The sequence below is a fragment of the Lysobacterales bacterium genome (genome assembly GCA_019634735.1).
GTDB lineage: Bacteria > Pseudomonadota > Gammaproteobacteria > Xanthomonadales > UBA2363 > Pseudofulvimonas.
In genome coordinates this window covers 57,672-114,062 of record JAHCAT010000012.1, presented here as the reverse complement: position 1 = coordinate 114,062, position 56,391 = coordinate 57,672, and the positions used below count along the sequence as shown (strand labels likewise).

Genomic DNA, 56,391 nt, shown 5'->3' with positions numbered 1-56,391 from the left:
CACAGGGCGCGGACGATGCCGGCGTCCAGCGGCCGGTCCGGCTCGTGCGCCAGCGGCCGGGCGGCGAAGGTGAAGCGCAGCACCGGCTTGCGGTCGGGCGGGTCGGGCCAGTGGTAGACGGCGACCAGGTGGCTGGGCTCGACGCGCCAGCCGGTTTCTTCCAGGGTCTCGCGCACGGCGGCGTCGATCAGCGACTCGCCGGGCTCCAGGTGACCGGCCGGCTGGTTGACCACCAGGCGGCCGCGCACGCGCTCCTCCACGAACAGGAAGCGGTCGCCGTCCGGCACCACCGTGGCGACGGTGATCCGGGGCAGGGCGGCGGCGGGGGCGCGCAGGGCGCTGGCGATCAGGGCGGTTTCCACGGGGCGATGGTACCGAATCGCTACCGGCGGGGGCATGACCGGGCTGCGGCGGGCGCGTTCGGCAGCGCGGCCGTGGCGCATCTCGCTCTGCAGGGAGAACCCTCTCCCCCGGCCCCTCCCCCGCCTCGCGGGGGAGGGGAGAAGTGCGGCGCCGCGGCGAGCAGCCGCTGCTCCTGGCCGCAGCGCGCGCAATGCGCCCAGCGCCCGCTGCAAGCCCCTCTCCCCCGGCGAGAGGAATTGGGGAAAGCGCGCAATGCGTCCAGCGCCAGATGCAAAGCCCCTCTCCCCCGGGGAGAGACACCCGTCCAGGCCGCAGCGCGCAATGCGTCCAGCGCCCGATGCAAGCACCTCTCCCCCGGGGAGAGGGGTTGGGGAGAGGGGCCCCAGGCCCCAGGACACCATCCGGAAACGCCAGGAAGGGTTGGGGAGAGGGGCCCCAGGCCCCAGGACACCATCCGGAAACGCCAGGAAGGGTTGGGGAGAGGGGCCCCAGGCCCCAGGACACCATCCGGAAACGCCAGGAAGGGTTGGGGAGAGGGGCCCAAGGCCCCAGAACACCATCCAGAAACGCCAAGAGGTATTGGGTAGAAGGTCCCCAGCCCCCAGAACACTCCCCGGGCCGCGCCCCCCGCCTGAAGCCGGAAAGGCCAAGGCCCTAGAATGCGCGGTCTGCCCACCCCGATTCGCCCATGGCCAACGAACCCCGCCGCGACCACGACACCGGTACCGCCGTCGAGACCGCCCCGCCCGAGGTGGCGCGGCCGCCGATGTACCAGGTGCTGCTGCTGAATGACGATTTCACGCCGATGGACTTCGTGGTCAGCGTGCTGCAGATGTTCTTCGCGATGAACCGCGAGCGCGCCACCCAGGTGATGCTGCACGTCCACACCCGCGGCCGCGGCGTGTGCGGGATCTTCACCCGCGAGGTGGCGGAAACCAAGGTCACCCAGGTCAACGAGTTCGCGCGCAAGCACCAGCATCCGCTGTTGTGCACCATGGAGAAGGTCAGCGACGGCGGTTGAGCGGTGAATGCCGGGGTTCGCGGCCTGGCTCCGGTTGTGCGACAACGGCAAGTGTCGGGGTTTGTGCCCTGACTTCGGCTTTGCGGTCATGCCTGGGGCCTGTTGTGCCGGCACGCGTTCACGGCCGGCTGCATGGTGATCGTCGGGTACCTGTCACCTGCCGGCACATCGTCGACCCTGCCCAGGTACGGCCTCGGTCGGATCGTGACTTGCCGGGGCGAGTCCGCGGATGGGTGGTCCCGTTGCCGATCGTCACGCGACCGTCACCCGCCAGCGCGCCGCCGGGCTTCCCCAATCCGCCGGCGCGACCGCCGTCACGGTCATCCTGCACCGCAGCCCAATGGCCGCGGCCGGAAGACCGCAGAAGTCGCCGGCATGGATTGAAATTCCGCCGCGACGGGCGCATAAGGGGTCCAACACTTCGCCGGGCTCGGATGCCCGGGGCGCCAGCGGGCGCAGCGGGGTGGCCACGGGCATCAAGGAGCCCCCATGTTCAGCAAAGACCTCGAGCTCACCATCGGCCAGTGCTACAAGGACGCGCGCGAGCAGCGTCACGAGTTCATGACCGTAGAGCACCTGCTGCTGGCGCTGACCGACAACACCTCGGCGGCCTCGGTGCTGCGTGCCTGCGGCGCCGACCTCAAGCGCCTGGCCGCCGACCTGCGCGGGGTCATCGGCGAGACCGTGCCGGTGCTGCCCGAGGGCGACACCCGCGACACCCAGCCGACCCTGGGCTTCCAGCGCGTGCTGCAGCGGGCCGTCTACCACGTGCAGTCCTCGGGTCGGAAGGAAGTGACCGGCGCCAACGTGCTGGTCGCGGTGTTCGGCGAGAAGGACTCGCACGCCGTGTACTTCCTCAACCAGCAGGACGTCAGCCGGCTGGACGTCGTCAACTACATGTCGCACGGCGTCGCCAAGCTCGGCCACGAATCGTCCGAGCCGGCCGAGCCGCGCCAGGAAGGCGAGGCCCAGGGCGAGGACGCCAAGCGCGAGGCGCTGAGCGAATACGCGGCCAACCTCAACGAGCTGGCCCGCGAGGGCCGCATCGACCCGCTGATCGGCCGTGCCGCCGAGTTGGAGCGCACCATCCAGGTGCTGTGCCGCCGGCGCAAGAACAACCCGCTGTACGTCGGCGAGGCCGGCGTCGGCAAGACCGCGCTGGCCGAGGGCCTGGCGCTGCGCATCGTCGCCGGCGAAGTGCCCGAGGTGCTGCGCGACGCCACCATCTACTCGCTGGACATGGGCGCCCTGGTCGCCGGCACCAAGTACCGCGGCGACTTCGAGAAGCGCCTGAAGGCGGTGCTGGCCGAGCTGCGCAACAAGCCCGGCGCGATCCTGTTCATCGACGAGATCCACACCGTGATCGGCGCCGGCTCGGCGTCGGGCGGCACCATGGACGCCTCCAACCTGATCAAGCCGGTGCTGGCCAACGGCGAGCTGCGCTGCATCGGCTCGACCACCTTCCAGGAGTACCGCACCATCTTCGAGAAGGACCGCGCGCTGGCGCGGCGCTTCCAGAAGATCGACGTGGTCGAGCCCTCGGTGGCCGAGGCGGTGGAGATCCTGCGCGGCCTGAAGATCAAGTTCGAGGAGCACCACCAGGTGGAGTACTCGGCCGACGCCCTGCAGGCGGCGGTCGACCTGTCGGTGCGCCACATCGGCGACCGCCTGCTGCCGGACAAGGCGATCGACGTGATCGACGAGGCCGGCGCCCGCCAGCGCCTGCTGCCCGAGGACCAGCGCAAGAACACCGTCGACGTCGCCGAGATCGAATACGTCGTGGCGCGCATGGCGCGCATCCCGGAGAAGCAGGTCTCGGCCTCCGACCGCGACGTGCTGCGCAACCTCGAGCGCAACCTGAAGATGGTGGTGTTCGGCCAGGACCAGGCGATCGACACGCTGGCCTCGGCGATCAAGATGGCGCGCTCCGGCCTGGGCAACCCGACCAAGCCGATCGGCTGCTTCCTGTTCGCCGGCCCGACCGGCGTCGGCAAGACCGAGGTCACCCGGCAGCTGGCCATGCAGCTCGGCATCGAGCTGATCCGCTTCGACATGTCCGAGTACATGGAGCCGCATTCGGTGTCGCGCCTGATCGGCGCGCCGCCGGGCTATGTCGGCTACGACCAGGGCGGCCAGCTCACCGAGGCGGTGACCAAGCATCCGCACGCGGTGCTGCTGCTCGACGAGATCGAGAAGGCGCACCCGGACGTCTACAACATCCTGCTGCAGATCATGGACCGCGGCGCGCTGACCGACAGCAACGGCCGCGAGGCCAACTTCCGCAACGTCGTGCTGGTGATGACCACCAATGCCGGCGCGGCGCTGGCGGCACGGCGCGGCATCGGCTTCGTGCAGCAGGACCACGCCAGCGACGCCATGGAGGTGATCAAGCGCAGCTTCACGCCGGAGTTCCGCAACCGCCTGGATGCCGTCATCCAGTTCGGCGCGCTGGACTTCGAGCACATCCTGCGCGTGGTCGACAAGTTCATCATCGAGCTGGACGCCCAGCTCGCCGAGCGCCACGTGGTGCTGACGGTGTCGCCGGAGGCGCGCCGCTGGCTGGCCGAGCACGGCTTCGACCCACAGATGGGCGCCCGCCCGATGGCGCGCATCATCCAGGAGCACATCAAGCGCGCCCTGGCCGACGAGCTGCTGTTCGGCGCCCTGGTCGAGGGTGGCAAGGTCGGCGTCGACGTCGTCGACGGCCAGATCAAGGTCACCGCCGAACGCGCCGACCGCCCCGAACCCGTCGACGCCTGACGCCCGCCGATCTCCGCCCCGGCCGCCAGCGCGGCCGGGGCGCTCGGCGTAACCAGACCGGAAAGCCACACTTCTCCCCTCCCCCGCCTGCGGGGGAGGGGCTGGGGGAGAGGGCCGCTGCCTACAGCGCGACACGAGCCCCGTCGGCGACAAGCCAGCCTTTGGCTGCTCAATCCGTGATCGCGCCGATCGTCTTCGGCGCGAATCGTGCCCGCGCGAAATCGGAATTCTCCGACCCGCGACCGCGCACTAGCCCGATTTCTCCGCTGCGCAGGAACACCTACGGTTTTCGCTGTCGTGGTGCGCCGCCGTGCGGGGCGCTCTTCCCAGTCGATTCCTTCAGCGAAACGCCACCGTGGCCGACTCCCGCCCGCCCGCCTCGCCGCGCGACCGCGCCAGGGCCCTGCGTGCGGCCCAGACCTGCGCCGAGGAGCGACTTTGGTACCACCTGCGTGCCGGACGCCTCGGCGGACTGAAGTTCAAGCGCCAGGTGCCGATCGGCCCCTTCATCGTCGATTTCGCCTGCCATGCCCATCGCCTGGTCGTCGAACTGGATGGCGGCCAGCATGCCGAACCGGCGCACCAGGTCCGCGATCGAAAGCGCACGGCACTCATCGAGCGCCAGGGCTGGCGGGTGCTGCGCTTCTGGAACCACGACGTTCTCGCATCGACCGAGGCCGTGCTGGAAGCCATCCTGATCGCAGTGGCGGGCCGGCCCTCTCCCCTGGCCCCTCCCCCGCAGGCGGGGGAGGGGAGAAGTGCGGGGCCGTCGCACCGTCGAACCGCCAGCAGCGACGCGCAATCGCGCTGAAAGCGGGTTGCCGGGGCAGCGGTGGCGGGCCGGCCTTCTCCCCCGGCCCCTCCCCCGCAGGCGGGGGAGGGGAGAAGTGCGGCGCCGTCGCCGTATCGGACCGGAAGAAGCGACGCGCGCTCGTGCTGACAGCAGGCGGGCGCGGGGGGCTGGCTCAGTGCGGGCGTGGCCGCGGATGCGGGCGGAGCGGGCGGTGCGGCCAGGGGCCGTACCAGGGCGACCACCAGGGGTAGGGCGCGACGTACACCGGCTCGTAGTCGATGCGGGGCGGCCACAGGTAGATCACCTCGGCGTCGACCACCGGCATCGCGTAGTCGTATTCGCCGACCCGGCGCGAAACGCGCTCGCCGCGAACGGTGCCGAGCACGGTCAGCTCGCGGCCGGCCTGGAACACCTGCGGGTCGTAGAAGCCGGCGCGGCAGGCCAGGAATCGGCCGTGCTGGCTGTCGACCTGGCGCGGCCGGGCGCGCGCGTCCAGGGGGCGCGACAGCAGCTGGAAGCAGGAGCGGTTGGCGGTGGTCTCGACCTCGATGACCTCGCCGCCCCAGCGCACGCGGTCGCCGGTGCGTGCCTGCGCGCCGGTGCCATCGGCCGTGGCGGCCGACACCGGGGCGTCGAGCGGCGCCGGGATGCTGGCGCAGCCGGCCAGCAGCACAGGGGCGAGCAGGGCGGGGAGGCGAGGTAGGCGGGTCATGACGGCACTCCTGGCAGACGGTCCGTCGTGCCGGTCGCGTGGCCAGGATCCGGGCCGGGGCACGCGGGCACGTCGGTCTGCGGCCAACATAGCGCCGTTGCGCGTGGTCCGGACATGAACGAAGGGCCGGCGTTCAGTGTCCAGGCGGGTGTTCCGCTGCGACGATAGACGCCGATCGCCAGAGCCGCAGCAACAGTGCGGTTGTTGCGACGGCCCTCCACTTTACAAGGCTGCCCGACAGCGCGACGGCATCGGCCCGACAGCGCGAAGGCTTCCCACGTGCTTGCTGCCCGACAGCGCGAAGGCATCCGACGTGCTTGCTGTCCGACAGCGCGAAGGCATCCGACGTGCTTGCTGTCCGACAGCGCGAAGGCATCCCGCGTACCTGCTGTCCTATAGCGCGACAGCCCCCGCACATTTGCTGTCCGACAGCGCGACGGCGCCGCACTTCTCCCCTCCCCCGCCTGCGGGGGAGGGGCTGGGGGAGAGGGCCGGCGCTGGCCATGAACCTCATCGTTGCCGGTCCAGGCGCGCGCGCTGCCTGATCGCAGCGGCGCCCCCATCACCCTGCCCCCGGGGACAGGGGCAGGGCATGCCGTTGAATCTGCGTGCGACCACGCCGCCAGCGCGCGGCCGTCGCCTCCTCAGTCGCCGTCGTAGCCGTCGGAGAACAGCGAGCTGGGCCGGATCCGCAGGCGGAACTGCGGCGTGGTGCCCGGCGTCTTGTTGTAGACCGCCAGGCCCAGCCAGTCCGAGCTGGTTCCGTCGAACTGGTAGCGCATGCTCTCGATGCCGCCGGCGCCGGCGGCATCGGCGACCGCCACGGACTGTGCCCGGGAACGCGCCCAGGTCGCACTGTTGGCGGGGTCGGACCGGTACATGGCCAGCCCCAGGTCGCCGCCGCCGGACACCGGCAGCAGCTTCACCCGGCGCAGCGAGTCGGCGCTGATGCCGAGGTCGACCACGAACAGCGAGGTGTTGGCGTCCATGGTGTACGGCCCGTACAGGCCGCCGCTGCTGGCGCCGATGCTGACGAAGTTGGCGGCGTTGACGCTGTGGCCGCCGCTGCCGCTGAACCGGAAAACCCGGTAGTGCTCGCGCTTGCTGGCCGGCCAGTGGTTGCCGTCGACCATGATGAAATCGACCCCGGCGCCGCCGAAGGTCGACGCGGCCAGGCGCAGGCGGTTGTAGGTGTCGTTGGTCTCCGGACCCAGGAACCAGGAACTGTCGTACAGCTCCAGGTCGTAGTCACCGGTCGCCGGGCGCAGCGACACGCCGCGCCAGTAGATGGTGTTGCCGCTGTATTCCTGCGCCGGCCGGATGTCGAAGAAGCGCCCCTGCGGCCTGGGCTGCGCCCCGAAGTTCCACCAGGTGCCGCGCGGCAGCAGGTAGCCGTCCAGGCGGGCGGCGGCGGCGAACGGCGTGGCGCCGCCGGTCCAGGTGCCGAACTGGCTGACCCGGAACTCGTAGGTCTCGGTCGCCGGCGCGGTGAAGTCGACGATCTCGAAGGCGTTGTTGAAACTCGTCGAGCTGGCCACCAGGGTGGTGCCGTCGGCACGGTAGGCGCGCAGGTCGAGGTCGGCCGGCAGGCGGTCGTTGGAATACACGCCGCCGCTGAGCGTGACGTTGGACAGCCAGGCGATCGCGAAGCGGACGCGCTGGCCGGCGCGCGCGTAGACGTTGTAGCTGCGCGGGAAGCTGGTGGCGTCGACGCCCTGGAACCACCACGGCCCGACCTCGGTCGCGAACGTCGAGGCGGTCGCCGACACCGCACGGGTCTCGGCCGGCGCGTGGATGGCGCCGACCAGCATCAGCGCCCGGGTGGCCACCGGCGAACCGGCGAGCTGGGCATCGGCCTCCATCAGGTTGGCGGCGATGCCGGCGATCGCCGGCGAGGCGAAGCTGGTGCCGTTCCATGCCCCGCTCAGCGGCGAGGTGCTGCTGGTGGTGCGCGCCAGGCTGGTGATCGCCACCGCGCCGGCGGCGATCTCCGGTTTCTGGTGGCTGCCGCCGGCGTCGCCGGTCGGCCAGCCGTTGGCCGAGCAGCGGTAGCGCACGTCGTTCGGCCACTGGATGGTGCCGCCGTCGTCGAAGCCGCCGACGGTCAGCGTGTTGAAGCCGCGCCCGGGGCTCTCGACGCCGAACACCGTGTTGACGTTGCCGGCGCTCTGCCCGCAATTGACGTCGCCGTGGTTGCCGGCGGCATGCACGTTCAGGCGGAAGCTGTAGCGGCCGATGTGGTCCAGCCGGCGGTCGAAGGCGTTGAAGTTGCTGTTGCCCTGCTCCTTGAAGCCCCAGCTGTGGTTGAGCACCTGGGCGCGCGCCGCCGCCCAGTCGGTGGCGGTCTCCAGCACGCCGGCGACGTTGTACTGGCCGTCGGCGCTGATCAGGGTGGCGGCCGGGGCCATGCCCCGGTGGGTGCTGTGCGAGCTGCGGATGACGCCGGCCACGCCCATCGAATGGTTGTCCTCGGCGACGGTGGCGTCGCGGGTCTGGGCGACCGGCAGGAACGGGTTCTGGCTGTAGACGCGGGCGCCCTCGACCACCGCCACGGTGACGCCGGTGCCGTCGTAGCCGACCGCGTTCAGCGGCACGGCGTTGTGGGCGGCGCGCGCCACGTTGAGGCTGGGGCCGGCATTCGGCGTCTCAGGCTCGATCACGCCGACGCCGGGCCAGCGCGCCACGGTCTCGACCTGGACGCGGCTGGCCTCGGCGACGATCGACGGCACCAGGTCGCTGGCGTGGATGACGGTCCAGCCGGCATCGACCAGGCGCTGCACCAGGTCGGCGCGTTGCGGCGCCATCGCCGCGCGCAACGCCCCGATGCGTTCCTGGTTGGCGGCCTCGACGGTGGCCAGGGCCTGCAGCGCCTCGGCCTTGCGCTGCGTTTCGGTCTCGACGTCGAGGACCTGGTCGGCGGGCTTGACGGTGTCGACGCTGGCCGGCGCCGGGGCGCCGGCTGCGGCGCGTTCCAGCTCGGCCTGGATGCGGCGCGCGGAGGCGACGGGTTCCGGCAGGTGCTCGATCTTGCCGTCGTCGCCGACCCGGACGGCCGCCAGTTCGGGGCCGGCATCCAGGCCGGTGTCTTGCGCCTGATCGATGCCGCCCGTGGGGCCGCCGCCATCGTCGGGCGGGGTGAAGTCGTACCAGAGGTCGACCACCAGGCGGTCCTGCGGCGCCAGCGCCTGCAGGCGCTCGACCAGGGCCGGGCTCTGGGCGCCATGGGCGAACCGCCACAGGGCTTCGGCCTGGCGGCGCACGGCATCGGCATCGACCGGCTGGCCGGCCAGGAAGCTGCGGCCGACGATCTCGCCGCTGTCCAGGTCGAGGGCCTTGATCGAGGTGAGGACCCGGCCGTCGGCCAGGCGTTCGTCGCCGCGCGTGACCTCGGCCAGGCGCGACGGGGCGGTGCCCAGGGCGGCGGCCAGCCGGTCGGCGTCGGACGGTAGCGCGGCCGGCGTGCCGGCCGGCGGGCCGGCCGCGAACGCGGCGGCCCCGGCCGCCAGCGCGGCCAGACAGAAGAGCATGGCGGTGGGCAATGGTGGACGGTGCATGGGTGAACCTCCCTCGGGTACTCGCGTTGAAGACCGGCGGCGGCCAGCCTTCGGCAGGACACTTGCGGCCCTGTCACAGGGGAGTACGGCGTTTCGCGGCGGGATAGGACAGGGGACCAGGGACCGGGGACTGGGGGCGAGTGGACCGTGGCGTGAAACGCGGTAGGCGGGAGGCAGCGCGTGGCGTGCGCGGAACAGGGCTGGGTTCAGCGGCTGGACGGTCGGGCCAGGAGACGGCGCAGTCGGGCCAGGCGCAGGCGCCACCACAGCGCGGCCAGGGTGCCGAGGCCGGGCAGGGGCTGGTCGTTGCCGCCGTAGCGGGCCTGCTGGCAGCGCAGGGCGGGGGCGCGCAGGTCGTCGATGAGGTCGGGGTAGCGGTGGCTGGCCCGGTCCAGCAGGCTGGACAGGGGCTCGGCGGCGGAGGCCGGCACGCCGGCGCCGGCCAGCAGGCGGCGGTGGGCGGCCAGCCAGCGGCCGGCCGGATCCAGGGCACGTCGTGGCCGCGCTGCCGGTGCCCGGCGCAGCAGCCACAGGGCGGCCGACACCAGGCCGAGGGCCAGCGCGGCGAGCAGCGCCAGGCGCAGCAGCCCGCGGCTGTCGTTCGGCAGCCAGCGCGACAGGCTTTCGAACACGGCGGTGCGCGATTCGCTGCGGAAGTTGACGACCCAGTCGGTCCAGCGCAGGTCGAGGTAGTCCCAGCGGTCGCGCAGCCAGCGGCCCACGCCGCTGCGACCGAAGCTGTCGGCCAGGCCCGCCAGCGCGTCGCCGCCGCGCTCGATGCGCTCGGGCGCGACCATGCCGGTCGGGTCGGCGCGCAGCCAGCCGCGCCCCTCGATCCACAGCTCGACCCAGGCGTGGGCATCGGACCTGCGCACCACCAGGTGGCCGCCGACCGCGTTGTAGTAGCCGCCGTGGTAGCCCAGCACCACCCGCGCCGGCACGCCGCCGGCGCGAAGGAGGGTGGCGTACGCCGAAGCGTAGTGCTCGCAGTAGCCGACCCGGGTATCGAACAGGAAATCGTCGACGGCATTGAGGCCCAGCGGCGGCGGCTCCAGGCTGTAGGCGAAATCGTGCGCGAACAGGTCGAGCAGGGCGCTGGCATAGCGCGCGGGGTCGGCATGGCGCTCGCGCAGCTCGCGGGCCAGCGCGAGGCTGCGCGGATTGCGGTTGGCCGGCAGCGCCAGCGCCAGCGCCCGGGCCTGCGGCGCCAGGCCGAACGGTTCCAGCACCAGGTCGGGATCGGACAGCACCTGGTAGCGCAGTACCCGGTTGCGTCGCGACAGCGGCAGGCTGTGGTCCAGGGCCAGGCGCAGGCCCTGCGGCGCCGCCACCGGACGTTCCAGCACCGGCAGCCAGGGCGCCGCGTCCGGCTCCAGGGTGATTTCGTGGCGGATGCCGCGTTCCAGCGCCGCCGGCAGGTCTTCCATGCGGGTGTCGACCCAGTCCGGCCGGGTCCAGGCGCGGCCGTCGCTGGCCCACAGGGTCAGGCCGCGGAAGTAGCGCAGGGCCACCGGCGGCAGATCGCCCTCGAAGCGCACCCGCAGCGCCGGTCGGTCGTCCTGGGCGAGCTGACCGATCTGCCCGGGCTCCATGCGGTCGCTCAGGCCCATGCCGCCGCGCGGCATGGCCGCGGCGTTGCCCCAGAGCGGCGAGGTGATGCGCGGGAAGGCCACGAACATGACCAGGGCCAGCGGCAGGGCCGCCGCCAGCAGCAGCCCGGAGCGACCCAGGGCCGGCATCACCGCCACCGGCCCGGGGCGGTGCGCCTGCTCCAGGCTGGCCAGGGTGGCCAGGGCCAGCAGCACGCCCGGCGCGCCGGCCAGCATCGCCCACAGCTGGGTCTGGAACAGGAACTGCGCCATCACCAGGAACGAGGCGAAGGTGGCGATCGAGCGGGCATCGCGGGCGCGCTCGGTCTCGTAGAGCTTGGACACCAGCATGGCCGCCAGGAAGCCGGCGCCCTGGGTGCCGCTGATCGTGCCGATGCTGGTCCAGGCGGCGGCGAACAGCAGCAGCATCAGGCCATTGCGGAACCACCACGGCCACGGCCGCGGCCAGCGTTCGCGCTGCAGCCAGCGCAGCGCCAGCAGGCCCAGCAGCAGCACCAGCAGCGGCCGCGGCAGCCAGCTGGCGTGCGGCAGCAGGGCGGCCAGCACGGTCAGGCTGCACAGGGCGAACTGCCGGCGGTCGAGCAGGGGCGTGGTCATGGCAGCAGGGCCAGCGCGGTCAGCGCCAGGCGTCGCTGCGCCAGGCCGCTGCCGGGCGGCAGGCTCTGGCCGGGCAGGTCGAGCGCGTAGGGCCGATCCTGGGCATGCGCCTGCAGGACCCAGGCCGCGAGCCGGGCGATGCCGTGCTCGCGCGCCAGCCCGGCGACCTGGGCGGTCGACAGGCGCAGCACCGGGGCCTCGCGTTCGCTGCGCGTCTCGGCGACCAGCAGCCGGTCGTGCCGTGCGCTGACCTTCCAGGCGACGTCGCGCGGGCTGTCGCCGCGCTGGAACTCGCGCAGGGCATGCCAGTCGTCCTCGCCGCGCGACGGCCGGGCACGGCCCCCGGCATCGGCGGCGCTGGCAGGCAGGGCGGGTGCCGGCGATTCCGGTGCCGGGTAGACCACGGCGACGGCGTCGACATCCAGCACGCACCAGGCGGTGAACAGGCCCAGCGGGTAGCCGGTGGCCAGGCGGATGCGACCCAGCCGGCGCTGGCCGCGGTGCGTCGCTGGCCAGTGCCATGCGAAGGCGACCGAGGAAGCGCCGGCTGGCTGATCGCTGCTGCGCCGGTCGGCGTGGCGCAGTTGCAGCGCGCCGCGCACGCGGCCGCCGGGGTGGCCGACTTCCAGCCGGCAGGCCTGGTCCTGCCCGGCCCAGGCCTCGCCGGCCTCGAACGACAGCACCTTCAGGCCGGACAGGAAGTTCACCGCCGACACCGCGCTGGCCATGGCCGTCGCGCCCAGCATCAGGGCGAGCAGGATGGCGGCGTTGTTGTTGTAGTTGAGCGCGCCGATCAGCAGGAAGAACAGGGCGGCGCCGTAGACCAGGCCGAAGCGGCTGGGCAGGATGTAGATGCGCCGGCGCGGCAGCGCCAGCGGCAGCGGCCCGGTGGGCGGCGTGGGCAGCCAGCGGGCCAGGCGGGCGCGCAGGGTCGCGGTCATCGCCGAGGGCACGGATTCCGGACGCGGCCGGGCGGCGGTCGCGGTGCGGGGGACCCGGTCGGAAGGCGTGGGAGGAAGCATCGGACCGGCCGGCTGCCGGACCCGGATCGCGCCACCTGCCGGCCGGCAACCGGACAAGGGATCACGACACGGCGACCAGGCGGCGCCACGCTGCCTCAGGGAATCGCCGTCGCGGACAGCAGTTGCCGCGCCAGCGCCGTGCCGTCGAGCAGCGACTGCGGCTGCGGATGCAGGCGATGGCGCGCCAGCGGCACGAACACCGTCTGCACGTCGTCGGGCAGCACGTGGTCGCGGCCGGCGAGCAGTGCCCAGGCGCGCGCCGCGGCGATCAGCGCCAGGCCGGCGCGCGGCGACAGACCCAGGCGGATGTCGGCATGGTGGCGGCTGGCCTGCAGCAGGGCCTGGACATAGGCGACCAGCGCCGGCCGCACGGTGACGTCCCGTACCGCGGCCATCGCCGCCAGCACCTGGACGGGCGTCAGCACCGGCCGCGCGGTCGGCATCGCCGCCAGGTCGCCATGGCCGGACAGCAGCCGCTGCTCGGTGTCGACGTCGGGATAGCCCAGGCTCAGGCAGAACATGAAGCGGTCGAGCTGCGACTCGGGCAGCGGATAGGTGCCGACCAGGTCCAGCGGGTTCTGGGTGGCCAGCACGAAGAACGGTGTCGGCAGTTCCCGGCGCACGCCGTCGATCGACACCTGGTGCTCGGCCATCGCTTCCAGCAGGGCGCTCTGCGATTTCGGCGGCGCCCGGTTCAGCTCGTCGACCAGCAGCACCTGGGAGAACACCGGCCCGGGGTGGAAGCGGAAGCCGCCTGCGCCTTCGCCGCGCTCGAACACCGAGACGCCGATGATGTCGGCCGGCAGCAGGTCGCTGGTGCCCTGCACGCGCTGGAACTCCAGCCCCAGGGTCTGCGCCAGGGCGTGCGCCAGGGTGGTCTTGCCGACGCCCGGGATGTCCTGGATCAGCAGATGGCCGCCGGCCAGCAGGCAGGCGAGGGCCAGGCGCACTTCGGTGGCCTTGCCCAGCACGACCTGGTCGATTTCGGCCAGCACAGCCTGCAGCGGGCGGCTGCCGCCTGCACGCAGCGTTGGGTTGGGCACCGCGGACATGCATTCTCCAGTGGCGATCGGCCCGATCTTAGCGCGTCCGCCCCGGCGCGCCCGTGAGGGAATCGTCGGTGCGGGTCGGCAGGCGGGGCACGGCTCTTCGCAGGTCCTGATCGGCATCCTTTCCCGGCCATGCGCCAGGGCCAGCTTCGGCCGCCCTGGTGGAGCGCGTCACCGGCTCGGCAACGATGCCGATCATGGCAAGCCCCGGCCCTCTCCCCCGCCCCTCCCCCGCACGGCGGGGGAGGGGAGAAGTGCGGTGCCGTCGCACTGGCGACACGCCGTCTGCCAGCGGGCTGAGACACGACGTTGACCAAGTCTCCCTGAGGGAGAGCGGCGCAGATCGCGCTCCGCATCCCGCATCCCGCTTCCCAAGGCCCGAAGCCGAAGCCCGAAGCCGAAGCCGAAGCCGAAGCCGAAGCCGAAGCCCGAAGCCGAAGCCCGAAGCCGAAGCCGAAGCCCGAAGCCGAAGCCCGAAGCCGAAGCCGAAGCCGAAGCCGAAGCCGAAGCCGAAGCCGAAGCCGAAGCCCGGGTCCCGGGTCCCGGGTCGCGGGTCCCGATTCAGAAGCCCCGAGTCCCGAACTGGCCGCAGCACGACACTTCTCCCCTCCCCCGCCGTGCGGGGGAGGGGCGGGGGAGAGGGCCGTCCCGCCAGCGCGCGCGCTACTGGAAGCCGTCCGCGAACAGCAGGTCGGGTTCGCGTTCGTAGGCGCCGATGTCCGGGGCGCCGTGCCGTGGCCGGCCGCGCTGGTCCAGGGCCGGCGTACCGGTGCCGGTGCCGGCATCGATCGCCGGCGAGGGGAAGGGCAGGGCCAGGGTCTGGGTCGGGCCGCCGTTGTCCGCGGGCGGTCCCAGGGCAATGTCGGCATGGATGGCGCCGGCGGTGACCGGTGCCTCCTGCTGGCCGCCCGAGCCCGGTCGCACCTGCGGCCACTGGATGTTGTTGCTGCCGGCCACCGGCGCGTTGAGCAGGGTCCAGGGGTTGAAGGCGTTGCCGCCGGTGTTGTTGCGGAACAGGACGTTGCGCAGGGTCAGCGGCCGGCCCGCGGCGTTGGCGATGCCGCCTGCGAAGCACACCGCGCAATCGGCGCGGTTGTTGGCGATGGTGGTGTTCTGGATGGTCACGCCGCCGCTGGCGGCCATGTTGATCGCGCCGCCCAGGCCGGTGCGCGCCAGGTTGCCGGTGAAGGTGCTGTTGACGATCAGGCCTGCGGTGGTTGTGCCGCCGTGGTCGAACAGGGCCAGGCCGCCGTAGCCGGCGGCCTGGTTGTCGCGGAAGGTGCTGGCGTCGATCTCGAAGGGGCCGCCCTGCAGGTACACGCCGCCGGTGTGGGCATTGCTGGAGCCCACGCTGTTGTTGCCCTGCACGGTGGTCTGGCGCAGGCGCACGAAGCTGGCCTGGTCGTAGGCCACTGTGAACAGCCCGCCGCCATAGGCATTGGCGGTGTTGTCGATCAGCCGGCTGCGGCACAGGTTGATGTTGCGCTGGGCGCCGTCGACGCCCAGGCCGCCGCCGTTGCCGCCGTTGCCCGGATTTCCGCCGGTGCCGGTGGCCTGGTTGCCCGCGAGCACGGTGTCGAACAGGTTGATGGTGCGCGTGCCCAGGGTGTAGACGCCGCCGCCGTTGGCACCGCGGTTGTTGTCGATGGTGGTGCGTACCAGCTCCAGGGCATCGGCGCCGATCACGTACAGCCCGCCGCCGCCGTCGTCCTGGGCGGTCTGGATGGCGTGATTGTCGGTGAAGCGCGAGTCGAAGACGCGGATCGACACCGCCTGCCAGGGGCCGCCGCTGGGCTTGAACAGGCCGGCGCCGGAACCGGCCGGCGTGCGGCCGCCGCGCACCGTGGTGTTGAGCAGGGTGAAGGTGTAGGTGGCATTGCCCGGGTTGGTCACGCGCAGGATGCGCCCGCTGCCGGTGCCGGACAGGATGGCGCCGTTGCCGTCGAGGAGGGTTTCGCGGCTGACCACCAGTTCCTGGTCGACGTTCAGCACGCTGGCGCCGATCGCCAACCGGATCGCGCCGCCGGTGGCCAGGGCGGCCTGCAGTTGCGCGCGGCTGACGCTGCCGGGCTGGCCGTTGCCGAGCACGGTCCAGCTGGCCGGCTGCGGTGGTACCGGCACTTGGCAGTCGAACCCCGGTTGCGCCTGGGCTGTGCCGGCAACCAGCAGGGCAAGGCAGGCGGATCGCAGGGCTGGCGGCATGGCGGCGTCCCGGTGTCGGATGGTGCCGAGCCTGCCACAGCACCTGCGCTTTATCGCGCGTCGTCGTCACGTTTTGCAGGTGACGGCCGCTCGCGGATCGGGCGCCATGAAGTCGCGTTCGACGCCGCAGCGGACGGTGCGACGGCCCGCGCCGCCTGCACTGCTGCGACAATGGCAGCCCCAATCGACCCGGATCCGTCGCATGCCCCTGCTCGACCCCCTGCCGGAATCGGCGAACCCGTCGCTGGCCGATACCTTCGCGCAGTTCCGCGGCATCCTCGGCTTCGTGCCCAACAGCCTGTTGACCATGCAGCGGCGGCCGGCCATGGTCGAGGCCTTCGGCGTGCTGACCCGCGCGGTGATGGACCCGGCCGGCGAGGTCGACCCCGGCTTCAAGCGCCTGCTCGCCCACCAGTGCTCGACCGCGGCGCAGTGCCAGTACTGCATGGCGCATTCGCTGATCGCCGCCGGCCTGCATGGCATCCCGGCCGCGAAGATCGTGGCGATCACCGACTACGCCAGCTCGCCGCTGTACACCGAGGCCGAGCGGGTCGCCCTGGACTTCGCGCGTGCCGCCGGCGCCGTGCCCAATGCCGTCGACGAGGCCCTGGCGGCGCGCCTGCGCGCGCACTGGAGCGAGGGCGCGGTGGTCGAGATCCTCGGCGTGGTCGGCCTGTACGGCTTCCTCAACCGCTGGAACGATTCCATGGCGACCACGCTGGAAGCGCCGGCCTGCCTGGTCGGCGATGCCGTGCTCGGCCGGTCCGGCTGGACCGGCGGCAAGCACCGCGGCGGGTCCTGATGGCCCTGATCGCCCTGAACGGGCTGGACTACGGCGTCGGCGGCCCGCTGCTGCTGGAGTCCGCCGACCTCGCCATCGAGGCCGGCGAGCGGATCGCCCTGGTCGGCCGCAACGGCGCCGGCAAGTCGACCCTGCTGCGCCTGCTGGCCGGCGAGCTGCAGCCCGACGACGGCCAGATCCGCCGCCAGGAGGGCCTGCGCGTCACGCTGATGGCACAGGAGGCGCCAGCGGGCCTGGACGGCAGCGTGTGGGACGTGGTCGCCAGCGGGCTGGGCGATGCCGGGGCCCTGGTCGCGCGCTGGCATCGCGCCAGCCAGGCGGCGACGCCGGACGTCGCCGTGCTTGGCGAGCTGCAGGCACGCATCGAGGCGGTCGGCGGCTGGGATCTCGAGCAGCGCGTCGGCCAGGTGCTGTCGCAGATGGACCTGGACGGCGAGGTGGCCTTCGACGCCCTGTCCGGCGGCATGAAGCGCCGGGTCCTGCTGGCGCGGGCGCTGGCCGGACGCCCCGACGTGCTGCTGCTGGACGAGCCCACCAACCACCTGGACATCGAGGCGATCGAATGGCTTGAGGGTTTCCTGTCGGCGTTCGCCGGCGCCCTGGTGCTGGTCAGCCACGACCGCCGCTTCGTGCGCGCCCTGGCCACCCGCATCGTCGAGATCGACCGCGGCCAGGTGCTGTCCTGGCCGGGCGGCTTCGACAACTTCCTGCGCCGTCGCGACGAGCGCCTGCATGCCGAAGGCCAGGCCAACGCCCGCTTCGACAAGATGCTGGCGCAGGAAGAGGTCTGGATCCGGCAGGGCATCAAGGCGCGCCGCACCCGCGACGAAGGCCGCGTGCGCCGGCTCGAGCAGATGCGCCGCGACGCGGCCCGGCGCCGCGCCGAGACCGGCCAGGTGAAGCTGGTGGCGAGCGCCGCCGGCGAATCCGGCAAGCGGGTGATCGAGGCCGAGGACGTCGACTTCGGCTACGGCGGCGACCTGCTGGTGCGCGGCTTCTCCACGCGCATCCTGCGCGGCGACCGGATCGGCCTGATCGGCCGCAACGGCAGCGGCAAGTCGACCCTGCTGCGCCTGCTGCTCGGCGAGCTCGCCCCGCTGCGCGGCGAGGTGCGCCACGGCACACGCCTTGAGATCGCCTACTTCGACCAGCACCGCGCCAGCCTGCGCGAGGACTGGAACGCCCTGGACAACGTCTCGCAGGGCCGCGAGTACATCGAGGTCGGCGGCAGCCGCAAGCACGTGCTCGGCTACCTGCAGGATTTCCTGTTCACCCCCGAGCGCGCACGCGCGCCGATCACCCGCCTGTCCGGCGGCGAGCGCAACCGCCTGCTGCTGGCGCGCCTGTTCGCCCAGCCGTCCAACCTGCTGGTCATGGACGAGCCGACCAACGACCTAGATGTCGAGACGCTGGAGCTGCTGGAGGAACTGCTCGCCGACTACACCGGCACCTTGCTGCTGGTCAGCCACGACCGCGATTTCCTGGACAAGGTGGTCACCTCGACCCTGGTCATGGAAGGGCAGGGCCGGGTCGGCGAATACGTCGGCGGCTACAGCGACTGGCTGCGGCAGCGTGTCGCAGGCGGCAGCAGCGCTGCACTGGACGACGCCGGGTCCGGATCGGGCGGACCGGCGTCGGTCAGCGCGACCGGGTCGGTTCCGCCGGGCCAGAACGAGGCCCCGGCCAGCGCTGCCCAGGCGCGACCCCGCAAGCTCAGCTACAAAGACCAGCGCGAGCTGGAACAGCTTCCGGCCCGCATCGAGGCCCTGGAAGGCAGACTCGCGGCCCTGGGCGCGGCGATGGCCGACCCGGCCTTCTACCAGCGCCCGGCGGCGCAGATCGGCGCCGACCAGGCCGCCCTGGCCGCCACCCAGCTCGAGCTGGACGCCGCCTACGCGCGCTGGGCCGAGCTCGACGGCTGAGCGCGCTGTTCAGCGCGGAAGCCGCGTCCCTGCGGGGGCGGCGCGACCTGCGGCCGTCGCCTCAGGTCAGCGGCAACGCCCGGAAGGCATCGACCAGGCCCAGCCAGGCGGCACAGCCGGGGGTCGCGAAGTAGCCGAGCAGCACCAGCACCGCGAGGACCGCGAACGCCGCGAAGGCCCGCCGGCCCGGCAGCCGGCCGGGCCAGCGCGCCCACAGGACGAACAGCACGGCGGTCGCCAGCGCGAACGCCGGCATCTGGTACAGGTACCAGGCGGGCAGGGGCGGCGCGTAGTGGTGCAGCAGGCGCGCCAGCAGCGGGTCGAGCAGGGGCAGGGCGGTGACCGCCATGAAGCGGCCGTGCGCGCCGGGCACCCGGCGCCAGGCGATCGCCAGGGCCAGTGCCGCGGCGAAGATCACGGTCATCGACAGCGGCAGCCAGGCGAAATGGCCGAAGCGTGCGAACGCCTCGTCGGACATCCGCCCGAGGTTGTGATGGGTCAGCAGCACGCCCGAGACGATGAAGGCCAGGCCGACCACCAGGCCGATGCCGCCGAGCAGGCGGTGTGCGGTGCGGCGGCGCGCGCGGATCAGCAGCGGCTGGACCACCAGCAGCACCAGCCAGGCGGTGCCCAGCAGGGCATGCGCGTGGGTGTAGCCGTGCGCATCGCCGAACTTGCCGAGGTAGTCGGGCCAGAACGCCGGGATCGCCAGCAGCAGCAGGCAGGCGGAAACCAGCGCCACCGTCGTGGCCAGGCGCTCGTGTCCGTGGCTGCCCGGGCGCGGGTGGCGGCCGTTGTCGGAGCGAGCGTGTTCCATCCGGATCTCCGCGGCTGGCAGTGGCAAGGCCCGGGCAGCGTCCCGCGCGCGCGACGCGCAGGCACCGGTCGGCGTCGTGCCGGGTCCGCTCCCTTGTGTCCCCTGGCGCAGGCAGTGCCCGTCGCACTATAGCGCCATGCCGCCTGCCATCCGGCCGTCGCGTGACCAGCCGGACCAGGAAGGCGCAGGCGCGGATCGCGCCGCGTCGCGAGGCGTACGGCGAGGTTCCGGCGCTCAGCGAGGCAGCAGCAGCTCGCTGGCGTCGAAACGGCTGCCGTTGTCTGGGCGGTTGGCCAGCCAGTCGGCGATCGCGGCGGCGACCACGGCGGGATCGCGCAGGGCGCCGCTGTCCTGGAAGGCCACGAACTGGTCGCGGTCCGGGAACTCGGCCGGGTCGCTGGCGCGGATGCGCTGCTGCATGCCGGTGTCCAGGACGCCGGGACTGACCGTCAGCGTGCGCACCGGCCGTTCCTCATCGTCCTGCTCCAGCGCCAGCACCGCCATGAACTGCTCCAGCGCCGCCTTGCCCGCGCAATAAGGGGCCCAGCCGCGGATCGGCCGCCGCGCCGCGCCGGAGCTGATCGCCAGCAGGCAGCGTTCGGCACCGTGGCCGGCGAACGCGGCCAGCGCGGTCTTAAGGAACACCAGGGTGCCGGTGAGGTTCACCGCGAAGTGCCGAAGCAGCTCGGCCGTGTCCAGGCGGGCGAGCGGGCCGACCGGTTCCAGGCGGGCGGCGTTGGCGACCACCACCACCTCCTGCCAGGGCTGCCGGGCCAGGGCGGCCAGCGCCGGGACCAGCACCTGCTCGGCCGCCTGCGGGTCGGCCAGGTCGACCGCCAGATGGTCGGGTCCGGCGCCGCTGCGCGAGCAGTCGATCGCCCGCCAGCCCTGGCCCCGCCAGTGCGCGCACAGTGCGGCGCCAAGGCCACGGGAACCGCCGCTGACGAGGGCAAGGCGCATTGCGTTCTCCTTCGGATCGACCGGCATGATGCCGGGCCGCGGCGATCGCGGGCAACGCGTCGTGTCGTCGGGCGGGCGCGGCGCGGTCCGGTGCATGCGCGGTCGGGGAGCGACCCCAGGCAGCAGGCCGGCCGCGGTCGAGCGTTCCGCTTCCGGCAGTTCTTCCCCCTGGCCCCGGGCCGGCTTGCGTAAACTGCCGCCATGGATGAGCCGGTGCATTCCCCCGACGTCACGGTCCTGCTCGATCGCGCCCGCAAAGGCGATGCCGATGCCTGGCACCGGCTGGTCGATCTCGTCTACCCGGACCTCAAGCGGCTGGCCCATGGCGCGCTGGGTGCCGGCAAGCGGCATACGCTGGGCACAACCGCCCTGGTCCACGAGTGCTACCTGCGCCTGGCCCGTGCCGAGGGTGCGCCGCGCGACCGCGGCCACCTGATGGGCCTGGCCGTCCGCATCATGCGCCAGGTGCTGGTCGACCATGCCCGCGAGCGCCTGGCGATCAAGCGCGGCGCCGGTGCCGTGAAGGTGACCCTGGACGACGAGCTGCCGAACGATGCCAGCGAGTTCGAGCTGCTGGTCGACATCGATACCGCCCTGGTGCGTCTGGGCGAGGCCGAGCCGCGCCAGGCCCAGGTCTTCGAGTGCCGCTACTTCGGTGGCCTCAACGACCAGGACACCGCGAATGCCCTGGGCATTTCGCCGCGCACGGTGCACCGCGACTGGGATGCCGCGCGGGCCTGGCTGGCGCAGGCGCTGTCGGCCGGCGACCCCGAACCGGCCTGAGCCCGGGTCCGGACGTTTCCCTGGGGGGCGCTGCCGCGGCTTCCCATGCTCTTGCCACAACGCGCGCCGGACGGCCTCGCCTCGCGGCCTCATGGCATGGCCGGCGCCCGGCCCGGGCCAGGCGGTCGATCGCCGGTCCCGCCGTTCGACTTTCTGCAGTCCGGCGCGTGCCGGGGAGGAACCGGAGCAAGCGATGCGCGTCATGGTGCTGGTCAAGGCGAGCGCAGCCAGCGAGGGCGGCGACACGGATCCGGCCTGGACCCGGGCGATGCTGGCCGCCATGGGGCGCTTCAACGAGGCGCTGCGCGCCGCCGGCGTACTGGTCGCCGCCCACGGACTGAAGCCGACCGCGCAGGGCGTGCGGGTGACGCTGGCCGAGGGCGTGCGTGGCGTCGAGGCCGGGCCGTTCCTGCCGCCCGAGGCGCAGGTCGCGGGCTTCTGGCTGTGGCAGGTCCGCGACCTCGACGAGGCGCTGGCCTGGGCGCGCCGATGCCCCGATCCCATGCCGGGAACGGGCGTGCTGGAAATCCGCCCGCTCGACGAGGGCTGAATCCGGAGGGGTCCGAGGACGCTCTTGCGGCTGCCGGTCTTCGCGCCGTGGCGCGATCCGGACGGCGTTGTCATGCACCCACGGGAAAAGTGCGGGTCGGCCCGTCTGGCGACGTGCGCCGCAGGGGTGCGCACTGGCCATGGGCTGCATCGCTGCTGTCCCAGTCGCGTGCGCTGGCCGGGGCGGCCCTCTCCCCCGCCCCTCCCCCGCAGGCGGGGGAGGGGAGAAGTGCGGTGCCGCCGCGAGGCGGCACACGACTGGCTGGAGGCAGCGAAGCCCGGCCACGAAGCTGGCTGAGCGACGACGCCAATCAGCTCGCTGGAGGCAGCGAAGCCTGGTCACGACGCTGGATGAGTGACGAAGCCAATCTGCTGGCTGGAGGTCGGGGAGCCTGGCGATGAAGCTGGTTGAGCGACGAAGCCAGTCAGCTCCTGCAAGCGCCAGTGCGAGCGGGTCTGTCCGATCGACGGCGCGCATCCGATCGCCCTGTCGATTCCATCCTCTGCCGTTCGACTCTGTGGCATCCACCCTCGACTGGACCGTCCCGTGACCCGCATGATCTTCGTCAACCTGCCTGTCGCCGACCTTGCCGCCTCGATGGCCTTCTACGAGGGCCTGGGCTTCAGCAACAACCCGCACTTCACGGACGAGACCGCGGCGTGCATGGTCTGGAGCGAGGTCATCCACGTGATGCTGCTGAGCCACGGGAAGTGGCGCAGCTTCACCAGCCGCCCGATCCCGCCGACGACGGCCAGCGAGGTGATGCTGGCCCTTGCCCTGGCCGATCGCGACGCCGTGGATGCCATGAACGCCGCCGCGGCCGCCCATGGCGGCAGTAGTGACATCAACCCGGCACAGGATCACGGCTTCATGTACAGCCGCGCGCTGGCGGACCCGGATGGCCATGTCTGGGAAGCCTTCTGGATGGACCCGTCCGCGGTTCCTCCCGACTGACGGGCACGCGGCGGGGAGGTCCGGATCGCCCGCGCGTCCGGCCGGCGGCCGCGACCACGCCAGGGCACCGCGTCCGCGATGGCAGGCCGGCGGGGGCTGAACCCGCGCCGGCGCCGGATTCAGGCCGCACCCCTCACAATGAGCGCCCTCGTCGTCGCTCAAAGGCTTCGTGAAACCCCAGCGCCTGCTGCCGCTGATCATCGCCACCGCCTTGTTCATCGAGAACATGGACTCGACGGCGATCTCGACCTCGCTGCCGCAGATCGCCGCGGACCTGGGCGTGGCGCCGGTGGCGTTGAAGCTGGCGATCACCACCTACCTGCTGGCGCTGGCGGTGTTCATCCCGGTCAGCGGCTGGGTGGCGGACCGCTTCGGCGCGCGGCGCGTGTTCGTCGGCGCGATCGCGGTGTTCCTGGTCGGTTCACTGGTCTGCGCGGCCGCCGATGGCCTGGGGCTGCTGGTGGCGGGACGCTTCGTGCAGGGCATGGGCGGGGCGATGATGGTGCCGGTGGGGCGGCTGGTCCTGCTGCGCAGCGTGGAGAAGTCCGAGCTGGTGCGCGCCCTGAGCTGGCTGACCATCCCGGCGATGCTGGGGCCGATGCTGGGCCCGGTGCTGGGCGGGGCGATCACCACCTATGCGCACTGGCGCCTGATCTTCCTGATCAACATCCCGATGGGCCTGCTCGGCATGTGGCTGGCGTGGCGGCACGTCCCTGAACTGCGGCAACCGGTCGGGCCGCTGGATGTGCGGGGCTTCCTGCTGTCGGCCGGTGGCCTGGCGCTGGCGATGTTCGGGTTTTCGGCCATGGGCCGGGAGCTGGTGCCGGGAGCGGCCGTGGCGCTGTGCATGCTGGCCGGGGCCGGACTGATCGCGGCCTACGTGCGCCGAGCGCGCCGGCAGGCGCACCCGCTGCTGCAACTGGAGTTGCTGCGCATCCCGACGTTCCGCGCCGCGGTGGTCGGTGGCTCGCTGTTCCGGATCGGCATCGGCGCGACGCCGTTCCTGCTGCCGTTGATGCTGCAGCTGTCGTTCGGCCTGGATCCGCTGGAGTCGGGCCTGGTCACCTTCACCTCGACCGCGGGGGCGATGGCGATGAAGGTGATCGCGCCGGGTGTGTTGCATCGATTCGGGTTCCGCCCGGTGCTGGTCTGGAACGGGCTGGTGGCCTCGCTGATGCTGTGCGGGTTCGGGCTGTTCCGCGCCGACACGCCCTATGCCCTGATGGTGGGCGTGCTGCTGGCCAGCGGCTTCCTGCGCTCGCTGCAGTTCACCAGCCTCAACGCCATCGCCTATGCCGACGTTGACCAGGCCCGCATGAGCCAGGCCAGCAGCCTTGTGGCGATGGCGCAGCAGATCGCCCTGGCGCTGGGCGTCACCCTCGGCGGCTACGCCCTGAGCATGGCCGGCACGCTGACCGGCCAGCCGGACGATGCGGCGATCAATTTCACCTTCGCCTTCCTCACCGTCGGCCTGGTGTCGCTGGCCTCGACACTGCAGATGCGCAGGCTAGCGCGCGACGCCGGCGCCGAGATGGCCGGCCGTGCCCAGGCCGGCCGCGAGGTGGCCGGGCAGAAGCCGGAACCGCGGACGCAGACGTAGCGACCGAACGGGGTCAGGTTCACTTCTCGCCGGCTCAGGCGCCAGGCGTCGGCGCGACGCTCAGGTTGCGAACAGGTCCGGCTGGCGGTCGTCGGGCGGCGGCCGGAACTGGCTGCTGTCCAGGGCCGGCCCGCCGCTGGCCAGGCCCAGCCGCCGGCAGGCGCGCTGGAAGCGCTGCGCCAGCAGGTCGGCCAACGGGCCCTCGCCGCGCATGCGGGTGCCGAAGCGGCTGTCGTAGTCGCGACCGCCGCGCAGGTCCTGCATGCGCGCCATCACGTGCGCGGCCTTCAGCGGGTAGTGCAGGGCCAGCCAGTCGCGGAACAGCGGCGCCACTTCCCAGGGCAGGCGCAACAGCACCCAGCCGGCATGGCCGGCGCCGGCCTGCGCCGCAGCGGCCAGGATCGCCTCGAGCTCGTGGTCGGTCAGCACCGGCACCACCGGCGCGACGTTGACGCCCACCGGGATGCCGGCGGCGGCCAGGGTCTCGATGGTGCGCAGCCGCCGGGCAGGGGCGCTGGCGCGCGGTTCCATGCGCCGCGCCAGGTCGGTGTCCAGGGTGGTGATCGACACCGTGACCGCGACCAGGCCCTGTGCCGCCATCGGCGCCAGCAGGTCGAGGTCGCGCTCGACCAGGGCCGCCTTGGTGACGATCTGCACCGGGTGCCGGCACTGCGCGAACACCTCCAGCAGCGCGCGGCTGAGCCGATGGCTGCGCTCGATCGGCTGCCAGCCGTCGGTGGCCGCGCCCAGCATCACCGGCACCGGCCGGTAGCCGGGCCGGCGCAGCTCGGTGCGCAGCAGTTCGGCGGCATTGGTCTTGGCGAACAGCCGGGTCTCGAAGTCCAGGCCCGGCGACAGGTCCAGTCGACTGTGGTTGGGCCGCGCGTAGCAGTAGATGCAGCCGTGCTCGCAGCCGCGGTAGGGATTCACCGTCGCGGCCGGCCCGGCATCGCCCGATTCGTTGCGCTGCACCAGGCTGCGCGCGGTCTCGGCCTGCACCACCGTCGCCACCTGGCCGTCCGGCGGATCGCCGGCGGGCTCGCCCTCGACCGGCGCCGGCGGCCCCCAGCCGTCGTCCTCCAGCGCCGTGTGCGCTGTGGCGTGGCGACCCTCGCGATTGTCCGGCGCGCCCCGCCCGCGCGCCGGCCCCGGACGGAAGCCGCGGGTGGTGGGGGCGGTCATGGGCTGGGGCGGACGCGATCTGAGTCCATGGTCGAAGTGTGGCGCAGGCCGGTCTCCGCGGACGAGACGAACGCGATGGGCCGTTCAGCCTGGGCAAGGCGCAGGACGCTGGACGCAGCGTGGCAGCCGCCGTGATCCCGGGCAGGCCTGCGGTGCCTTGTCGTCGCCCGAACATCCCGTGACGGCCGCCAGTGCGGCTACCGAACTTCACCGGCCCCACTACGCGGCCTCCCGACCTGATCGGCGTCGTGTCTCAGCTAAGGATCGGGGACCAAATGCCAGGATCCGATGTCCGGTGCGCAGAGCGCGCTGTGCTCCTCTCCCTCCTTGGGAGAGGGGTCGGGGGGTGCGGGCCGGCACCCTGCCCAATCTGCATCGTTGCCGGCCCCGCGGCGCGCGCTGGCTGGGGCGGCCCTCTCCCCCGCCCCTCCCCCGCAGGCGGGGGAGGGGAGAAGTGCGGTGCCGTCGCACTGGCCACACGCCGCCTGGCAGTGGGCTGATGAACGACGCCAACCAGATCCTCTCGAAGGGTCCGGGTCAGCCGACCGGCTCCAGCAATACCAGCACGACGTCGGCTTCCACGAACTCGCCGGCCTGGGCGCGCACCTCGGCGACCGTGCCGGCGCGCGGGGCGCGCAGGGCGAGTTCCATCTTCATGGCTTCCATGACCAGAAGTTCCTGGTCGGCCTCGAAGGCGTCGCCGGGCGCCACGTGCACGGCGACGATGCGGCCGGGCATGGGCGCGGCGACCTTGTCGCCGGCATTGCCGGCGGCGGCCTCGAAGGCATAGGGGGCGACCTCGTGCAGGCGGTGGCGGCGGCCGTCGACGAAGGCCAGCCAGTCGCTGCCCAGGGCGCGCACGCGCACGCGGCCAGCCTGGCCGTCGTGGCGCAGGCTCAGCCAGTCGCCGTCGTGGCGGGCGGCCTCGACCCGCCAGGTGCCGCCCGGGTGTTCGATGCGGTAGCGGCCGTCGTGGCCGTGCGCGGACAGGTCGATGCGCTGGCCGCCATGCTCGAAGGCCAGGGCGCGACGGCCGGCGTGGCCCAGGCGCCAGGCGTCGGCGCGCGCCCAGGGCGAGTGCGGATCGGCGGCGGGCGCCGCGGCGCGGGCAGCGGCTTCGACGGACAGCAGTTCGGCGACGGCGACGGCGCGCAGTGCCGCTTCCGGCAGGGCGGCGTCGGCGGCGACGAACTCGTCCAGGTGGCGGTCCAGGTAGCCGGTGTCGATGGTCGCGCCGGTCACCGCCGGGTGGCGGACCAGGGCCTCCAGGAAGGCGACGTTGGCCTTGGGGCCGGCGATGTCGGTGCCGGCCAGGGCGTCGCGCAGGCGCGCCAGGGCGGCCGGACGGTCGGCGTCCCAGACGATCAGCTTGGCGATCATCGGGTCGTAGAAGATGCTGACCGTGTCGCCCTGGTCGACGCCGGCGTCGACGCGCACGTGGCGGCCGTCGGCGGCCGGCAGGCGCAGGGTCTCCAGGCGCCCGGAGCCGGGCAGGAAGCCCTGCTCGGGGTCCTCGGCGTACAGGCGCAGCTCGATGCTGTGGCCGCGGTGGACGATGTCGTCCTGCGCCAGCGGCAGCGCCTCGCCGGCGGCGACCCGCAACTGCCATTCGACCAGGTCCAGGCCGGTGACCATCTCGGTGACCGGGTGCTCGACCTGCAGCCGGGTGTTCATCTCCATGAAGTAGAAGCCGCCGTCCTGGCCGACGATGAATTCGACGGTGCCGGCACCGACGTAGTCGACCGCGCGCGCCGCCTGCACGGCGGCCTCGCCCATGGCGGCCCGGCGTTCGGCGGTGAGGAAGGGCGAAGGGGTCTCCTCCAGCACCTTCTGGTAGCGGCGCTGCGCCGAGCATTCGCGCTCGCCCAGGTGGACGATGCCGCCGTGGCGGTCGCCGAACACCTGGAACTCGATGTGGCGGGGCCGTTCGACGTAGCGTTCCAGGATCACCCGGTCGTCGCCGAACGCCGAGGCGGCCTCGCGGCGGGCGCTGTCCAGGGCGCCGGCGAAGGCCGCGGCGTCGGCGACGATGCGCATGCCCTTGCCGCCGCCGCCGGCGGCGGCCTTGATCATCAGCGGAAAGCCGATCCGCACCGCTTCGCGGGCAAGCAGTCCGGCGTCCTGGTCGGCGCCGTGGTAGCCCGGCACCAGGGGCACGCCGGCGCGCTCCATCAGCGCCTTGGCCTCGGCCTTGGAGCCCATCGCCTCGATCGCCTTCAGGTTGGGGCCGACGAAGGCGATGCCGGCGGCGTCCAGAGCGCGCGCGAACCCGGCGTTCTCGGAGAGGAAGCCGTAACCGGGATGTACGGCCTGGGCGCCGGTGCGGCGCGCGGCCTCGACCATGGCATCGATGCGCAGGTAGGACTCGGCCGGCCGCGGACCGCCGATGTGCACCGCCCGGTCGGCCAGGCGCACGTGGCGGGCGCCGGCGTCGGCGTCCGAGTACACGGCGACCGACTCGATGCCCAGGCGCCGGCAGGTGGCGATGATGCGGCAGGCGATCTCGCCGCGGTTGGCGATCAGAACACGCTGGAACATGGGATTCCCGGGCGGTGGGCTGGGTCGGGGCGGCCGCGTGCCGCGGCGGCGCAACGGGGCGGGCAAGGGCGCATCGGCGGCACGGCCGGCGGGCTCACTGCCAGGACGGGCGGCGCTTGGCCAGGAAGGCGGTGAGGCCCTCCTGGCCCTCGGGCGAGACGCGCAGGCGGGCGATCAGGTCGGCGTTGTCCTCGTCCAGGCTGCGCCGTGCCTTGCCGTCCGGGTGCAGGACGCGCTGCACCAGCGCCTTGGCCTGGACCACGGCCTCGGGCCCTGCGCCGCGCAGCAGGGCGAGCTGGGCCTCGACCGCGGTACCGAGCTGGCGCGCCGGCACCACCTGGTGGACCAGGCCCATGCGCAGCGCCGCCTCGGCGTCGAAGATCTCGCCGGTCAGGAACCAGCGGCGCGCCTGGCGGCCGCCGATGGCGTCGATCACGTGCGGCGAGATCGCCGCCGGCACCAGGCCCAGGCGCACCTCGGTCAGGCCGAACTTCGCCTCCTTCGCGGCGATGGCGATGTCGCAACAGGCGACCAGGCCGACGCCGCCGCCATAGGCCGGGCCGTTGACGCGCGCCACGGTCGGCTTGGCCAGGTGGTTCAGGGTGCGCATCAGCTTGGCCAGGCGGCGGGCGTCCTTGCGGTTGTCCTTTTCGCCGGCGGCGACCATGCGCCGCATCCAGTTGAGGTCGGCGCCGGCCGAGAACGACGCCCCTTCGCCGGTCAGCACCACGGCGCGGACGGCGCGCTCGGACTCGACCGATTTGAGGGCCTCGGTCAGCGCCTCGACCAGGACGTCGTCGAAGGCGTTGTGCACGCGCGGGCGGTTGAGCGTGAGGGTGGCGACACCGTCATCGGTGTCGATGAGCACGGGCTCGGTCATGGCGGATCCGGGACATGGGAAAGGGAGGGAGCTTCGGTCGCGGCACCGCCGACCGGACAGCCGGCGTCCCGGGAGCGCTGCTCGGCGACCCGGGCCAGCGCGAACAGGTCGTCGTCGCCGCTGCCCGGCTGGACCACGATGTCGCGGCCGTCCTTGCCGACCCAGCCGGCCTTGCCGGGCGTGCCCAGGTGCACCTTGACGGGCCGGCAGCGCACCGAAGGGTCGATCCGAAGGCCGCCGACGAAGGCCTGCACCAGCGCCTTCAGGCGGGCGTCGTAGGAGGTGTTGCCGTAAGCGGGGAACGTGCTGCGCACCTTGACCGTGTACGGCGGCAGGTAGAACAGGTGGGCGTAGGAGATGTACTCGGCATCGTCCTTGCTCACCACCATGCGCAGGTGGCGGCCGGCCACGGGACCTGTGGGCAACGCGACCCGGTTGCGGAAGCGGCGCGGTTCCTCGAGCAGCGTGTACAGGCCGCCCTCGACCGCGGCATCCACTTCGCCGCGCATCTGTGCCAGCAGTGCGTCGCCGGCCCGGGCGTCGTCGGGCCAGATGCCGCCGGGATACACGTAGGCGTCGACCCGCAGGTCGGGGTGGCTGTCGGTCACGTAGCGCCAGGCGCTGCCATGGGCCGGGTCGGGGTAGTGGTGGCTGCCGTCCAGCTCGAAGCCGGCAGGGTTCTCCGGCACCTGCACGGCGCCCTGGGGCGCGCGCGCCACCACCGGGTCCGGCGCCGGTTCCGCCTGCGGCGCCTGCGCGGCGCCACGGGTCGGCGCGCCTGCGTTGCAGGCCGAGAGCAGGAGCAGCGGCAGCAGCCAGGCTGCCGCTGCCGGCAGCGGCGCGCGCCTACATGCGGAAGACACCGAAGCGGTCCTTCTCGATCGGGGCGTTGAAGGCGGCCGACAGCGCCAGGCCGAGCACCCGGCGGGTGTCGGCGGGGTCGATCACGCCGTCGTCCCACAGCCGCGCAGTGGCGTAGTAGGGGTGGCCCTGGCGCTCGTACTGATCCCGGATCGGCGCCTTGAAGGCCTCCTCCTCGTCCTTCGGCCACTGCCCGCCGCCGGCCTCGATGCCGTCGCGGCGCACCGTGGCCAGCACGCCGGCGGCCTGTTCGCCGCCCATCACCGAGATCCGTGCGTTCGGCCACATCCACAGGAAGCGCGGCTGGTAGCCGCGTCCGCACATCGCGTAGTTGCCGGCACCGAAGCTGCCGCCGATCAGCACGGTGAACTTGGGCACGTGCGAGCAGGCCACCGCGGTCACCATCTTGGCGCCGTCCTTGGCGATGCCGGCGTTCTCGTACTTGCGGCCGACCATGAAGCCGGTGATGTTCTGCAGGAACACCAGCGGGATGTCGCGCTGGTTGCACAGCTCGATGAAGTGCGCGCCCTTGAGCGCGCTCTCGGCGAACAGGATGCCGTTGTTGGCGACGATGCCGACCGGGTAGCCGTGGATGTGGGCGAAGCCGGTGACCAGGGTCTTGCCGTAGCGCGGCTTGAACTCCTGCAGCTCGCTGCCGTCGACGATGCGGGCGATGACTTCGCGCACGTCGTAGGGCTGGCGGGTGTCGGGCGGCAGCACGCCGTACAGTTCGGCGGGATCGTAGAGCGGCTCGCGCGGCTCGCGCAGCGCGGCCGGCATCGCCTTGCGGCGGTTGAGGTGGGCGACGATGTCGCGGGCGATCGCCAGGGCGTGCTGGTCGTTCTCGGCGTAGTGGTCGGCGACACCGGAGATCGCGGTGTGCACGTCGGCGCCGCCCAGGGCCTCGGCGTCGACCACTTCGCCGGTGGCCGCCTTCACCAGCGGCGGGCCGCCCAGGAAGATAGTGCCTTGCTCGCGGACGATCACGGTCTCGTCGCTCATCGCCGGCACGTAGGCGCCGCCGGCGGTGCACGAGCCCATCACCACCGCGACCTGCGGGATGTTGCGGGCGCTCAGCCGCGCCTGGTTGTAGAAGATCCGGCCGAAATGGTCGCGGTCGGGGAAGACCTCGTCCTGCAGCGGCAGGAAGGCGCCGCCGGAGTCCACCAGGTACACGCAGGGCAGGTGGTTCTCCAGGGCGATCTCCTGCGCGCGCAGGTGCTTCTTAACCGTCACCGGGAAGTAGGTGCCGCCCTTCACGGTGGCGTCGTTGGCGACCACCATCACCTCGGTGCCGGCGACCCGGCCGATGCCGGTGACCACCCCGGCGCCCGGCGCGGCGCCGTCGTACATGCCGTGCGCGGCCAGGGGCGACAGTTCCAGGAACGGCGAGCCGGGGTCGAGCAGGGCGCGGATGCGCTCGCGCGGCAGCAGCTTGCCGCGCGCGGTGTGCTTGTCGCGGGCCTTGGCGCCGCCGCCCTCGGCGGCTGCCGCCATCTGCGCGCGCAGGTCATCGACCAGGCCGCGCAGGTGGTCGGCGTTGCGGCGGAACTCCTCGCCGCGGGGATCGATCTGGCTGGTCAGGACCGGCATGCGTGCTCGCGCGCGTGTAGGGACCCCGCATGAAACCACAATGCCGTTGCCGCCGTCACCCGAGGCGCGGTGCAGGCGGCACGCTCAGTCGATCGCCTCCAGGACCTGGGCATGCCGCTCGCCGCGGCCGGGCTTGACCGCATACATGGCGCGGTCGGCACGGACCATCAGACTGTCGTAGCCGTCGTCGCCGGACTCCAGGGCGGACAGTCCGAAGCTGGCGGTGACCGGGCCTGCCGGGCCCAGGGGCAGGTCGGCCAGGGCCCCGCGGATGGCATGGACGATACCGGCCGCCTCGGCCATCGCGGCGCCGGGCAGCAGCAGGGCGAACTCGTCGCCGCTCAGCCGGCCGATCAGGTCGCCCGGCCGGACATGCGCGGCGCAGGTGCTGGCCACCCTGAGCAGAGCGGCATCGCCGGCGGCGTGGCCGGCGCCGTCGTTGATCTCCTTCAGGCGGTCGACGTCGACCATGACCAGCACCACCGGCTCGCCGCGCCGGCGCGCGACGGCGATCGCCGCGCGCGCGCCTTCCTCGAAGAAGCGACGCGACAGGGCGCCGGTCAGCGTGTCGTGGGTGACCAGGCGACGCAGGCGTTCGTTGTCGCCATACAGGGCCGGCACCGCCAGACCGAAGTAGCTGTTGGCGGCGAGCGTGATCAGCACGAACTGCAGGACCAGGGCGTGCTCGCCGAGCTCGAGGACGGCAGTGGCGCCGACCAGCAGCACGGTGAAGCCTGCGATCGCCAGGAGCACGCCCATCTCCGGCTCGCTGTGCACGATCCACAGCTGCACCACCAGTGCGGCGAACAGGCAGAAGATCAGGGTCTGCGGCTGCTCGACCAGGGCGGAGGCGGCCAGCAGGGCGGCCGAGCCGCCCAGCAGCAGGAGCACCTTGAGCAGCCAGGTCCGGCCAAGGTTGCCGATCGGTGCCGGCGCGCCGAAGCGCAGCTTGCCCGCCCGCTCCGGCAGGCCGGCTGCGACGGCAGCGCGGTTGAGCGTCACCGCCGCCAGGGGGCCCAGGGTGAGCAGGCCGGCGTAGTCGCCGATCCACCACGGCGCCAGCAGAGGCAGCCACTGGTCGGGTTCGATCAGGCCGGTCAGGCGCAGGCTGAGCGCGCCGCCCAGGGCGGCGAGTCCGCTGCCAAGCAGGCCACCCAGCAGGAACAGGGTGATCTTGGCCGGTGTGGTCGGCGCCGATGCGCCCCAGGCGAAGCGCCGCAGGAGCATCGCCGGGATCGCGTAGGCCGCGGTATGGACAGCGGCGAAACCCAGTGCGGCCAGGGCCAGGACGCCGGGCTCGGCGTTCTGGTCGTACATGCGGTCGGCCAGCACCGTCGCCAGGGCGCCGGCCAGCCACAACACGGGCAGGGCGCGCATCCCCAGCACCAGCAGCGCCGCGAAGCTGACCGCCGCGGGCGGGAACCAGAGGCTGGCGTGCGGCGCGTACTCGAGCAGCCAGGCGGCGAGGAAGGCCAGGAGCCAGGCGGCGAACACCGCAACATGCAGTGCCAGCGCGATGGCGCGGATGCCAGGTCGGGCGTCGGCGGGCGTGCTGGCCATCATTGGCAGGTACCGTCCGGGGCAATCCATGCGCACCCCCGGCTGCGGCAAGGGTGCCGGGGGCGACCGATCTTGGCGCTCAGGGTACCCGATGCGCTGCCGGGAACGGAACCACGCCGAAGGCGCGTCCGCGGACGGGGGCGGTTGCCCGGGCAGGGTCGAGCCGACTGCGCTGGACCCCATACGGAGCGCCGGTTGCCCGCGCCTGGCGCGATCCCTGCGGTCGCAACGCGGACCAGGTCTTCCCGGAACCGGTCCAGGCCCCCGGCCGCTGCGGGTAAGCCCCGCCCGGGATCCCGGGCGGGGCACGGCAGGTCGGGATGTTCCGGTCGCAGTCGCCACCGGCTTGCCGACGTTCATCGCGGCTCGCGCCGGGCAGGCTCGCAGGGCGTCGGATCGGCAGCTTGGCTGCCCGCCGGCAGGTCACCGTCTCGGGGCCGACCGGCCGGTCCGCGACCGGCCGGTTGCGGTCGCTCAGCGCTCGGAATCCTCTTCGGCCGCCTCTTCGAGCTTGCGGCGGGCCTCTTCCACGGCTTCCTCGGCACGCTGCAGCACCTCGGCCGCTTCGTGCTTGCCGGCTTCCACCGCCTCGCTGGCGGACTCGGAGATCGCCTGGGCGGCCTCCTCCATCTTCTCGGCGGCGGCATCGGCACTGGCTTGTGCGGCCTGCACCGCCTCCCCGCCAACCTGGCGGGCAGCTGCAGCAGCAGCCTCCGCATGGGCGCGCGCCTGGTCGGCCGGCGGTACCGCCACCGGCTCGGGCGTGGCGGGTGGCGGCGAGGGTTCGTCGCGCTTGCAGGCCACCAGGACGGTGGCGACGAGCATCGGGATCAGGATCTTGACGGCCATGACTGCGCTCCTCCTGCGCGGTTTCGGGGCGCCTTTTATAGCACCGGCGCGGGATGGCCGCAGGAGGGGGCGGGTGCCCCCCTCCGGGACGCGGGCGCGGGTGCCGGGCGTGGCCGGCCGCATCCCGGTCCGGGCGTGGCAACCCGCGGCCCGCCGGGCTGCACTCGCGGTCAGGCCAGCTCGATCGCCAGCGCCGTGGCTTCGCCGCCACCGATGCACAGGCTGGCCACGCCCCGTCGTCCGCCGGTGGCGATCAGGGCGTGCAGCAGGGTGACGACGATGCGCGCGCCGGAGGCGCCGATCGGGTGGCCGAGCGCGCAGGCGCCGCCATGGATGTTGAGCCGGCCATGGTCGATGCCCAGCTCGCGCATCGGCGCCATGGCCACGCAGGCGAACGCCTCGTTGACCTCGAACAGGTCGACATCGCCGACCGACCAGCCGGCGCGCTCCAGCACCTTGCCGATCGCCGTCACCGGTGCGGTGGTGAACCAGGCCGGCTCCTGGGCATGACTCGCGTGCGCGACGATCCGGGCCAGCGGCCGGGCGCCCAGACGGGAGGCGGCATCGGCGGACATCACCACGGTCGCGGCGGCGCCATCGGAGATCTTGGAGCTGGACGCGGCGGTGATGGTGCCGCCATCCCGCTTGAAGGCGGGCCGCAGGCTGGCGACCTTGCCGAGGTCGCAGCGGGCCGGTTCCTCGTCGGTGGCGACTTCGACCTCGCCCTTGCGGGTGGTCACCTTGACCGGGGCGATCTCGGCGGCGAAGCGGCCGTCGGCGATCGCCTTCATGGCGCGCTCCACCGACGCCGTGGCGAAGGCGTCCTGCTCCTCGCGGGTGAAACCGAACTTCTCCACGCACTGCTCGCCGAACACGCCCATGGCCTGCTTGTCGTAGGGGTTGGTGAGGCCGTCCCACATCATGTGGTCGACGATCTCGCCGTTGCCCATGCGATAGCCACCGCGGGCCTTGCCGAGCAGGTAGGGGGCGTTGGTCATCGACTCCATGCCGCCGGCGACCACGACCTGGGCCGAACCGGCCCGGATCGCGTCGTGCGCCATCATGATCGCCTTCATGCCCGAGCCGCAGACCTTGTTGAGGGTGGTGCAGGCGGCCGAGCGCGCCAGGCCGGCGCCGAGCGCCGCCTGGCGGGCCGGCGCCTGGCCGAGGTTGGCGGGCAGCACGCAGCCCATCAGCACTTCCTCGACGGCATCGGCGGCGATGCCGGCCTGGGCCAGGGCGGCGGCGATCGCGGTGCTGCCCAGCTGGGTGGCGGGCACGCCGTCGAACTGGCCCTGGAACGAGCCGATGGCGGTGCGCATGGCGCCGGCGATGACGATGTCGGACATGGGGGGTTCCTTGCAGGTCTGCGGAGGGTGGCGCCGCGGCGCCCGGACCGGCCGATTATGCGCCCGATGTTGCGTCGCGCCAAACGGGGGCAGGGAGCGGGGAGCAGGCTGGGGTCGCTCCGGTTGGCTAGAGCAGGCGGGAGGTGATTGCCCGGAGCACTGCGTGGGTACGGTCCCGGCAGTCGAGCTTGAGCAGGATGTCGCTCATGTAGTTCTTAACGGTGCCTTCGCTCAGGTGCAGGGAGCGGGCGATCTCCTTGTTGGAGTATCCGCCCGCGACCAGGCGCAGGATCGAGCGTTCGCGCTCGGTCAGGGTGGTGGTCCCGGGGGCACCGGTGGCGGGCGGCCAGGCGGCGCGCACCGGACCCAGGCTGACCGGTTGCAAAAGGGTCTGTCCGGCGGCGACGCGGGCGATGGCGTCGCGCAGGTCTTCGGGGCTGGCGTCCTTGAGCAGGAAGCCCTGGGCACCGGCCGCCACCGCCTGCAGCAGCAGCTCGGAGTCGTCGAAGGTGGTGAGCAGGATCACCGGCGTGGCGTCGCCGCGCTCGCGCAGGGCGTGGACCAGTCCGATGCCGCCGATGCCGGGCATGCGGATGTCGCTGACGATGACGTCGACGGGGCGCTGCGGCAGGGCCGCGAGCAGCTGTTCGGCATCGGGCGCCTCGAGGGCGATCTCGATGCCGAGATCGCCCAGCAGCGCCGAAAGGCCTCGCAGCACCAGTGCCTGGTCGTCGCACAGGGCGATCCGGACCGCGCGCGGAGGCGCGTCCGCCTTGTCGGCAATCGTGTTCATCGTGGATTCTCCGGAACCTGGGCGCGGACCCGTACACCGCGACCGGCCATCGCCTGCACCTGGAGCGCGCCGCCCAACGATTCCAGGCGCTCGCGCATGCCGCGCAGGCCGTTGCCGGGGACCGGGTCGCTGACCGCATTGCCGTCGTCGCAGACCTCCAGTTCGATCGCCCCTTCGCGGCGCAGGCAGTGCACGCGGATTTCCCCGGCACGGCCATGACGCAGCGCGTTGGTGATCGCCTCCTGGGCGCAGCGCAGCAGGGCCTGTGCCTGGTCCAGCCCGTCCACGCGCAGGCCGGGCTCGACCGCCACGCTTATCCGGGTTCCGGCCACCGGCCGTGCCAGGGCCTCCAGCGCCGCATGCAGGTCGAGGCCGTCATGCGCGCGCAGTTCGCTGACCACGCTGCGGATGTCTTCCAGCAATTCGTCGGCAAGCCGCTTGCAGGTCGCAACGGCCTCGACACTGGCCGGCAGCGCGCCGGCCAGGGCCGGGTCGCGTTGCAGCCGCGCGAGGGTGAGCTTGAGTGCGGTCAGCTTGTGGCCGGCGACATCGTGGAGTTCGCGCGAGATCTTCAAGCGTTCGCCGCCGCGCGCGGACTCCTCCAGCAGATGACGGGTGGCAAGCAGCTCGGCGTTGACCTGGGCCAGGTGCTCGCGGCTACGTTCGCTGATCCCCGCGTAGTACCCGGTGAGCCCTGCGAACACCTGGAAGCCCAGCACCGGCACCATCCAGGCGGCGACCTGGGCGAGCGATCCGGCGCGGTCGAACCAGACCATGGCGATCGCCAGGTTGAACAGCGCCAGCCAGACGAGCGCTCGCCGAACCGGCATCACCAGCACGAGCTGGGCGGCGACGATGATCAGCAGGATGACCACCTGGCCCTCGCGGAGCAGCAGGTCGGCCACCACCACCAGAACGCCTTGCAGCACGGTGATCCAGGCCGAGCCCAGGCAGTCGACGTCGCCATCGCGCAGGGCGCGCAGGCCGAACAGCACGATCATCGCCAGCAGGGCGACCGCTCCGCTCCATTCGCGGGCGTCGCCGGCGGCCAGGGCGCCGGCGTCGATCACGGTGATGGCGATCGCCAGCCAGGTGGCGTAGGCGGCCAGGCCCAGGGGCGAGACCAGGCGCGCCCAGGGCGTCTTCGCGCGGCGTGTTGAGAACTCGTTGCCGGCAGTGTCGATGGCGACCACGCGCGCGCTGTTGGCGTGGCGGGAAGGCTGGGGGTGCATGCAGCAAGCATGGCAGCGCCGCGTTTCCGCGCCTACCCGTCCGCGCTCCCTGGTGACTTTACTCACCCCCCGCAGGTAACCAGCGGCAGGTACCGGCAGTGCCGGCGGGCGCCGACACTGGCGTCGTCCAACCACACCGCCCGGGAGGCGCCATGTCCCAGCTCTATCCTCACCTGGTCGGCCTGCACGGCCTGTTCGGCGTGGTCGCCCTGGCGACCTTCTGGACCGCGGCCCTGCTGCGCAAGGGCACGCCCCTGCACCGCCGGGTCGGCCAGACCTACCTGGCCGCCATGGTCGGCATCTGCCTGACCGCCGTCCCGATGGTCTGGGTGTTCGTCCAGCGCGGCCGGATCGGCATTGCCGTGTTCCTTGCCTACCTGGTGGTGATCACGGCGACCGCGATGTGGCTGGGCTGGCGCGCGATCCGCCGTCGCCGCCACCAGGCGCAGTTCCGGGACCGCGCCTATGCCGGAGTTGCCATGCTCAACCTGGTCGCGGCCCTGATCGTGTTCGGCATCGGCTGGCAGATGCAGCAGGCCCTGCTGATGGGCTTCTCGGTGGTCGGACTGGCGACCGGCACCCAGATGCTGGTGGCGCGGGCGCGTCCGTCCAGCCACGGCAACTGGTGGCTGCAGGAGCACTACGCCGCCATGGTGGCCTGTGGCGCGGCGACCCATGTCGCATTCCTGTCGATCGGCCTGGGGCGGCTGGCGCGCGCCGCAGGATTCACGGTCCCGGGCTGGTACGGCCTGCTGGCCTGGTTCGTGCCGGTGGCGCTGGCGGTGATCGCCACAACCTTGCTGCACCGTCGTTACCGGCGCGCCGGACGGATACCCGCAGGTTCAGCGGTTGCGGTCGCGAACTGAGGGCGCGACCGCAGGGCGGCCACCCGGGCGCCGGGTGGCGCCTGGCAGGGCGCCGACCTCGATCGGTCCCCGCCACTGCCGGAGCAGGCCCGACCAGAACGGCGGGTCGTCGGGATGGCGGTCGGCGTGGGCCGGCAGGGCTGTCCAGGGCAGCCGGACCCTCCGGTGGTGGGCACGGTGCAGGTTCATGTTCAGCAGCGCGCGGGACAGCCAGGGCGGCGCCCGCAGGTTCAGGGCGAACAGATGGTTGCCCGGCCCTGGCGCCAGGGGCGTGCCATGGTGATAGGCGTTGTCCAGGGCCGAGACCAGCAGACCGCGGACGGCCAGCATCGCCAGCAGGGTCGGCCAGTGGCTGCCGGCCAGCCAGAACGCCAGTGCATACAGGGCCAGCACGAACAGGGCATCGATGCGCATCCGGGTCAGGGGCGCGGACGCCAGCAGGGTCGATTCCGCCAGGCGCCGGGCGCCCTCGTCGGCGCCCGGCCATTCGCCCGGCGCGGCCAGGAAAGGCAGCCGGGCAAGAACCCGGCGCGGCAACCAGACCAGCAGGTTGAGCGCCAGTTCGGCGACGTACAGGCCGCCCAGCAGGCGCAGGTGGTGGATCGCGCAGGCCCGCACGCGCGAGGTGTCGCGCGGATCGAACACCTCGTCCCGGGCGATGCTGCTGCGGTTGTAGCGGTGATGGCGCAGGTGCGCGAAGCGCAGGGGGTCCAGCGGTGCCCCGAAGCAGATCGCCAAGGCGCGGCCGAGCGCCTCGTTGCCGGCCCGACCGGGCAGCAGCAGTCCATGGATGGCCTCGTGGACCAGCGCCCACAGGGCCGGGCTGGTCAGCGCAAGTGCCGCCAGCAGGAGCCACCACCCGCCGCCCGGGCCGAGCGTGGCAGGCACCACCAGCAGGGCGGCCAGGTGGCCGGCGAGCAGCGCCCCGGCCAGCAGCAGGTTGAGCCGCACGGCGATCGCCGGCGGCGGGGTCGCCGGTGCCGCCGGCCCGGTTGGATTCGTCGGGTCCGGATCGGGCGACTGTCCCTGGGTTGCGACGACGGCGCGCTGCGCCCCTACCGGAGACACCACCCTCAGTGCTTGCCGTTGAAGAGTTCGCGACCGATCAGCATGCGCCGGATCTCGTTGGTGCCGGCGCCGATCGCGTACAGCTTGGCGTCGCGCAGGATGCGGCCGGTCGGATACTCGTTGATGTAGCCGTTGCCGCCCAGGCACTGGATCGCCTCCAGGGCGACCTGCACCGAGGACTCGGTGGCGTGCAGCAGCACCGATGCGGCGTCGATGCGCGAATCGCGGCCCTCGTCGTAGTCGCGCGCGACCTGGTAGGCGAAGGCCCGCGAGCTGGCCAGGGCCGTGTACATGTCGGCGATCTTCGCCTGCATGATGCCGAAGCTGCCGATCGGCGCGTCGAACTGCCGGCGCTCGCGGACGTAGGGCAGGGCGACGTCCATGGCCGCCTGCATCAGCCCGAGCGGACCGCCGGTCAGCACCAGGCGTTCGGTGTTGAGGCCGCGCATCAGGACCTTGACGCCCTGGTCGACCTCGCCCAGCACGTTCTCGTGGGGGATCTCGCAGTCCTCGAAGACCAGCTCGCAGGTGTTGGAGCCGCGCATGCCGAGCTTGTCCAGCTTCTGCGCGGTCGAGAACCCCTTCATGCCGCGCTCGACGATGAAGGCGGTCATGCAGCGGCTGCCGGCGTCCTTGCCGGCGGTGCGCATGTACACCACCAGGACGTCGGCCTCGGGACCGTTGGTGATCCACATCTTGTTGCCGTTGGCGACCCAGACGTCGCCCTTGCGCACGGCGCGGCAGCTCATCGAGCCGACCACGTCGGAGCCGGCGCCCGGCTCGCTCATCGCCAGCGCGCCCTTGTGCTCGCCGGTGCACAGCTTCGGCAGCCAGCGCCGGCGCTGCGCGTCGGAGCCGTTGGCGTACAGGTTGGAGACGCAGAGGTTGGAGTGCGCGCCGTAGCTCAGGCCGACGCTGCCGGAGGCGCGGGAGATCTCCTCCATGGCGACCAGGTGTGCCAGGTAGCCCATGCCGGAGCCGCCGAACTCCTCGGGCACGGTGATGCCCAGCAGGCCCATTTCGCCGAGCTGCGGCCACAGGTCCTGCGGGAAGGCGTTGTCATGGTCGATCGCCTCGGCGCGCGGCGCGATCTGCGCCTGCGCGAAACCGCGCACGCTTTCGCGCAGCAGGTCCAGGTCCTCTCCCAGCGATGGCGTGCGCATGTCCTCTCCTGGCTGCGGTCGTGGGCGCCCCGGCGCGACGCCGGGGCGCGAGTCTGGCGGTGCCCGCGTGCAGGCGATGTCGCCGCACGCGGGGAGCGCGCTCAGTTGCCGCGCATGCGGCCCTGGAAGCGCGGCGCGGTGTTGCCCATGTGCGGCAGCTTGATCCTGCCGATCTGGTCGATGCGCTGCTCGGCCATGCGGTCGGCGGCCCGGAAGGTCGGGATGCCGTCGGCCTTGGCGATCTCGAAGATCCGGCCCAGGTTGTAGTAGATGGTGCGCATCATGCGCATCGCGCGCTCGCGGTTGTAGCCGTCGAACTCGATGGAAACGTTCATCAGGCCGCCGGCGTTGACCGCGTAGTCGGGCGCGTACAGGATGCCGCGGCGCTCCAGCTCGGCGCCGCACTCGTCGGTGGCGAGCTGGTTGTTGGCGGCGCCGCAGACGATCTTGCACTTCAGGCGCGGGATGGTGTCGAGGTTGATGGTGCCGCCCAGCGCGGTCGGCGAATAGACGTCGCAGTGAACGTCGTAGATGTCGTCGGCGGCGACCGCCTCGCAGCCCAGCTCGTCGACGGCGCGCTGCACGGCGGCCTGGTTGATGTCGGTGACGAACACCTTGGCGCCCTGCTCGCGCAGCAGCTTGACGAACTCCATGCCGACGTGACCGACGCCCTGGACGGCATAGCTGTACTTGCCGACTTCCTCGTTGCCATAGACGTGGTTGAGCGAGGCCATCAGGCCCTGCAGGGTGCCGTAGGCGGTGAACGGGCTGGGATCGCCCGAGCCGCCGTGCACCTGGTGCACGCCGGTGACGTACTCGGTCTCCTTGAGCACGTATTCCATGTCGTTGACGTCGATGCCGACGTCCTCGGCGGTGATGTAGCGGCCGCCCAGGGAGTTCACGAACCGGCCGAGCGCGCGGAACAGCGCCTCGCTCTTGTCGGTGTTCGGGTCGCCGATGATGACGCTCTTGCCGCCGCCCAGATTGAGGCCGGCCACCGCCGCCTTGTAGGTCATGCCCTTGGACAGGCGCAGCACGTCGTCGAGGGCGTCCTGCTCGGTCTTGTAGGGCCACATGCGCAGACCGCCCAGGGCCGGGCCGAGCACGGTGTTGTGGATGGCGATGATCGCCTTCAGGCCGGCGTCCTTGTTGTGGCAGAACACGACTTCCTCGTGGCCCGAGGTGGCGATTTTTTCGAAGAGCATGATCACTCCGGTATCGGCATGGGATGATGCCCGCCGGCACGCCGGTCGGGCACTGGCCCGGGTCGCGCCGCGCGGCCATGCCTGGCGGCGCGGCGTCCGGGGGGCCGGCATTGTACCAGCGGCGTCCGGGCCACTCCGTACGCCCTCGTCCGGAGGACCATGGACCGTCGCGCTTTCCTGATCGCCTGGTCGCTGCTGGCGCTGGCCAAACTGGTGCTGGCGGTGGCGCTGCCGCTGTTCGGCGACGAGGCCTTCTACGCCTGGGAGTCGCGGCATCCGGCCTGGTCGTACAGCGACCTGCCGCCGCTGACCGCCTGGCTGATGGCGGTGGGTCGGCTCCTGCTGCCGGACGAGCTGGGCGTGCGGCTGCCGTTCCTGCTGCTTGGCCTGGCGCTGCCCTGGCAGGTGCAGGCGCTGGCTGCCCGCCAGTTCGGCGAGGCGACCGGCTGGCGCGCCGGGGGGCTGGCGCTGCTGTTGCCGGTCGCCGCCGCCCTGGGTGTGCTGGCCCTGCCGGACGTGCCGTTGGCGGTGATCTCGGTGGCGGTCGCGGCGACCTTCCAGCGCGCCCTGGCCGGCGCGGGGCTGCGTGCCTGGCTGGCCCTGGGGGGCTGGCTGGCCGTGGGTCTGCTGTGCCACTACCGGTTCGGGCTGGTGCTGGTTGCCCTGGCCGTGACCACGCTCCTGCTTCCGGCGGGACGGGCCAGCCTGAGGGGGCCGGGTCCCTGGGCGGCCGCGGCGCTGGCGGCGCTCGGCCTGCTGCCCCTGCTGGTCTTCAACCTGGCGCATGGCCTGGCGGGGCTGCGTTTCCAGGTGCTCGACCGGCATCCCTGGCAATGGCAGGACAGTGCCTGGCTGCAGCCGCTGGAACAGGCGCTGGTGGTCGGGCCGGTGCTGGTGGCGATGCTGCTGGTCGCCGCGTTGCGAGCCGCCAGGCGGCCGCTGGCGTCGGCGCAGGTGCCGGCCCTGCTGGCCCTGGTGCTGCTGGCCGTGGTGTTCGGCCTGGGAAGCTTCGCCGATGCCCAGCGCTTCCGTTGGCACTGGCCGCTGCCGGCCTGGCTGTGGCTGGTGCCGGTGCTGGCGCGCGACTGGCCCGCCTGGTCGCCCTGGCTGCGTCGCGCCGCGGTGGCCACCTCGGGCCTGCTGGCTGCGCTGGTGCTGGCCTGGCTGGCCGGCGCGGCGGTGCCTGGCCAGTCCGCGCGCTTGCTGGCCGGCAAGGGCTATCCCGCCAATTTCAGCGGCTGGCGCGAGGCCGCGGGCTGGGTGGCGCCGATCGCCGGCCAGGGCGGCTTGCTGGCGGCGGACAATTTCATGCTTGCGGCGGCGCTGGCCTTCTATCTGCCGGAGGATCGCCGCGGCCCGCTGTACGTGCTCGACGATCCCGCCAATGCCTGGCACGGCCGGGCCGCGCAACTGGAGATCTGGGGGGTCGACGAGGCCGCCCTGGCGGCCAGCGGCGAGGGCGGCTGGCTGCTGGCCGAAGAGACCGCGCGCCGGTTCAGCGACCGCCACGCCTGGTACCGCGACCTCTGCCAGCGGTTTTCCGGGCTGCGCCTGGACGGCCAGCTGTCGCTGGACGGTGGCCGGAAGCGCTTCGTGCGCTGGCATTTCGAGTCGCACGACGCCGATGCCGGGTGCCGGCAGGCCGGCGCGCTGCCGCCGCTGGGCTGGTTCGAGTTGCCCCGCCGACTGCCTGCGGGCAGCGACCTGGCCGGTTTCGGCTGGGTGATCCAGGCGGGCCTCGGCATCGAGGCGGTCGAGGTGCTGGTCGACGGGCGGGCGGTGGCCCGGCTGCCGCGCACGGTCGAGGTGGCCTGGCCACGCGAACGCTGGGGCGCGGTTGGCGACCCCGCCGGAGACCGGGTCGGGGTCGAGGTGCGGGTCCCGGCCGCGGCGCTGGCACCAGGGCGGCGCCGGATCGAACTGGTGGCGGTCAGGGCCGACGGCCTGCGCTGGTCGATGGGTCAGTGGCCGGTTCAGGTGGCGCACTGACCGCAACCCGGATGGCGCCGTCTGCCTGGATCAGGCGGCTGCCGGTTCGCCTTCCCCTGCCGGCCGATCTGCAGGCGGGTCGGCGGTCGCCGCCAGGGGCTCGACTCCGCCGGCGCGCAGCAGCCGGCAGGTGGCGATCAACGGCAGACCGACCAGGGCCGTCGGATCGCGGCTGTGGATGGCCTGGAACAGGGCGATGCCGAGCGCCTCGGCCTTGAAGCTGCCGGCGCAGTCGAACGGCTGCTCGCGGTCCAGGTAGGTCTCGATCCGCCCGGGGTCCAGGGCCAGGAAGCGCACCCGGGTCAGGTCGCGGGCGCGCCGCGCGCGGCCGTCCGCGCCGATCACGCAGACCGCGGTGTGGAAGCGCACCTCGCGTCCGGCGCAGGCCAGCAACTGGGCGCGGGCGGTGGCGGCATCGCCGGGCTTGCCCAGCGCCACGCCGTCCAGTTCGGCCACCTGGTCGGAGCCGATCACCACGGCGCCGGGGCGCAGGGCGGCCACGGCGCGCGCCTTGGCGGACGCCAGGCGGCTGGCAAGGCGGGCCGGCAACTCGCCGGCCCCGGCGGATTCGTCGACCGCTGGCGCCACGCACTCGAAGCGGGGCAGCAGCCGGGCGAGCAGGGCGCGGCGATAGCGCGAGGTCGAGGCGAGGACGACGGGGGCTGCGGACATGGAGGGACGACGCCGGAGGACGTCGCCATGGTGGCATGCCCGCGGGCAAACGCTTGATCAGGCGGGCATTCGTTGACGCTCATGCGCCCGGCCCGCTATCATCGCGCTCTTATGTCGCACGGACTGCCCGGGCAGGTCGATGTCTGGCGGATGGTCACGGGCCGCCGCTGCTTCAACGGCCGCCTGGACCTGGACGCGCTGACCCGCTTGCGGGACAGCCTCGCCCATGCCGACGGCACGGTCGTCTACTCGCTCGAGTTCGATGTCGACGGGTTCGACCAGGCCTACGTCGAGGTCCGCGCCAGTGGCGAGCTGCCCCTGGTCTGTCAGCGTACCCTCGAGGTGTACCTGCAGCCGGTGTCGGTCAGCCAGCGGCTGGGACTGATCCGGCGGGAGGAGCAGGAAGCTGCGTTGCCGCCGGGCTACGAGCCTTTCCTGGTACCCGCCGATGGCCTGGTGGCCCTGGCCGACCTGGTCGAGGACGAGCTGATTCTGGCCTTGCCGCTGGTCCCGGCGCGTGCCGGCGAAGACGGCGGCGACCAGGACCGTGAGGTCGAGCCGGCCCCGCGCGACGAGCGGCCCAACCCGTTCGCGGCGCTCAGGTCGCTCAAGTTGCAGTAGGATCGCCCGCCGCCCGCGCGGCTGGCGGCACAGGATGCAAGCGCAGTACGCCGGCGATGGAGCGCCGGTGACATCGTCAGGATGCACATGGATTCCCCTGGAGTTTTCTAACAATGGCTGTCCAGAAGAGCCGCAAGACCCCGTCGACCCGCGGCATGCGCCGTTCCCACGATGCCCTCAGCATCGTCCAGCTCGGCACCGACCCGACCAGCGGCGAGACCCATCGCCGTCACCACGTCACCAAGGACGGCTACTACCGTGGCCGCCAGGTGATCGCGCCCAAGACCCCGGTGGTCGAGGACGACGAGGATTGATCCGGACGGCGCGGTCTTCCATGTCCGCGCCGATCCTGGCCGCCTGCGTCCGCGCCGCACCGGCCGGATCGTGGGCGACCCCGGCAAGTCCCCGCGGCGCGACCCGGACCGGTTCCGTGCTTCGCGCCGCTGCCGTGTCCGTCGTCGGGTCGCCCGTCAGGCGCCGCCCGGCCTGCCCTGGGAGGGTTTGATCGTGCTGTATTCCCGCATCGCCGGCACCGGCAGCTACCTGCCCGACAAGGTGCTCAGCAACGCCGACCTGGAAAGGATCGTCGATACCACCGACGCCTGGATCCAGGAGCGCACCGGCATCCGCCAGCGGCACGTCGCCGCCGACGGCCAGACCACCGCCGACCTCGCCGAGATGGCGGCGCTGCGCGCCATGGAAGCAGCCGGGGTGACCGCCGCCGACATCGACATGCTGGTGGTCGGCACCACCACGCCCGACCTGATCTTCCCGAGCACCGCCTGCCTGGTGCAGGCCCGCCTGGGCGCCAACGGCTGCGCCGCGTTCGACGTCAATGCCGCCTGTTCGGGCTTCATCTACGCGCTGTCGATGGCCGACAAGTTCGTGCGCAGCGGCCAGAGCAAGTGCGCGCTGGTGATCGGCGCCGAGACGCTGACCCGGATGATCGACTGGACCGACCGCGGAACCTGCGTGCTGTTCGGCGACGGCGCCGGCGCCGTGGTGCTGAAGCCGTCCGAGGAGACCGGCATCCTGTCGACCCACCTGCATGCCGACGGCGGCTACAAGGAACTGCTGTTCAATCCGGTCGGCGTGTCGGCCGGCTTCATCGACGAACCCGGTCACGGCGTCAAGGTGAAGATGATCGGCAACGAGCTGTTCAAGGTCGCAGTGCGCGCCCTGGCACGGACTGCGGAGGAAGCGCTGGCGGCCAACGAGCTGCCGCAGGACGCGCTCGACTGGCTGGTGCCGCACCAGGCCAATCTGCGCATCATCACCGCCACCGCCCGCCACCTGGGGCTGCCGATGGAGCGGGTGATCGTCACCGTCGACCGCCATGGCAACACCTCGTCCGGCTCGGTGCCACTCGCCCTGGACGAGGCGGTGCGCGATGGTCGTATCCAGCGCGGCCAGCTGCTGCTGATGGAGGCTTTCGGCGGCGGCATTACCTGGGGTTCGGCCCTGCTGCGTTACTGACCGGGATCGCCCCGGGGGCGGGGCGGTGCGTCCGGCGAAGGCCGCATCGCCGGGCAGGGCGCCCGGACTCGGCGTGCCGGAGCGTCGGACGCCCTGACACCCGGTCGCCGGCGTCACCGCGCCCGGGTTGTCTGTCGGGTGTGAGGGTCAAGGCCGGGCCAGTGTCGCCCCGACCCGGCTATCAAGGGAGATCGTCTTGGTCACCAAACTCCAGATCGACGGCCAGGTCGCCTGGCTGAAGCGCTACGAAGGCGGCTCCCGGCGTTTGCGCCTGGGACTGCTCGACTGGTGTGCGCGCCGCCTGGGCCTGGCGCCGCTGAGGCCACCCCCGCACCGGGTCGGTCCTGCGGCCCGCGATACCGAGCAGCGCCGCATCGACGAACTGGCCTCGCAGGGTGCCCGCGTGCCGCGGGTTCTCGGGGCCGGCCGCGACTGCCTGTTGCTGGCGGACATCGGGCCGACCCTGGCGGCATTGTTGCGCCAGGCCGATCCGGACGGCGCCGACCGCCTGGTCGCCGACGCCGCGGCTGCCGTTGCGCGCGTGCATGCCGCCGGTGGCTACCTCGGCCAGCCGCTGTCGCGGAACATCGCGATCGGGCCGGCAGGAGAGGTGGGGTTTCTCGATTTCGAGGAGGATCCCGCCGAGGTGATGCCGCTGGCGCACGCCCAGGCCAGGGACTGGCTGGTGCTCGCCGCCGGCCTTGGCCGCCACGCCCGTCAGGATGCCCAGACCCAGGCGGCCCTGCTGCGCCCCATGCTGGCCTCGGGCACCGCCGAGGTGCGCGGCCTGCTCGCCGACAGCGTGGCCCGGCTGCGTCCCGTCGAATTCACGGCCGACCTGCTGGGTCGACGCGCCAGCGCGCTGAGCCGGGCCGTGCGCGCGCTGCGCGCCGCCCTCGTGCTCTGGCTGCCTGTGGCGCTGGGCATCCTGCTGCTGCTGGGCCTGGATCTGGCCGGCGACGGCGAACTGGATCTGCTGCCGCTGTTGGGCGGCCTGCTGCTATGAATGTCCGGTGCGCTTCCCCGGCCATCCCCGCGCCGGCCCGTCGTTTTCGTCCGCCAGGCGCCGCGCCCGCCCGTTTCGCCGCACAGTGCGCCGCCGCCCGACGTCGGTGACGCGCGCCCCACCTGACCCCAGACGCCTGCGACTTCCGACCAGAACAGGACCGGCCATGACCCAGACAGCCCAAGACCTCGCCTTCGTGTTTCCCGGCCAGGGCTCCCAGAGTCCCGGCATGCTCGGGTCGCTCGCGCAGCGCCATGCCGAGGTCGGCGCCGTCTTCGCCGAGGCGTCGGAAGGCGCCGGCATCGACCTGTGGGCGATCGCCGCCGCGCCCGACGATGCCCGCCTCAACCAGACCGAGTTCACCCAGCCGGCGCTGCTGGCTGCCGGCATCGCGGTGTGGCGGGTCTGGCAGTCCCTGGGTGGCCCGCTGCCGGCGCGCCTGGCCGGCCACAGCCTGGGCGAGTACAGCGCCCTGGTCGCCGCCGGGGCGCTGTCGCTGGCCGACGGCGCCCGCCTGGTGCGCGAGCGCGGTCGACTCATGCAGGCGGCGGTCCCGGCCGGTGCCGGCGCGATGGCGGCGGTGCTGGGCAGCGAGGACGCGATCGTCGCCGAGGCCTGTACCGATGCCGCCGATGTCGGGGTGGTGGTGCCCGCCAACTTCAATTCGCCCGGCCAGGTGGTGATCGGCGGCGAAACTGCCGCGGTCGACCGGGCCATCGCCCTGCTTGCCGAGCGCGGCGTGCGCAAGGCAATGAAGCTGCCGGTCAGCGTGCCCTCGCACACGCCGCTGATGCGCGAGGCCGCGCAGGCGTTGGCGCAGGTCATGGCCGGCATGGACTGGCATGCGCCGTCGCTGCCCGTGGTGCAGAACGTCGACGCCGGGGTTGCCGGCGACGTCGCCGCGATCCGCGACGCCCTGGTGCGGCAGCTTCACCAGCCGGTGCGATGGACCGACTGCGTGCAGGCCCTGGCGGCCGCGGGTACCACCCGCATCGCCGAATGCGGCCCCGGCAAGGTCCTGGCCGGCCTGTGCAAGCGCATCGACAAGTCCCTCGACGTCCGCGCCCTCGGCACACCCGAAGACCTCGACGCCACCCTCGCCACCTGGCGCTGAGCCGCTCGCGCGATCACCTGTCCCCGGTCCCCGGTCCCCGGTCCCCGGTCCCCATTGAAGCAGGAGCCCCAATGAACGACATTCTCAAAGGCGAGATCGCCCTGGTCACCGGCGCCAGCCGTGGCATCGGCGCCGCCATCGCCGATGCCCTGTCCGCCGCCGGCGCCCGCGTGGTCGGCACGGCAACCAGCCAGTCCGGCGCCGACGCCATCACCGCGCGACTGTCGGCGCTGCCGGGCGGCGGCGAGGGCAGGGTGCTCGATGTCGCCGACGCCACGGCGTGCGAGGCGCTGCCCGAAGCGGTCGCCAGCGAGGTCGGGCCGGTCTCGATCCTGGTCAACAACGCCGGCATCACCCGCGACCAGCTGCTGATGCGCATGAAGGACGACGACTGGCAGGCGATCCTCGACACCAACCTGACCCCGGTGTTCCGGCTCTCGCGTGCCGTGCTGCGCGGCATGATGAAGGCGCGCCGCGGACGGATCATCTCGATCGCCTCGGTGATCGGCCTGACCGGCAATCCGGGGCAGGCCAACTACGCGGCCGCCAAGGCGGGCATCATCGGCTTTTCCAAGTCGCTGGCCCGCGAGATCGGCAGTCGCGGCATCACCGTCAACGTGGTCGCGCCCGGCTTCATCGAGACCGACATGACCCGCGCCCTGCCCGAGGCGCAGCGCCAGGCCCTGCTCGGCGGCATCGCGCTGGGCCGCCTTGGCGCACCGGAGGACATCGCCCAGGCCGTGCTGTTCCTGGCTTCGCCGGCGGCAGCCTACGTGACCGGCGAGACCCTGCACGTCAACGGTGGCATGTACATGGCCTGAGGTGCCAGGGCGGAGCGACGTGCCGGCCTGGCGTGGCGCTTGCGGGCGCGGGCGGACCTTGCGCCGGGCCGGGCGAGGGCTTTCCTCCCCGCGCGGCCGGGCCGCGTCAAGGCCTTGTGCAGGGACTCGGGGGGATGCTCTACAATCCGCCCTTCGTTCAACCACGCAGAGGTCGTGTCACGTATGAGCAGCATTGAAGATCGCGTCAAGAAGATCGTGGTCGAGCAGCTCGGGGTCAAGGACGAGGAGGTCACGCCCAGCGCGTCCTTTGTCGACGACCTCGGCGCGGACTCCCTCGACACCGTCGAGCTGGTGATGGCGCTCGAGGAGGAGTTCGAGTGCGAGATCCCGGACGAAGAGGCCGAGAAGATCACCACCGTCCAGCAGGCCATCGACTACGTCAAGGCCCACGTCAAGGCCTGAGGCCGTTGACCCGACGCGTCCGCGCCGCCGCCGGCGCGGGCGTCGTCCCCGCACCCGCATTCCGCGCTCCGCGGCTTCCGCCCGGCCGGATCCGTGCCACGTCCCCGCAGTGATACCGCCATGATGAGCAAGCGTCGCGTCGTCGTCACCGGCCTGGGCATCCTCTCGCCCGTGGGCAACACCATCGAGTCCGCCTGGACGGCGCTGCTGGCCGGCCGCAGCGGCATAGGCCCGATCACGCGCTTCGACGCCACCGGCTTCGGCACCCGGATCGCCGGGGAGGTCCGCGACTTCGACCCGGCGCAGTTCGTGCCGGCGAAGGACGTCAAGAAGATGGACCCGTTCATCCACTACGGCGTGGCGGCGGGACTGATGGCGCTCGAGGATTCCGGCCTGGCGATCACCGAGGCCAACGCCGAGCGGGTCGGTGCCGCGGTCGGCGCCGGCATCGGCGGCATCGGCACCATCGAGAAGACCCACGAGGCGCTGATGACCGGCGGCCCGCGCAGGATCTCGCCGTTCTTCGTGCCCAGCTCGATCATCAACATGATCGCCGGCCACCTGTCGATCATGAAGGGGCTGAAGGGCCCCAACATCGCCGCGGTGACCGCCTGCACCACCGCCACCCACTGCATCGGACTGGCGGCCCGGCTGATCGCCTACGGCGATGCCGACGCGATGATCGCCGGCGGCGCCGAGTGCTCGACCACGCCGACCGCGGTCGGCGGCTTCGTGTCGGCGCGCGCCCTGTCGGCCCGCAACGACGAGCCGGAGAAGGCCAGCCGGCCCTGGGACGTCGGCCGCGACGGCTTCGTGCTGTCCGACGGCGCCGGCCTGCTGGTGCTCGAGGAGTACGAGCACGCCCGCGCCCGCGGCGCCCGCATCTATTGCGAGCTGGCCGGATTCGGCATGAGCGGCGATGCCTACCACATGACCGCGCCCAGCGAGAACGGCGAGGGCGCGGCGCGCTGCATGGTCAACGCCCTGCGCGATGCCGGCATCGAACCGGCCGAGGTGGACTACATCAACGCCCACGGCACCTCGACGCCGCAGGGCGACATCGCCGAGGCGATGGCGGTGCGCACGGTGATGGGCGACCACGCGGGCAAGGTCATGGTCAGCTCGACCAAGTCGATGACCGGCCATCTGCTGGGTGCTGCCGGCGGCGTCGAGGCGATCTTCACGGCGCTCGCGGTGCACCGCGGCGTGGTGCCGCCCACCATCAACCTCGACGAGCCCGATCCCGCCGTGGCCGGCCTCGACCTGGTGCCACACACCGCGCGCCAGGCGCGCGTCGATGTCGCCTTGTCGAACTCGTTCGGCTTCGGCGGCACCAACGGCACCCTGGTGTTCCGCAGCCTCTGACCTCACCCGGGCCCGCGTCGCGGCCGTGATCGCGCAGCCCGCGCCAGCGCACGGCGATCCGCTGGCCCTGGTCGCGGCCGCTCCGGAACGCTATCCGGCGTTCCTGGAGAGCGCCGCCGAAAGTCCGCGCACCGGCACGCTCGACCTGCTGCCGGTGGCCTCCGGGGAACGCATCGTGCTGGGCGCCGATGGCGTGGTGCGCGACCAGGGCGGCCGTGTCATCGGCAGCGATTTCGCGGCCGCTCTCGACGCCGCCTTCGCGGCCGCAGGCCCCGCCCCGGCACGACCGGCCGGTCTGCCCTTCGCTGGGGGGTGGCTGCTCTACCTGGGTTACGAGGCGGTCGCGCAGTTCGAGCCGGGGCTGCGCCTGCCCGTTTTCGAGGGTGCCGGACTGCCGGTGGCGCTGGCCCTGCGGACACCGGCGGCCTGGCTTAGGCCACGGCCGGCGGGCGACGCCGTGCTGGTCGCCGAACCCGGCCATGCGGCGCTGTGCCGGCGTCTGGCAAGCGACCTCGATACCTGCGCCGAATCCGCCTCGGCCTCGAACCTGCCCGGGCTCGAGGCCCTCGACGAGGACCCGCCGGAGCGTTTCCTGGCGGGCGTGGCGCGGATCCTCGAGTATCTGCGGGCGGGCGACGTGTTCCAGGTCAACCTGTCGCGCGCCTGGCAGGCGCGCTTCGCCGAGGCGCCGGATCCCGTGGTCCTGTACCGCTGCTTGCGCGAGGCCAGCCCGGCACCGTTCTCGGCACTGCTGAGGTTCGCTGGCGCCGCCCTGCTCAGCGCCTCCCCCGAGCGGCTGCTGCGCGTGCGTGGCACCCGCATCGATACCCGTCCGATCGCCGGAACGCGTCCGCGCGGCGCGGATGAAGTGAGCGACCGCGCGCTGCTGGCGGAGCTCATCGGCCATCCCAAGGAGCGCGCCGAGCACGTCATGCTGATCGATCTGGAGCGCAACGACCTGGGCCGGGTCTGCCGGCCCGGCAGCATCCGCGTCGACGAACTGATGGCGCTGGAGAGTTACAGCCACGTCCACCACATCGTCTCCAACGTCAGCGGCGAACTGCGCCCGGGCACGACCCCGGGCGCGATCCTGCGCGCCCTGTTCCCGGGCGGCACCATCACCGGCTGCCCCAAGGTGCGCTGCATGGAGATCATCGCCGAGCTGGAGGGCACCGGGCGGGGCCCATACACCGGTGCGATCGGCTACCTGGACCGCAGCGGCGACATGGACCTCAACATCCTGATCCGCAGTGCCTGGCAGCAGGGGCGGACGCTGGGCTTCCGCACCGGTGCCGGCATCGTCGCCGACTCGGTACCGGCGCGCGAGCTGGCCGAGACGCGCAGCAAGGCCGGCGGTCTGCTGGCCGCGCTCGGACACCGATGATGCGTGGCGCTGCCGCCTGCCTGGTGGACGGCCGGCCGGCGAACCGGCTCGCCGTCGACGATCGCGGTCTTGCCTATGGCGACGGCCTGTTCGAGACGATCCGCTTCGTGGCCGGCCAGGCGCCCCTGTGGGCGGGCCACATGGCCCGCCTGGCGCGCGGTGCCGCGGGCCTGGCGCTGACCTCGCCGCCCGCCGCGACCTGGCTGGCCGAGGCCGCGCGGGTCGCCGCCGGGCGCGACTGCGTGGTCAAGCTGGTGCTGACCCGCGGCAGCGGCCGTGGCTATGCCGCGGGCAGCGCGGCCGGGGCACGGCGCGTCGTGCAACGCCTGCCCTTGCCCGAGACCGCCGCGGCGCTCTACCAGCGCGGACTGCGCCTGCGCTGGTGCCGGCTGCGCCTGGCCCGGCAGCCGGCGCTGGCCGGCTTCAAGCACCTCAACCGGCTGGAGCAGGTGCTGGCGCGCTCGGAGTGGCGCGATCCGCGCATCGACGAAGGCCTGTGCCTGGACACCGACGGCAATGTGGTGTGCGCAACTGCCGCCAATCTGTTCCTGGTCCGCGACGGCGTGCTGGCCACCCCGGCGCTCGATCACTGCGGCGTTGCCGGCGTCGCTCGTGCCTTTCTGCTCGCCCGGGCGCGCCGGCGCTGGCCGGTGCAGGTGCGGGCGCTGCGACCGGCCGACCTGCAGGCGGCCGACGAGCTGTTCCTGTGCAACGCGGTGCGTGGGGTGATGCCGGTACGTGCCCTTGGCACGCGCCGCTGGCAACCGGGGCCGGTGACCGCCGCCCTGGGCTACACTCTGGCGGCACGCGGCATCGGCTTGCCGCCCACGCTGCCACGACGCAACCGATGACCCCTCCGCACCGATCCGCGCGCGGCTGGATCGGCAAGGTCCTGCTGCTGTTACTGCTGGTCCTGGCCGCTGCCGCCACGCTCGCCTGGCTCGACTACCAGCGCTTCGCGCGCACGCCGCTGCCGCTGCCCGACGAGGGGGTCGTGCTCGAGGTGCCGCGCGGCCAGTCGTTGCGCGGCATCGTCGGGCAACTGGCCGAGCGCGGCCTGACGCCGGCCTGGCGCCGCCACTGGTGGCAGGCGCTGGCCGTCGACGACGGCGTGCTGCGGCGCCTGCAGGCCGGCGAGTACCTGCTGGAACCCGGCCTCGATCCGCGCGGCCTGCTCGACCAGCTCGCACGCGGCCGCGTCATCCAGTACCGCTTCACCATCGTCGAGGGCTGGACCTTCGCCGACCTGCGGCGGGCGCTGGCCGGGCAGGCGGCAGTGACGCAGACCGTGTCGGACCAGGCCGATGCCCAGGTGATGGCGATGCTCGGCCGCGAGGGCGAGCACCCGGAAGGCTGGTTCCTGCCCGAGACCTACACCTACCGGCGCGGCACCAGCGACCTCGACCTGCTGCGCCAGGCCCATGAGGCGATGCGCCAGGCGCTCGACCAGGCCTGGGCCGGACGCAGCGAGGCGAGCGTCGTGGCCAGTCCCTACGAGGCGCTGATCCTGGCCTCGATCATCGAGAAGGAAACCGGCGTCGCCGACGAACGCCGGCGCATCGCCGGCGTGTTCAGCCGGCGGCTCGCCATCGGCATGCGCCTGCAGACCGACCCCACCGTCATCTACGGCATCGGCAGCGGCTTCGATGGCAATCTGCGCCGGCGCGACCTGGACACCGATACGCCCTACAACACCTACACCCGGGCCGGCCTGCCGCCGACCCCGATCGCCCTGCCGGGCCGCGCCGCGCTGGCCGCCGCGCTCGATCCGGCGCCGGGTCGCGAGCTGTACTTCGTGGCCCTGGGCGATGGCAGCGGCGGCCACGATTTCTCGGAAACCTATGCGCAGCACCAGGCGGCGGTGCGTCGTTACCTGGCGCGGTTGCGCGGCGGCAGCGGCCGATGAGCCGGGGCCGGCTGATCACCCTTGAGGGCGGCGAGGGCGCCGGCAAGAGTTCGGCGCTGGCCGCCTGCGAGGCGCACCTGCGCGCGCACGGTCTTGACGTCTTGCGCACCCGCGAGCCGGGCGGTACGCCGCTGGCCGAGCGCATCCGCGAGCTGGTGCTGGGGGCCGGGGCGGGCAGCATGGCCGCGGAAGCCGAGTTGCTGCTGGTGTTCGCGGCGCGCGCCGAACATGTCCGCGCCCTCATCGCCCCGGCGCTGGCACGCGGCACCTGGGTGCTGTCCGATCGTTTCACCGATTCCAGCTATGCCTACCAAGGCGGCGGTCGCGGCCTGCCGGCGGCGGACATCGCCTGGCTGGAGCGGTTCGCCTGCGGCGCGCTGCGCCCGGACCTGACCGTGCTGCTGGACCTGCCGGTCGCCGAGGGGCTGGCACGGCTGGCCGGGCGCGGTGCGCCCGATCGCATCGAGGGCGAAGCCGAGCCCTTCTTCGAGCGCGTGCGGGCGGCCTTCCGGCAGCGTGCAGCCGCCGAACCGGGGCGCTTCGCGGTGGTCGATGCCGGCCGCCCGCTCGCCGAGGTGGCCGGGCAGATCCGCGCCGCCCTGGATGCCTTCCTGGCGCGCCAGGTCGGGCAGCCATGAGCGGGCATCTGGCGCCCTGGCTGGCACCGGCCTGGCAACGCTTCTGCGCGGCGCTGGCGGAGGATCGCCTCAGCCACGGCGTGCTGCTTGCCGGCGAGCCCGGCCTGGGCAAGCGCCTGCTGGCCGACGCGATGGTCGCGCGCCTGCTGTGCGAGCGCGCCGGTGGCGATGCGCCGGCCTGCGGCCAGTGCCGCGGCTGCACCTGGCGGGCCGCCGGCAGCCACCCCGACCTGCACCGGCTGGCGCCCGAGGAAGACAGCAAGTTGATCAAGGTCGCGCAGGTGCGCGCCCTGATCGGCCGACTGCAGCTCACCGGCCAGACCGGCGCCACCCGGGTCGCCCTGATCGATCCTGCCGACGCCATGAACGCGGCGTCGCAGAACGCCCTGCTGAAGACGCTGGAGGAGCCGCCGGCCGGCGTCATCGTGCTGCTGCTCAGCGATTCCCCCGGACGGTTGCTGGCCACCGTGCGCAGCCGCTGCCAGACGGTCGCGGTGGTGCGTCCCGGACCGGAACAGGTGGCGCAGTGGCTGGCCGGGCAGGGCGTGACGGTACCGGCGCTGGCGCTGGCGCTGGCCGGCGGCCATCCGGCCACGGCGCTGGCCTATGCCGATCCGGATCGCGCCCGGCAGGCACAGGCGGTGGCCGAGGATCTGCAGCGCCTGGCCGATGGGCGCGCGCAACCCCTGGCGGTCGCGCAACGCTGGGCGAGCTCGCCGGTGCAGCACGTCGATGATGCGATCGCCTGGCTTCGCCTGTGGGCCTGGCAGGGTCGGGGCCAGGTGCAGCCCGGACCGCCGCCGCCGTCGCGGGAACTGGGCGCCCTGGTGGCCAGCCAGGCGGCTGCCGTGCAGTTGCGCGAACGCCTGGCCGCGCCGCTGCGTGCGCTCTGGCTGCTGCACGAATGGCTCGAAGGCTGGCGCACGGCGCGCTGAGCCGGTCGCGCCGTGCCTCACGCCGGCAAGGTGTCCGACCCCTGCGCTGCACGCTGCGGGAACGTGGCTTAGACGACCGGGCGCCTTGCTTCCGGGCGGTTGACCGGCAAGGCCAGCGGCCTTCGCGGATCGCCCCGGATCAGTCCCCGGCCGAAGGATCCGCGTCCGGGACGTCCTCCGCGGCGGCCTCGGGCACGAAAGCGGGGGTGCCGTCGCGGAACAGGGCGACCGCCGTCCAGCGTCCCTCCTCGCGCTGCACCCTGCCGGTGCGCGGCAGGACCTCACCCGGCGCCAGCCAGGTGATCACCGGCGCCGTGGGGTCGGGATGGGTCAGTACCGGGCGTGGTGCATCGCTGGCCGCCAGCTCGCCGGCAGCCGGCTCGATCCGATAGTCCAGTCTTGCCAGACGCACCTCGTCGGGCGCGTACAGATAGCCGGGCACGATGCCGCCAGCGGCTTCGGTGCGTTGCAGGGCCGCAACCTGGATCCAGTCGTCGCCGACCAGGCCGGTCACGGCATAGCTTTGCCGCGGCGCCAGTTCCCCGGCAGCCAGTGCCCGCTGGTCGGGCAGGGTGAACAGGGGCAGCGGGTTCTCCCGGAAATTGATCAGGCGCGTCATCGGTGCCGGCGCCACGGCGGCCGGCCCGTCGGCCAGCACGATCCGGCTGCGCGATTCGGTGGCGCTTCCCCCGCGGCGTGCCTGGACCTGGGGCAGCAGCCCGGCCAGGCCGTCGCCCAGGCCGGGCACGACTCGCAGCCCGCTGCGGCCCTGGAACACGAAGGTGGGGGTCACCGTCAGGTCCAGCTCCAGCAGACCCGGCAGCCAGGCGT

At 72.7% G+C, this 56,391-nt stretch carries 48 protein-coding genes and 1 pseudogene (2 of these 49 running past the window's edge); 25 read left to right on the top strand and 24 right to left on the bottom strand.

The genetic code is table 11. The features are described 5' to 3' along the window. A protein-coding gene (locus KF823_12190) for an NUDIX hydrolase (protein MBX3726662.1) crosses the window boundary here: on the bottom strand, positions 1 to 398 show its 5' portion. 124 nt of this gene lie to the left of the window's left edge; only the first 398 of its 522 coding nucleotides appear in the window; its start codon is at positions 396 to 398; the stop codon falls past the left edge of the window. A 653-nt stretch (positions 399 to 1,051) separates the two neighbouring features. Here KF823_12190 and clpS point away from each other — a divergent pair. The 3 genes from clpS to KF823_12175 all read left to right on the top strand — a co-directional run bounded on the left by clpS (position 1,052) and on the right by KF823_12175 (position 4,955). Further along, on the top strand, positions 1,052 to 1,384 hold the full coding sequence (gene clpS, locus KF823_12185) for an ATP-dependent Clp protease adapter ClpS (protein ID MBX3726661.1): 333 nt from the start codon (positions 1,052 to 1,054) through the stop codon (positions 1,382 to 1,384). A 489-nt stretch (positions 1,385 to 1,873) separates the two neighbouring features. Further along, on the top strand, positions 1,874 to 4,144 hold the full coding sequence (clpA, locus tag KF823_12180; protein ID MBX3726660.1) for an ATP-dependent Clp protease ATP-binding subunit ClpA: 2,271 nt from the start codon (positions 1,874 to 1,876) through the stop codon (positions 4,142 to 4,144). Positions 4,145 to 4,499: 355 nt separating this feature from the next. Continuing rightward, complete coding sequence (locus KF823_12175; GenBank protein MBX3726659.1) at positions 4,500 to 4,955, top strand: endonuclease domain-containing protein; 456 nt, start codon at positions 4,500 to 4,502, stop codon at positions 4,953 to 4,955. Positions 4,956 to 5,109: 154 nt separating this feature from the next. On the opposite strand, the gene KF823_12170 is transcribed toward KF823_12175, so the two are convergent. From KF823_12170 to KF823_12150, 5 genes are all read right to left on the bottom strand, one after another. Beyond that, complete coding sequence (locus tag KF823_12170; GenBank protein ID MBX3726658.1) at positions 5,110 to 5,649, bottom strand: Slp family lipoprotein; 540 nt, start codon at positions 5,647 to 5,649, stop codon at positions 5,110 to 5,112. A gap of 644 nt (positions 5,650 to 6,293) precedes the next feature. Further along, a complete protein-coding gene (locus tag KF823_12165; GenBank protein MBX3726657.1) occupies positions 6,294 to 9,203 on the bottom strand; it encodes a S8 family serine peptidase in 2,910 nt (969 codons plus the stop codon). 206 nt (positions 9,204 to 9,409) lie between these two features. After that, positions 9,410 to 11,410, bottom strand: a complete 2,001-nt coding sequence (locus KF823_12160) for a DUF3488 domain-containing transglutaminase family protein (GenBank protein ID MBX3726656.1) — start codon at positions 11,408 to 11,410, stop codon at positions 9,410 to 9,412. Next, a complete protein-coding gene (locus KF823_12155) occupies positions 11,407 to 12,351 on the bottom strand; it encodes a DUF58 domain-containing protein (GenBank protein MBX3726655.1) in 945 nt (314 codons plus the stop codon). The genes KF823_12160 and KF823_12155 overlap by 4 nt, the downstream gene beginning before the upstream one ends. Before the next feature lie 176 nt (positions 12,352 to 12,527). Next, positions 12,528 to 13,484, bottom strand: coding sequence for a MoxR family ATPase (locus KF823_12150; GenBank protein ID MBX3726654.1), 957 nt, complete (start codon positions 13,482 to 13,484; stop codon positions 12,528 to 12,530). Between the two features lie 388 nt (positions 13,485 to 13,872). On the opposite strand from KF823_12150, the pseudogene KF823_12145 reads away from it, so the two are divergent. Further along, a pseudogene (locus tag KF823_12145) lies at positions 13,873 to 14,005 on the top strand (TonB system transport protein TonB). 139 nt (positions 14,006 to 14,144) lie between these two features. On the opposite strand, the gene KF823_12140 reads toward KF823_12145, so the two are convergent. Further along, entirely contained in the window at positions 14,145 to 15,683 is a 1,539-nt protein-coding gene (locus tag KF823_12140) for a right-handed parallel beta-helix repeat-containing protein (protein MBX3726653.1), read from the bottom strand. A 202-nt stretch (positions 15,684 to 15,885) separates the two neighbouring features. Between KF823_12140 and KF823_12135 the strand changes: the two genes are divergently transcribed. Then, the gene (locus KF823_12135) at positions 15,886 to 16,485 is read left to right on the top strand and encodes a hypothetical protein (protein MBX3726652.1); all 600 of its coding nucleotides are present in this window, start codon (positions 15,886 to 15,888) and stop codon (positions 16,483 to 16,485) included. Further along, entirely contained in the window at positions 16,485 to 18,407 is a 1,923-nt protein-coding gene (locus tag KF823_12130) for an ATP-binding cassette domain-containing protein (GenBank protein ID MBX3726651.1), read from the top strand. The genes KF823_12135 and KF823_12130 overlap by 1 nt, the downstream gene beginning before the upstream one ends. A 61-nt stretch (positions 18,408 to 18,468) precedes the next feature. Here KF823_12130 and KF823_12125 read toward each other — a convergent pair whose 3' ends face one another. Together KF823_12125 and KF823_12120 are read right to left on the bottom strand one after the other, a co-directional pair. Then, on the bottom strand, positions 18,469 to 19,224 hold the full coding sequence (locus KF823_12125) for a hypothetical protein (GenBank protein MBX3726650.1): 756 nt from the start codon (positions 19,222 to 19,224) through the stop codon (positions 18,469 to 18,471). Between the two features lie 234 nt (positions 19,225 to 19,458). Then, positions 19,459 to 20,184, bottom strand: a complete 726-nt coding sequence (locus KF823_12120; protein MBX3726649.1) for an SDR family NAD(P)-dependent oxidoreductase — start codon at positions 20,182 to 20,184, stop codon at positions 19,459 to 19,461. A 201-nt stretch (positions 20,185 to 20,385) separates the two neighbouring features. Between KF823_12120 and KF823_12115 the strand changes: the two genes are divergently transcribed. The 4 genes from KF823_12115 (at position 20,386) to KF823_12100 (ending at position 24,071) form a co-directional block, all read left to right on the top strand. Next, on the top strand, positions 20,386 to 20,967 hold the full coding sequence (locus KF823_12115) for a sigma-70 family RNA polymerase sigma factor (GenBank protein ID MBX3726648.1): 582 nt from the start codon (positions 20,386 to 20,388) through the stop codon (positions 20,965 to 20,967). Positions 20,968 to 21,160: 193 nt separating this feature from the next. Then, positions 21,161 to 21,517, top strand: coding sequence for a YciI family protein (locus tag KF823_12110; GenBank protein MBX3726647.1), 357 nt, complete (start codon positions 21,161 to 21,163; stop codon positions 21,515 to 21,517). A 555-nt stretch (positions 21,518 to 22,072) separates the two neighbouring features. After that, on the top strand, positions 22,073 to 22,471 hold the full coding sequence (locus KF823_12105) for a VOC family protein (GenBank protein ID MBX3726646.1): 399 nt from the start codon (positions 22,073 to 22,075) through the stop codon (positions 22,469 to 22,471). 169 nt (positions 22,472 to 22,640) lie between these two features. Then, complete coding sequence (locus KF823_12100) at positions 22,641 to 24,071, top strand: MFS transporter (GenBank protein ID MBX3726645.1); 1,431 nt, start codon at positions 22,641 to 22,643, stop codon at positions 24,069 to 24,071. 60 nt (positions 24,072 to 24,131) lie between these two features. On the opposite strand, the gene KF823_12095 is transcribed toward KF823_12100, so the two are convergent. From KF823_12095 to KF823_12050, 10 genes are all read right to left on the bottom strand, one after another. After that, positions 24,132 to 25,253, bottom strand: a complete 1,122-nt coding sequence (locus KF823_12095; protein MBX3726644.1) for a PA0069 family radical SAM protein — start codon at positions 25,251 to 25,253, stop codon at positions 24,132 to 24,134. A gap of 537 nt (positions 25,254 to 25,790) precedes the next feature. After that, positions 25,791 to 27,791 (bottom strand): acetyl/propionyl/methylcrotonyl-CoA carboxylase subunit alpha, encoded by a 2,001-nt coding sequence (locus tag KF823_12090; protein ID MBX3726643.1) that lies wholly within the window; start codon positions 27,789 to 27,791, stop codon positions 25,791 to 25,793. A 94-nt stretch (positions 27,792 to 27,885) separates the two neighbouring features. After that, positions 27,886 to 28,671 carry an enoyl-CoA hydratase/isomerase family protein gene (locus KF823_12085; GenBank protein ID MBX3726642.1) on the bottom strand — a complete coding sequence of 262 codons (786 nt, stop codon included), beginning with the start codon at positions 28,669 to 28,671 and terminating at the stop codon, positions 27,886 to 27,888. Next, the gene (locus KF823_12080; protein MBX3726641.1) at positions 28,668 to 29,534 is read right to left on the bottom strand and encodes a hypothetical protein; all 867 of its coding nucleotides are present in this window, start codon (positions 29,532 to 29,534) and stop codon (positions 28,668 to 28,670) included. Before KF823_12080 ends, KF823_12085 begins: the two co-directional genes overlap by 4 nt. Beyond that, positions 29,518 to 31,125, bottom strand: coding sequence for a methylcrotonoyl-CoA carboxylase (locus KF823_12075; GenBank protein MBX3726640.1), 1,608 nt, complete (start codon positions 31,123 to 31,125; stop codon positions 29,518 to 29,520). The genes KF823_12080 and KF823_12075 overlap by 17 nt, the downstream gene beginning before the upstream one ends. Positions 31,126 to 31,209: 84 nt before the next feature. Continuing rightward, positions 31,210 to 32,688 carry a diguanylate cyclase gene (locus tag KF823_12070; GenBank protein ID MBX3726639.1) on the bottom strand — a complete coding sequence of 493 codons (1,479 nt, stop codon included), beginning with the start codon at positions 32,686 to 32,688 and terminating at the stop codon, positions 31,210 to 31,212. A 471-nt stretch (positions 32,689 to 33,159) separates the two neighbouring features. Next, positions 33,160 to 33,534, bottom strand: a complete 375-nt coding sequence (locus KF823_12065) for a hypothetical protein (protein MBX3726638.1) — start codon at positions 33,532 to 33,534, stop codon at positions 33,160 to 33,162. Between the two features lie 170 nt (positions 33,535 to 33,704). Beyond that, positions 33,705 to 34,883: an acetyl-CoA C-acyltransferase gene (locus KF823_12060; GenBank protein MBX3726637.1), complete on the bottom strand. Its 1,179-nt coding sequence runs from the start codon at positions 34,881 to 34,883 to the stop codon at positions 33,705 to 33,707. Positions 34,884 to 35,010: 127 nt separating this feature from the next. Beyond that, the gene (locus KF823_12055; GenBank protein ID MBX3726636.1) at positions 35,011 to 35,676 is read right to left on the bottom strand and encodes a response regulator transcription factor; all 666 of its coding nucleotides are present in this window, start codon (positions 35,674 to 35,676) and stop codon (positions 35,011 to 35,013) included. After that, positions 35,673 to 36,908, bottom strand: coding sequence for an ATP-binding protein (locus tag KF823_12050; GenBank protein MBX3726635.1), 1,236 nt, complete (start codon positions 36,906 to 36,908; stop codon positions 35,673 to 35,675). Before KF823_12050 ends, KF823_12055 begins: the two co-directional genes overlap by 4 nt. A 152-nt stretch (positions 36,909 to 37,060) precedes the next feature. On the opposite strand from KF823_12050, the gene KF823_12045 reads away from it, so the two are divergent. Beyond that, positions 37,061 to 37,774, top strand: a complete 714-nt coding sequence (locus tag KF823_12045; protein MBX3726634.1) for a hypothetical protein — start codon at positions 37,061 to 37,063, stop codon at positions 37,772 to 37,774. On the opposite strand, the gene KF823_12040 is transcribed toward KF823_12045, so the two are convergent. From KF823_12040 to KF823_12030, 3 genes are all read right to left on the bottom strand, one after another. Then, positions 37,751 to 38,725: a fatty acid desaturase gene (locus KF823_12040; GenBank protein MBX3726633.1), complete on the bottom strand. Its 975-nt coding sequence runs from the start codon at positions 38,723 to 38,725 to the stop codon at positions 37,751 to 37,753. The two genes, KF823_12045 and KF823_12040, sit on opposite strands and share 24 nt — an antisense overlap. Positions 38,726 to 38,847: 122 nt before the next feature. Next, positions 38,848 to 40,005: an isovaleryl-CoA dehydrogenase gene (locus KF823_12035; protein MBX3726632.1), complete on the bottom strand. Its 1,158-nt coding sequence runs from the start codon at positions 40,003 to 40,005 to the stop codon at positions 38,848 to 38,850. Positions 40,006 to 40,106: 101 nt separating this feature from the next. Then, positions 40,107 to 41,210 (bottom strand): Glu/Leu/Phe/Val dehydrogenase, encoded by a 1,104-nt coding sequence (locus KF823_12030; protein ID MBX3726631.1) that lies wholly within the window; start codon positions 41,208 to 41,210, stop codon positions 40,107 to 40,109. A 159-nt stretch (positions 41,211 to 41,369) separates the two neighbouring features. On the opposite strand from KF823_12030, the gene KF823_12025 reads away from it, so the two are divergent. Continuing rightward, entirely contained in the window at positions 41,370 to 43,199 is a 1,830-nt protein-coding gene (locus tag KF823_12025; GenBank protein ID MBX3726630.1) for a glycosyltransferase family 39 protein, read from the top strand. Positions 43,200 to 43,229: 30 nt separating this feature from the next. Here KF823_12025 and maf read toward each other — a convergent pair whose 3' ends face one another. Then, positions 43,230 to 43,871 (bottom strand): septum formation protein Maf, encoded by a 642-nt coding sequence (gene maf / locus KF823_12020; protein MBX3726629.1) that lies wholly within the window; start codon positions 43,869 to 43,871, stop codon positions 43,230 to 43,232. Positions 43,872 to 43,982: 111 nt separating this feature from the next. Here maf and KF823_12015 point away from each other — a divergent pair, with 111 nt between their 5' ends. The 13 genes from KF823_12015 to holB all read left to right on the top strand — a co-directional run bounded on the left by KF823_12015 (position 43,983) and on the right by holB (position 55,560). Beyond that, the gene (locus tag KF823_12015) at positions 43,983 to 44,492 is read left to right on the top strand and encodes a DUF177 domain-containing protein (protein ID MBX3726628.1); all 510 of its coding nucleotides are present in this window, start codon (positions 43,983 to 43,985) and stop codon (positions 44,490 to 44,492) included. A 113-nt stretch (positions 44,493 to 44,605) separates the two neighbouring features. After that, positions 44,606 to 44,806, top strand: coding sequence for a 50S ribosomal protein L32 (gene rpmF, locus KF823_12010; protein MBX3726627.1), 201 nt, complete (start codon positions 44,606 to 44,608; stop codon positions 44,804 to 44,806). Between the two features lie 196 nt (positions 44,807 to 45,002). Beyond that, positions 45,003 to 45,968 (top strand): ketoacyl-ACP synthase III, encoded by a 966-nt coding sequence (locus tag KF823_12005; protein MBX3726626.1) that lies wholly within the window; start codon positions 45,003 to 45,005, stop codon positions 45,966 to 45,968. A 196-nt stretch (positions 45,969 to 46,164) separates the two neighbouring features. Further along, a complete protein-coding gene (locus KF823_12000; GenBank protein MBX3726625.1) occupies positions 46,165 to 46,974 on the top strand; it encodes a serine/threonine protein phosphatase in 810 nt (269 codons plus the stop codon). A gap of 166 nt (positions 46,975 to 47,140) precedes the next feature. Next, positions 47,141 to 48,088, top strand: a complete 948-nt coding sequence (gene fabD, locus KF823_11995; GenBank protein MBX3726624.1) for an ACP S-malonyltransferase — start codon at positions 47,141 to 47,143, stop codon at positions 48,086 to 48,088. Positions 48,089 to 48,159: 71 nt separating this feature from the next. Next, positions 48,160 to 48,909, top strand: a complete 750-nt coding sequence (gene fabG, locus KF823_11990; GenBank protein MBX3726623.1) for a 3-oxoacyl-ACP reductase FabG — start codon at positions 48,160 to 48,162, stop codon at positions 48,907 to 48,909. Between the two features lie 183 nt (positions 48,910 to 49,092). Further along, positions 49,093 to 49,332: an acyl carrier protein gene (gene acpP / locus KF823_11985; protein ID MBX3726622.1), complete on the top strand. Its 240-nt coding sequence runs from the start codon at positions 49,093 to 49,095 to the stop codon at positions 49,330 to 49,332. 123 nt (positions 49,333 to 49,455) lie between these two features. After that, positions 49,456 to 50,697 (top strand): beta-ketoacyl-ACP synthase II, encoded by a 1,242-nt coding sequence (gene fabF / locus KF823_11980; GenBank protein MBX3726621.1) that lies wholly within the window; start codon positions 49,456 to 49,458, stop codon positions 50,695 to 50,697. Next, complete coding sequence (locus KF823_11975; protein MBX3726620.1) at positions 50,630 to 52,081, top strand: aminodeoxychorismate synthase component I; 1,452 nt, start codon at positions 50,630 to 50,632, stop codon at positions 52,079 to 52,081. The genes fabF and KF823_11975 overlap by 68 nt, the downstream gene beginning before the upstream one ends. Next, positions 52,081 to 52,932, top strand: coding sequence for an aminodeoxychorismate lyase (gene pabC, locus KF823_11970; GenBank protein ID MBX3726619.1), 852 nt, complete (start codon positions 52,081 to 52,083; stop codon positions 52,930 to 52,932). The genes KF823_11975 and pabC overlap by 1 nt, the downstream gene beginning before the upstream one ends. Then, on the top strand, positions 52,929 to 53,987 hold the full coding sequence (gene mltG, locus KF823_11965; GenBank protein MBX3726618.1) for an endolytic transglycosylase MltG: 1,059 nt from the start codon (positions 52,929 to 52,931) through the stop codon (positions 53,985 to 53,987). Before pabC ends, mltG begins: the two co-directional genes overlap by 4 nt. Next, the gene (locus KF823_11960; protein MBX3726617.1) at positions 53,984 to 54,625 is read left to right on the top strand and encodes a dTMP kinase; all 642 of its coding nucleotides are present in this window, start codon (positions 53,984 to 53,986) and stop codon (positions 54,623 to 54,625) included. The genes mltG and KF823_11960 overlap by 4 nt, the downstream gene beginning before the upstream one ends. Then, positions 54,622 to 55,560 carry a DNA polymerase III subunit delta' gene (holB, locus tag KF823_11955; protein ID MBX3726616.1) on the top strand — a complete coding sequence of 313 codons (939 nt, stop codon included), beginning with the start codon at positions 54,622 to 54,624 and terminating at the stop codon, positions 55,558 to 55,560. The genes KF823_11960 and holB overlap by 4 nt, the downstream gene beginning before the upstream one ends. Positions 55,561 to 55,699: 139 nt before the next feature. Here holB and KF823_11950 read toward each other — a convergent pair whose 3' ends face one another. Continuing rightward, positions 55,700 to 56,391 carry the 3' portion of a hypothetical protein gene (locus tag KF823_11950; GenBank protein MBX3726615.1) on the bottom strand. Its footprint extends 406 nt past the window's final position, so only the last 692 of its 1,098 coding nucleotides appear in the window; its start codon lies beyond the right edge, outside the window — the gene reads right to left on this strand; the stop codon is at positions 55,700 to 55,702.

Coding starts and splice junctions, on each gene's coding strand:
- KF823_12150 (MBX3726654.1), bottom strand. CDS start 13,484: ATGTCCGCGGTGCCCAACCCAACGCTGCGTGCAGGCGGCAGCCGCCCG.
- KF823_12045 (MBX3726634.1), top strand. CDS start 37,061: ATGTCCCAGCTCTATCCTCACCTGGTCGGCCTGCACGGCCTGTTCGGC.
- KF823_12030 (MBX3726631.1), bottom strand. CDS start 41,210: ATGCTCTTCGAAAAAATCGCCACCTCGGGCCACGAGGAAGTCGTGTTC.
- KF823_12060 (MBX3726637.1), bottom strand. CDS start 34,883: ATGTCCGACATCGTCATCGCCGGCGCCATGCGCACCGCCATCGGCTCG.
- KF823_12015 (MBX3726628.1), top strand. CDS start 43,983: ATGTCGCACGGACTGCCCGGGCAGGTCGATGTCTGGCGGATGGTCACG.
- KF823_12155 (MBX3726655.1), bottom strand. CDS start 12,351: ATGACCGCGACCCTGCGCGCCCGCCTGGCCCGCTGGCTGCCCACGCCG.
- KF823_12085 (MBX3726642.1), bottom strand. CDS start 28,671: ATGACCGAGCCCGTGCTCATCGACACCGATGACGGTGTCGCCACCCTC.
- KF823_12095 (MBX3726644.1), bottom strand. CDS start 25,253: ATGACCGCCCCCACCACCCGCGGCTTCCGTCCGGGGCCGGCGCGCGGG.
- KF823_12170 (MBX3726658.1), bottom strand. CDS start 5,649: ATGACCCGCCTACCTCGCCTCCCCGCCCTGCTCGCCCCTGTGCTGCTG.
- clpS (MBX3726661.1), top strand. CDS start 1,052: ATGGCCAACGAACCCCGCCGCGACCACGACACCGGTACCGCCGTCGAG.
- KF823_12130 (MBX3726651.1), top strand. CDS start 16,485: ATGGCCCTGATCGCCCTGAACGGGCTGGACTACGGCGTCGGCGGCCCG.
- KF823_12035 (MBX3726632.1), bottom strand. CDS start 40,005: ATGCGCACGCCATCGCTGGGAGAGGACCTGGACCTGCTGCGCGAAAGC.
- KF823_12135 (MBX3726652.1), top strand. CDS start 15,886: ATGCCCCTGCTCGACCCCCTGCCGGAATCGGCGAACCCGTCGCTGGCC.
- rpmF (MBX3726627.1), top strand. CDS start 44,606: ATGGCTGTCCAGAAGAGCCGCAAGACCCCGTCGACCCGCGGCATGCGC.
- KF823_12110 (MBX3726647.1), top strand. CDS start 21,161: ATGCGCGTCATGGTGCTGGTCAAGGCGAGCGCAGCCAGCGAGGGCGGC.
- fabD (MBX3726624.1), top strand. CDS start 47,141: ATGACCCAGACAGCCCAAGACCTCGCCTTCGTGTTTCCCGGCCAGGGC.
- KF823_12025 (MBX3726630.1), top strand. CDS start 41,370: ATGGACCGTCGCGCTTTCCTGATCGCCTGGTCGCTGCTGGCGCTGGCC.
- KF823_11960 (MBX3726617.1), top strand. CDS start 53,984: ATGAGCCGGGGCCGGCTGATCACCCTTGAGGGCGGCGAGGGCGCCGGC.
- KF823_12115 (MBX3726648.1), top strand. CDS start 20,386: ATGGATGAGCCGGTGCATTCCCCCGACGTCACGGTCCTGCTCGATCGC.
- holB (MBX3726616.1), top strand. CDS start 54,622: ATGAGCGGGCATCTGGCGCCCTGGCTGGCACCGGCCTGGCAACGCTTC.
- KF823_12120 (MBX3726649.1), bottom strand. CDS start 20,184: ATGCGCCTTGCCCTCGTCAGCGGCGGTTCCCGTGGCCTTGGCGCCGCA.
- KF823_11975 (MBX3726620.1), top strand. CDS start 50,630: ATGTCGCCTTGTCGAACTCGTTCGGCTTCGGCGGCACCAACGGCACCC.
- KF823_12070 (MBX3726639.1), bottom strand. CDS start 32,688: ATGATGGCCAGCACGCCCGCCGACGCCCGACCTGGCATCCGCGCCATC.
- KF823_12055 (MBX3726636.1), bottom strand. CDS start 35,676: ATGAACACGATTGCCGACAAGGCGGACGCGCCTCCGCGCGCGGTCCGG.
- maf (MBX3726629.1), bottom strand. CDS start 43,871: ATGTCCGCAGCCCCCGTCGTCCTCGCCTCGACCTCGCGCTATCGCCGC.
- KF823_12105 (MBX3726646.1), top strand. CDS start 22,073: ATGATCTTCGTCAACCTGCCTGTCGCCGACCTTGCCGCCTCGATGGCC.
- clpA (MBX3726660.1), top strand. CDS start 1,874: ATGTTCAGCAAAGACCTCGAGCTCACCATCGGCCAGTGCTACAAGGAC.
- pabC (MBX3726619.1), top strand. CDS start 52,081: ATGCGTGGCGCTGCCGCCTGCCTGGTGGACGGCCGGCCGGCGAACCGG.
- acpP (MBX3726622.1), top strand. CDS start 49,093: ATGAGCAGCATTGAAGATCGCGTCAAGAAGATCGTGGTCGAGCAGCTC.
- KF823_12065 (MBX3726638.1), bottom strand. CDS start 33,534: ATGGCCGTCAAGATCCTGATCCCGATGCTCGTCGCCACCGTCCTGGTG.
- KF823_12125 (MBX3726650.1), bottom strand. CDS start 19,224: ATGGAACACGCTCGCTCCGACAACGGCCGCCACCCGCGCCCGGGCAGC.
- KF823_12165 (MBX3726657.1), bottom strand. CDS start 9,203: ATGCACCGTCCACCATTGCCCACCGCCATGCTCTTCTGTCTGGCCGCG.
- KF823_12050 (MBX3726635.1), bottom strand. CDS start 36,908: ATGCACCCCCAGCCTTCCCGCCACGCCAACAGCGCGCGCGTGGTCGCC.
- KF823_12160 (MBX3726656.1), bottom strand. CDS start 11,410: ATGACCACGCCCCTGCTCGACCGCCGGCAGTTCGCCCTGTGCAGCCTG.
- KF823_12075 (MBX3726640.1), bottom strand. CDS start 31,125: ATGCCGGTCCTGACCAGCCAGATCGATCCCCGCGGCGAGGAGTTCCGC.
- mltG (MBX3726618.1), top strand. CDS start 52,929: ATGACCCCTCCGCACCGATCCGCGCGCGGCTGGATCGGCAAGGTCCTG.
- fabF (MBX3726621.1), top strand. CDS start 49,456: ATGAGCAAGCGTCGCGTCGTCGTCACCGGCCTGGGCATCCTCTCGCCC.
- fabG (MBX3726623.1), top strand. CDS start 48,160: ATGAACGACATTCTCAAAGGCGAGATCGCCCTGGTCACCGGCGCCAGC.
- KF823_12140 (MBX3726653.1), bottom strand. CDS start 15,683: ATGCCGCCAGCCCTGCGATCCGCCTGCCTTGCCCTGCTGGTTGCCGGC.
- KF823_12090 (MBX3726643.1), bottom strand. CDS start 27,791: ATGTTCCAGCGTGTTCTGATCGCCAACCGCGGCGAGATCGCCTGCCGC.